Genomic DNA, 57,671 nt, shown 5'->3' on the forward strand with positions numbered 1-57,671 from the left:
GTGTATCTGTCGGTTTGGCAAAGTTGTTTATATGTATTGCAAGATGAACTGCCGTCACAGCAGTTCAGTATGTGGGTAAGACCACTACAAGCAGAAAGTACCGAAGATACGTTAACTATATATGCGCCGAATCGTTTTGTTCTTGATTGGGTGAGAGAAAAGTATTTAAACCGTATAAATGAACTGCTCGTTGAAATTTGTGGTGATGAAGCGCCCGAGTTACGTTTTGACGTAGGCAGTAAACCTATTTTAAATGCGCAAGCCGCCGTGCCAGCTGCGAGTGCTCCTGTTAGTGCTCAACACACATCTGAGAAACAACAGCCTAAACCTGAAAAAGCGAATGTAGAACCTGCACCAAAATCGGGTTATAAATCAAATATTAAAGAAAATTATACGTTTGATAGTTTTGTTGAAGGTAAATCAAACCAGCTAGCAAAAGCAGCCGCAACTCAAGTTGCAGACAACCCAGGGTCTGCCTTTAATCCCGTGTTTATTTATGGCGGTACAGGTTTAGGTAAAACGCATTTATTGCATGCTGTAGGCAATGGCATCATGGCGAATAAACCGGATGCAAAAATTGTTTATATGCATTCCGAGCGTTTTGTCCAAGACATGGTTAAAGCACTTCAAAATAACGCAATAGAAGAGTTTAAACGTTATTACCGAAGCGTTGATGCATTGATGATTGATGACATCCAATTTTTCGCTAATAAAGAACGTTCTCAAGAAGAATTTTTCCATACCTTCAATGCATTACTTGAAGGAAATCAACAGATTATATTAACTTCAGACCGCTATCCAAAAGAGATAGAAGGGGTTGAAGATCGCCTTAAGTCTCGCTTTGGATGGGGGTTAACGATTGCCATTGAGCCTCCTGAGCTTGAGACGCGCGTTGCTATTTTGATGAAAAAAGCGCAGCAGAGTAAAATTAATTTACCGCATGAAGTGGCCTTTTTTATTGCCAAGAAACTACGTTCAAATGTGCGTGAGTTAGAAGGGGCATTAAACCGTGTGATTGCAAATGCGAACTTTACCGGTCGTCCAATATCAATCGATTTTGTAAAAGAAGCGTTGCGCGACTTACTCGCATTGCAAGATAAGCTCGTAACCATCGATAACATTCAGCGCACAGTCGCAGAGTATTACCGTATTCGTGTTTCAGACCTATTATCTAAGCGCCGCAGTCGTTCTGTAGCACGACCGCGCCAGGTTGCTATGGCTTTATCTAAAGAGCTCACTAATCACAGTTTACCTGAGATTGGTGATGCGTTTGGCGGGCGTGACCATACAACGGTACTGCATGCCTGTCGTAAAGTTAAATCACTGCGTGATGAAAGTCACGAGGTGAAAGAAGATTATCAAAACTTAATAAGAACCTTGTCATCTTAAGGCTGACTTTATTATGCAAATAACAATATCAAGAGAGCAATTTTTAAAACCTTTAGTTCAAGTGTCGGGTGCGATTGAACGCAAGCACACCTTACCGATTTTATCGAACGTACTGTTAGTTGTAGAAAATGGACAACTATCAATGACGGGTACCGATCTTGAAATTGAGTTAGTAGCAAGCGTATTTGTAGGTGAAGACACCGCAGATACAAAATTAACCTTGCCAGCTAAAAAGTTACTCGATATTTGTAAAAGTTTACCCGATGGCTCTGAGCTTACTTTAAGTAGCCAAGATCATCAGTTATTACTAACCAGTGGTAAAAGTCGCTTTTCATTGACCACATTAGCTGCAGAAGATTTTCCGAATCTTGAACAATGGGATGGCGAAGTTGAGTTTCAGTTAACTCGAGTAGAGTTACGTAAACTACTTGAAAGTACTCATTTTTCAATGGCGAACCAAGACGTACGCTATTATTTAAATGGTATGTCGTTTGAAGTCGACAATGCCGACATTAAAACAGTGGCAACAGACGGTCACCGTTTAGCGATTGCACAAAAGCAGTTAGCTCAGTCGCTTAATACACAGCGTCAGCTTATTATTCCACGCAAGGGTGTGCAAGAAATCATGCGTTTAATGGTGGCTGATGATGAGTTAGTAACAATTCAATTTGGCGCTAATCATATTCGTATTATTGATACCGAGTTTACGTTTACAAGTAAATTGGTAGATGGTCGTTTTCCTGATTACCGCCGAGTATTACCACGTGGTGGCGATAAAGTTATTACTGCCAATAGAGAATGGTTACGCAGCGCATTTCAACGTGTGTCTATTTTATCGAATGAGAAATTTCGTGGTGTGCGTTTAAATCTTTCTGAAGGCTTGTTGAAAATAACTGCCAATAACCCTGAGCAAGAGCAAGCAGAAGAAGTGGTTGAGGTTATGTATCAAGGTGGTGAGCTGGAAATTGGTTTTAATGTTTCGTATGTACTCGATGTTTTGAATACATTAAAAACAGAAGATGTCACTTTTACCCTTGCAGATTCAAACAGTAGCGCGCTAATAGAAGGTGCTGGTGACGAAGAAGCGATGTATGTTGTTATGCCGATGCGCTTATAACCTTTTATGAGTTTAAGTCATTTAAGCCTCAATAATTTTCGTAATATTGAGGCGCTGACACTTGAGCCGATAAATGGAATTAATATTATTTATGGCGAAAATGGCAGCGGAAAAACCAGCCTTTTAGAGGCTATTTATTTCCTTTCACATGGTAAATCATTTCGAACCGCCAAGCATAAAAGTATCATTCAGCATCAGCAAGACAAGTTTGTTATTCATGGTCGTAAGGCATTACATGACTTGTCGATTCCGGTTGGTATAAGTAAAAACCAAGCGGGTGAAACATCATTAAAGATCCAGGGTAAAACGAGTCGAAAGATCTCAGAGTTGGCGCAGCTAATTCCTGTGCAAGTGATTACACCTGAAAGCTATTCTTTATTTTTCGGTGGACCAAAAGAGCGTAGAAAATTTTTAGATTTAGGATTGTTCCACGTGGAACATGACTTTTTTTATTTATGGCAATCATTCAATAAAGTATTAAAACAACGTAATGCATTGCTGAAGAGTAAACCTAGGAATTATTTCGAGCAGATCAAGTTTTGGGACAAAGAATTTGTTAGACTAGCAGAACAAATAAATAATTTAAGAATCGCGTATATAAGTAGGTTTAAGCAGCAATTTTTTGATAAAATGTGTGCAGAATTAACGCTTATACGCGATTTAGAAATTAGCTTTAACGCGGGGTGGAAAGAGAGCGAATCGCTCTCAGAGGCTCTTGAACAGAGCTTTGAACGTGATGCCAAACAGGGTTTCACAAGCAAAGGCCCGCATAAAGCTGATTTTAGTTTTAGCGTTTCTGGTAATAGTGTGGAAAATACATTTTCACGCGGTCAATTGAAGCTCTTGCTTTATGCGTTGAAAGTAACGCAAAATAGCTTAATTGAATCAGAAACTGATAAGCAATCTATATTGCTAATAGATGACTTACCTTCGGAGTTAGGTGAAGATACAAAGGAAAAAGTGGGTCAGCTTTTATCGCATTGCGATTCACAACTTTTTATCTCATCTATTTTATCTGAAAGTATTTCTGCTGTGGTGGAACCCATGCAACGAGAACTAAAAATGTTCCACGTGAAACATGGCAACCTAATAACAAGATAAGTGGGATTAACCATGTCTGAGAATTACGATTCGTCGAGTATTAAAGTACTTAAAGGATTAGACGCAGTAAGAAAGCGTCCTGGAATGTATATAGGGGACACCGATGACGGTACAGGCTTACACCATATGGTGTTTGAGGTTGTTGATAACTCTATCGATGAAGCCTTAGCTGGTCATTGTGATGATATTTATGTAACGATTCACTTAGACGGTTCAGTCTCTGTAAGAGATAACGGTCGTGGTATTCCTACTTCAATCCATGAAGAAGAAGGTGTATCAGCTGCTGAAGTTATCATGACGGTACTTCATGCTGGTGGTAAATTTGATGATAACTCTTATAAAGTATCGGGCGGTTTACACGGTGTAGGTGTTTCTGTTGTAAATGCTTTATCGGAAAAACTAAAGTTAACTATCCGTCGCGAAGGTAAACTTCATCAACAAACGTATACAATGGGTGTGCCAGATGCACCATTAGCTGTTATTGGTGACGCGACTGATACAGGCACTGAATTACGTTTTTGGCCAAGCGGTGAAACATTCACTGACCTAAACTTCCACTACGATATTTTAGCGAAGCGTTTACGTGAGCTGTCTTTCTTGAATTCGGGCGTAAGTATTATTCTTACCGATGAGCGTGAAGAAGCGAAAAAAGACCATTTTAAATACGAAGGGGGTATTCAAGCCTTTGTTGAGTATTTAAATCGCAATAAAACACCTGTCCATAAAAGTGTTTTCCACTTTACGCATGAGCGTGAAGAAGACGGCATTAATGTTGAAGTGTCTATGCAATGGAACGATGGTTTCCAAGAGAGCATCTACTGTTTCACAAATAACATTCCACAACGTGATGGTGGTACGCACTTAGCTGGCTTTAGAGCTGCACTTACGCGTACACTAAACAATTACATGGAAAAAGAAGGCTTTAATAAAAAAGCTAAAACAACAAGCAACGCCACGGGTGATGATGCTCGTGAAGGTTTAACAGCCGTTGTGAGTGTTAAAGTTCCTGATCCAAAGTTCTCATCACAAACGAAAGATAAATTAGTATCAAGCGAAGTTAAATCTGCTGTAGAACAAGCCATGGCAGAAAAACTAACAGAGTTTTTATTAGAAAACCCTGTTGATGCTAAAACTGTTGTTGGCAAAATTATTGATGCAGCACGAGCGCGTGAAGCAGCGCGTAAAGCACGTGAAATGACTCGTCGTAAAGGCGCTATGGATTTAGCTGGTTTACCGGGTAAGTTAGCAGACTGCCAAGAAAAAGATCCTGCACTTTCTGAATTATACATAGTGGAGGGTGACTCTGCGGGTGGTTCAGCTAAGCAGGGTCGTAATCGTAAAAACCAAGCAATCTTGCCATTGAAAGGTAAAATATTAAACGTTGAAAAAGCACGTTTTGATAAAATGCTATCTTCGCAAGAAGTTGCGACTCTTATAACCGCATTAGGATGTGGTATTGGCCGTGACGAATACAATCCAGAAAAACTGCGTTACCACCGTATCATTATCATGACCGATGCGGACGTGGATGGTTCTCACATTCGTACACTATTACTTACTTTCTTCTACCGTCAAATGCCAGAGATTGTAGAACGTGGTTATATTTATATTGCACAACCACCACTTTATAAAGTGAAAAAAGGTAAGCAAGAGCGTTATATAAAAGACGATCCAGCACTTGTTGATTACTTAACATCATTGGCGTTAAATAATGCTGCGCTATACACAAGTGAGGGTGCAACCGCACTCGAAGGTGAAGCATTAGAGTCTATTGTTCACGATTATCAAAACACGGTAAAAGTGATTGAGCGCTTAAAACGTAAATACCCGAACACGGTTATGGAACGTTTAATCTATCAAAGTGAGTTAAAAGAAGCTGACCTTGCAGATGAAGCGAAAGTAAAAGAGTGGACTAACATATTAGTTGATGACTTAATTGCTCGCGATGAAGATGCGACTATTTTCCATGCTGGAACAGAACATGATGCTGAGCGTAATTTATATTACCCTGTAGTGAATATTCGTCAGCACGGCGTAGATAAAGCACACGTATTAAACTACGACTTCATTACTTCACGTGATTATAAGCGTATCGCTGTAACAGGTGTAAACATTGCTAATATCCTTGAAGAAGGCGCCTATATTCAACGTGGAGAAAAAACAATTCCAGTTGATAACTTTGTCGATGCATTAGAGTGGTTAATCAGTGAGTCTAAACGTGGCTTGTATATCCAGCGCTATAAAGGACTGGGCGAGATGAACCCAGATCAGTTATGGGAAACAACCATGGATCCTAGTGCTCGTCGTATGTTGAAAGTAACAATTGAAGATGCCGTTGCTGCTGACCAATTATTCGCAACATTAATGGGCGACCAAGTTGAGCCGCGTCGTGAATTTATTGAAACGAACGCGCTACGTGTAGTAAACCTAGACGTATAAGCTAAAACACATGATGAAGAAAGGAGCCTATTGGCTCCTTTTTTTATTGCTGAAAAAGCACAAACTGCTTAAAACCTTACTGCACACAAGGTATACTGAGAGCAATTTTCAGACTAAACGCACCAGATACTATAAGCCAAATATGCAAAAATATGACGTTAAAACCTTTCAAGGTTTGATCCTGGCTTTACAGGACTATTGGGCACAGCAAGGCTGTGTGATTGCTCAACCACTCGATATGGAAGTGGGAGCAGGGACATTTCATCCGTTAACTTTCTTAAAGTCTATTGGCCCAGAGCCAATGTCGAGCGCGTATGTTCAACCATGCCGTCGCCCAACTGATGGTCGTTATGGTGAGAACCCAAACCGCTTACAACATTACTACCAATTCCAAGTGGTATTAAAGCCATCACCAGAAAACATTCAAGAGCTCTACTTAGGCTCGTTAGCTGCTGTGGGAATTGATACGCTAACTGATGAAGTGCGCTTCGTAGAAGACAACTGGGAATCACCTACACTGGGTGCATGGGGTCTTGGTTGGGAAATCTGGTTAAACGGCATGGAAGTGACTCAGTTCACTTATTTCCAACAAGTAGGTGGCCTTGAGTGTTCTCCAGTAACAGGTGAAATTACTTATGGTCTTGAGCGTTTAGCGATGTATATTCAGGGCGTAGATAGTATCTATGACCTAGTATGGGCAGATGGTCCAATGGGCCGTGTTACATACGGTGATGTATTCCATCAAAATGAAGTTGAGCAATCAGCGTATAACTTCGAACAAGCTGACGTTGCATTCTTATTCTCTCAATTTGATCACTGCGAAAAAGAAAGTCAAAAGCTAATTGAGGCTGGCTTACCGCTACCTGCTTACGAGCAAGTAATGAAAGCGTCACACGCGTTTAACTTATTAGATGCGCGCCACGCTATCTCAGTAACCGAACGTCAACGTTATATCTTACGTGTACGTGCTTTATCTAAAGCGTGCGCACAGAGTTACTATGATGCACGTGAAGCACTTGGTTTCCCGCTTTGTAAGGATTAAGAATTAGCATGTCAGCAGAAAATTTATTAGTAGAAATTGGCACTGAAGAATTGCCACCAAAAGCACTTCGTAAACTTGCTGAGTCGTTTGCTGAAAACTTAACAGCAGAGCTTGCAAGTTTAGAGCTAGCCCATCAAGGCGTAAATTGGTATGCCTCACCGCGCCGTTTAGGTTTACGCGTTACAGCACTTGAAGCAAAACAAAGTGACAAGGTTGTAGAAAAACGTGGTCCTGCTGTTGCGGCAGCATTTGATGCCGATGGCAACCCAACCAAAGCTGCAATGGGTTGGGCACGTGGTTGTGGTATTGATGTAAGCGACGCCGAAACCGTTGAAACAGACAAAGGGGCATGGCTACTTCATAAAGCACACGTTGAAGGCCAAGCAACCACCGCGTTAATGAGTGATGCGGTAAACAAAGCGCTTGCTAAATTACCGATCCCGAAACCAATGCGTTGGGGCGCGAATAAAACGCAATTTATTCGCCCTGTACATACGGCAACGATTTTATTTGGTAATACACTAATCGAAGGTGAAATCCTTGGTAAGCAAGTAGGTAACCAACTACAAGGTCACCGATTCCACCACCCAGAAAAGGTCACTATCAATCACGCTGACGAAGTATTTGATGTACTAAAATCTGCGTATGTCGTGGCTGACTTCGAAGCGCGTAAAGCACAAATTCGTGAACAAATTGAAGCTGCAGCGGCTGCTGTCAACGCAAAAGTTGCGATGGATGAAGACTTGCTTGAAGAAGTAACGTCACTTGTTGAATGGCCAGTAACGCTAACAGCAACCTTCGAAGAAGCCTTTTTAGATGTACCCGCTGAAGCGCTTATCTACACCATGAAGGATGATCAAAAATACTTCCCACTACTAGATCAAGAAGGCAACTTACTTAACAAGTTCCTGTTTGTTTCTAATATTGAAAGTAAAGATCCAAGTGTGGTTATTGCCGGTAACGAAAAGGTGGTTCGTCCACGTTTAGCCGATGCACAGTTCTTTTTTGAAACCGATAAAAAGAAAACACTTGAGAGCCGTTTAGAATCATTAGACACGGTATTATTCCAAAAGCAACTTGGTACACTTAAAGACAAGTCAGAGCGTATTAGTGAACTTGCTGGTTACATTGCTGAGCAGTTAGGTGCTGATGCAGAACTTGCAAAACGTGCTGGTCTTTTAAGTAAAACAGATTTAATGACTGAAATGGTCATGGAGTTTACTGACGTACAAGGTGTAATGGGTATGCATTACGCACGTCACGATGGTGAGGCCGAAGAAGTTGCACTGGCGCAAAATGAGCAATATATGCCACGTTTTGCAGGCGACAACCTACCAACGAATGTGATTAGTTGTGCTGTTGCTATTGCTGATAAATTCGACACGCTAGTGGGTATTTTTGGCATTGGCCAAGCACCGAAAGGTGACAAAGACCCATTTGCACTTCGCCGTGCAGCCATTGGTGCGTTGCGTATCATGGTTGAAAAGTCACTACCACTGGACATTCTAGACCTTGTTGCTAAATCACAAAGCTTGTTTGGTGAAAAGCTAACAAACCTAAATGTTTCAACGGATGTGTTTGAGTTTATGCTAGGTCGCTTCCGTGCATGGTATCAAGATGAAGGGATTGAGGTTGATGTTATTCAAGCTGTACTCGCGCGTCGTCCAACTAAACCGGTTGACTTCGATCGTCGTGTTAAAGCCGTTAGTCACTTCCGTACATTAGACGCAGCAGAAGCGCTTGCAGCAGCAAATAAACGTGTAAGCAACATCTTGGCTAAGAATGACATCACAACGCAAGGTGATGTAAATGAGAGCCTATTAAGTGATGACGCAGAAAAAGTACTCGCGTCTCATGTTGCTAAGTTCTCTGTAGAGCTTGCACCACTTTATGCTAACGGCGATTATCAAGAAGCGTTATCACAACTAGCGGGTATCCGTGAGAGTGTCGATAACTTCTTTGATAACGTCATGGTAATGGCCGATGACGACGCGGTTAAGCAAAACCGTTTAGCATTATTAAGCCAGTTAAGCCGCCTGTTTTTAGATATTGCTGATATTTCTGTGTTGCAGAAGTAAGTAATACACACGTTAATAAAAGCCAGCTCAGTGCTGGCTTTCTTGTAAAAGAGGAACAGTTATGAAACGTATACTAACTTTAGCTTTGGCTGGTTTATTAACGGCATGTTCTAGCCAAATTCAAATGCCGAATATCGATGATATTCTGCCCAGTAAAGACTTAGACCGTACCATGTATTTACGGGGTGACTTTACCTTGTGGGATGCAGAACCTCAGTACCAATTTTACCAAGTTGCTCCGGGGATTTTTCAAACGGATGTGAAGTTTTCTACACCTGGCAAAGTGTATGAGTTTAAAGTCGCCGATGCTGATTTCAGCCAAGGCTATAACTGTGGTTTCAGTGATACCGACCCAGCAGGTCAAGCACTCATTTTAGGTGAGGCTGCAAGCGCCGATTGCAACACAATCTATAACTACTTCAGCTTTAAACCTGCGGCAAAAGGGGTTTATGTAGTGAGTTTTGATTACCGCAATAGCAATCAACCAAAAGTAACAGTCACGAAAAAATAACGCTAAGAGTTGAGTGACGCTAAGTGTTGAGTGGGCGATTGATTATTTACATCAAAGTTGACAAAGCCCACTCTGATTTTATTTTTTAGCTCGTAGCTCGTAGCTCGTAGCCTACAATCCTTTCTTCACCAAGTATCGATACGGTGCTTGCTCTACCTCTTTCGCCACGAGTGTGTGATCCATAAAGGTACAAAAGCTGGGAATGTCGCGGGTGGTTGATGGGTCATCAGCGATGATAAGTAAAGTCTCGCCATCTTTCATTTTGCGCACAGCACCACGCACCATCATCACCGGTTCTGGACAACGAAGGCCAAGTGCATCTAATTGGTGATCGGGATTATCAAAGCTCATGGCAGACCTATAAAATGAAAGTAACGAATAGTAAGGGGCTATTTTAGCTTTCAATCACTATTGGTTTCAATAACCGAATTCAAAGCAAATAAAAAAGGTGTACTGTGCGTGACAGTACACCTTTTTATCACCAAGATGTTCGGCTAATGAGCGTGTTATTCAACGCGCTCAAATACAGTTGCAATACCTTGGCCTAGACCAATACACATGGTTGCTAAACCGTATTTTGCATTCTTGTCTTCCATTAGGTGAACAAGCGTTGTGCTGATACGAGAGCCTGAACAACCAAGTGGGTGACCAAGCGCGATTGCACCACCATTAAGGTTCACTTTTTCATCTACTACATCCATCAGACCGAGGTCTTTTAATACCGGTAGTGATTGTGCTGCAAACGCTTCGTTAAGCTCAGCAACATCGATATCATCAATTGTGATACCCGCTTGTTTAAGCGCTTTTTGTGATGCTGGAACTGGGCCGTAACCCATAATAGATGGATCGCAACCTGCAACCGCCATTGATTTAATGCGCGCACGAATAGGTAAACCAAGTTCTTTGGCTTTTTCTTCGCTCATTACCAGCATGGCTGATGCACCGTCAGACAGTGCAGATGAAGTACCTGCTGTTACGCTACCTGATGCAGGGTTGAACACAGGACGAAGCTGAGATAAACCTTCAACAGTTGTCTCTGGGCGAATTACTTCATCGTCTTCAACAAGAATTAATGAACCGTCTGCGTCGTGACCTTCCATCGGTAGGATCTCGCGACGGAAACGACCTTCAACAGTCGCAGCGTGTGCGCGTTGGTGTGAGCGGTAAGCAAACTCATCTTGCTGCTGACGGCTAATGCCGTGAAGCGTTGCAAGGTACTCAGCTGTTAAGCCCATAACACCTGCAGCTTGTGCAACAGACGTTGATAAACCAGGGTGGAAATCATTACCGTGAGTCATCGGTACATGACCCATATGCTCAACACCCCCGATGATATAAGTATCACCCGCACCCGTCATAATAGCGCGTGCCGCATCGTGCAATGCTTGCATTGATGAGCCACATAAACGGTTAACTGTTACTGCAGGTACTGAGTGTGGGATACCGGCTAATAATGCTGCGTTACGGGCAATGTTAAAACCTTGCTCGAGAGTTTGCTGCACACAACCCCAGTAAATATCATCAATCGATGCTGGGTCTACGGCTGGGTTACGCTCTAACAAACCTTTCATTAAGTGAGCACTTAAATCTTCCGCACGTTTATGTTTGAATACGCCGTTTTTTGAACGGCCCATTGGTGTGCGGATACAATCTACGATTACTGGATTATTCATGTTCTTATCCTTCCACCTTATAGAATACACGGCCTTCTTCGGCCCATTTGCGAGTTTCATCTGATACTTGGTAAATCGCACCTAGGTGAGCATATTTGTCTGCTGTTGCAACAAAGTTTGCTAAACCAGTTTGATCTAAGTAACGGAATGCACCGCCTCTAAATGGAGGGAAACCAATACCGTAAATGAGCGCCATATCTGCTTCTTGCGGCGACGCTACAATACCTTCTTGAAGACAAAGTAGTACTTCGTTGATCATCGGTACCATACAACGGTCAATGATTTCTTGCTTGTCGAAGTCTTTAGGTGCATCGGTAATAGCACTTAAAAGTTCAACCGCTTTTGCATCGTGTGCCTTTTTCAAGCGACCACGGCGGTCTGGTGCATATTGGTAAAAACCAGCCCCATTTTTCTGACCAAAACGTTTTTCATTAGCAAATACAGAAACGGGATCTTTCTCTTGGCGAGCCATTCGCTCAGGGAAACCATCAGCCATAACGCCAGTACAGTGGTAAGCCGTATCAATACCCACAACATCAAGCAGATATGCAGGACCCATTGGCCAGCCAAACACGTTTTCCATTACTTTATCGACTTTGGCGAAATCAGCGCCTTCAACAACAAGTTTGCTGAAGCCTGCAAAGTAAGGGAACAATACGCGGTTAACAAAGAAACCTGGGCAGTCGTTTACAACAATAGGTGATTTACCTAGTTTTAAGGCGTAATCAACCACTGCATTGATTGTTGCTTCTGATGTCTTTTCACCACGGATGATTTCGACAAGTGGCATTTTTGGCACTGGGTTAAAGAAGTGCATGCCACAGAAGTTTTCTGGTTTTTCAAGCGCTGAGGCTAACTCATCTATACGAATAGTTGATGTGTTTGACGTTAAAATAGTGCCCTCTGGTAGGTCTTTTTCAAGGCCCGATAAAACAGCTTGTTTTACCTTAGGGTTTTCAACAACGGCTTCAACTACAATATCAACACCTTGAAGGTCAGCATCGTTTAGCGTCGGTTTGATTTTACCTAACGTGGCAATCATCTTGTCCATTGCCATGTGGCCACGTTGTACTTTTTTGCCAAGTAATTTAGAGGCTTCGCCCATACCTAAATCAAGCGCATCTTGATTAATGTCTTTCATGACAATCGGCGTGCCTTTATAAGCAGACTGGTATGCAATACCGCCACCCATAATACCTGCGCCTAATACAGCCGCTTGTTTAATTTTAAGCTCGCTGTTTTTGGCTTGTTTCTTCGCTTTACCTTTGATGTATTGGTCGGCTAAGAAAATACCTGTTTGTGCAGCAGCTTCGCTCGTTGCGGCAAGTTTGGCAAAGTTCGTGTTCTCAATTGCCATCGCTTCGGCACGTTCACAGTTTGCCGCTGCTTTAATGGTTTTTACAGCCATAACAGGTGCTGGATAGTGACCTTTAGTCTGACCCATTACCATGCCTTCGGCCATTGCAAAGCTCATACCTTGCTCAACACGGTTCATTTTCAGTGGTTGTAATTTTACTTGTCGTTTTGCTTGCCAATCTAGCTTGCCAGAAATAGCTTGCTCAAGTGTTGCAATACTTGACTCTAAAAGTTTGTCAGTACTAACTACCGCATCAAATGCACCTACTTTGAGTGCATCATTCGCGCGGTTTTCTTTGCCTGTCGTGATCCATGTCATCGCATTATCAGCGCCAATCAGGCGTGGAAGACGAACAGTGCCACCAAAACCAGGCATAATGCCTAATTTTACTTCAGGAAGGCCAATTTTAGCCTCAGTACTAGCAACGCGGTAATCGGTAGCAAGTGCCCACTCACACCCGCCGCCAAGCGCCATGCCGTTTACAGCACTTAACGTTGGGAAAGGTAAATCTTCAATTGCGTCAAAAACGTCTGTTGCATTTTTGATCCATGCAACCAATTCTTCTTGAGGTTTAGTGAAAGTCGGTAAAAATTCGAAGATGTCGGCGCCGATAATAAAGTGATCTTTATCGCTGGTGAACATCATGCCTTTGATATCTGAGTTTGCTGCTAATTCTTTTAATGCCGAAGCGCAATCTTGCAAGGTTTGCTGAGAAAGTTTGTTTACTGAGCCATCAGCACAGAACTTAAACTCGGCGATGTTGTCCTTGATGAAAGCAACTTCAAATGAATCGCTTTTATATAACATTATTATTCTCCCTAGTTTATTAACTAAGACTGGTACGATGAGTTTGCATTTCAATCAGTGTGCTTGCTTTAAAATAAAAATGCAACGAAAAATTTACTGCGCTTTATCGCGATTGGTTAAAATATAGCTGGTTTGCTGCTAAGGTGTAGGGGAAGTTTTTATTATTAATTCTTTAATTTTTGTTAAAGGCCATCATGAAAAAACAATTTCTTGGTTGGACGGCTGCCGCATTACTTTTTCCTTTTTTTGCAGCTGGTGCCAACGATAAACATGACGCTTTTTTAAAAGCTGAAAAAAAGGCGCGGTACGGTAACTATGAAGACATGAAAAAGGTGACAGGGGAGCTTGATCATCCCTTAAAACCTTATGTCGAAAAAGCCTATTGGCAGCGTAACCCAAGTCTGCAACACCAAACTGAAATCGAAAACTATTTAAACGTCTATCAAAATACGCCACTTGAATGGCCTGTTCGAAAAGCGTGGCTTGAATACCTAAAGAAGCAGAATAAAAAAGCGGCGTATATTCGTAATTATCGTGAAACCAGCAATAATGAGCTGACGTGTCCCTATTTAAGCTTTCAATTAGATTTAGGGGCACCTGAAAATGCCATCATGAATCAAGTAAGCGACTTATGGGTGGTCGGTAAATCGCAACCTAAAGAGTGCGATAGCTTATTTTCGCAGTGGAAGAAAAAGGGGTACCAAACTCCTGATCGCGTATGGCAACGAGTCACACTGGCCGCAGAAGGCGGTACGTCGAGTTTATTGCCTTATTTAAAAACCTTATTACCCGAACATGAGCAATATTTAGCTGACTTATATTTAAAAGTTCGCAAAGACCCGAGCGCGTCTGCTGGACTTTACCGCTATAAGAAAAAATCAGCCAAAGAAGGGCAAATTGCGTTGTATGGCGTAAGACGTTTGGTGTGGCGCGACAAAGAACTCGCGCTTAGAGCGTGGGAAAAGATTGAAAAAATGTTCTCCTACACTGACGAGCAAAAGGCTGATGTGTATTACAATTTTGCACTATCTTTAGCATCTAGTGGTCACAAAGAAGCTCGCTTTTGGCTAAATAAGGTGCCGAAAGACCGCCAAACTAGCAAGCTTATGCAGTGGCAATTAGCAAACATGCTTGAGCTACAAGATTGGTCTGGCATTGTGGCTTTTTTTACCGGCAAAGAAAATTTAACGCTAGGGCAGCAATACTGGTTAGCTTATAGCTTGAATCAGCGTGGTGAAGTAGAGCGCGCGCGACAAATTTGGCAAACGGTGGCCAAAGAGCGTGATTACTATGGTTTTCTTGCGTCTGCGCGATTAGGTATACCTGTTAGTTTAAATAATAAAGAGCTGAATATTAGCGATAAACTCAAGCTTGAGGTTGCGAATGCGCCAGGCTTTAAGCGTGCCCGTGCTTTGTATGAATTAGATCGTTTTACTGCAGCTCGTCGCGAATGGAATTATTTAACCGATACCTCAACCAAAGAAGAAAAACTGGCTGCATCAATGCTTGCAGCAGATCTTGATTGGTACGACAGCACTATTTATACCTTGGCACAAATTAAAGAGTGGGATTACGTTGATTTACGTTTTCCGTTCGCGTTTCGGAACTTGTTCGAAAACTACAGTAACCGCAGTCATATCGATGTTGCATGGAGTATTGCCATTTCTCGTCGTGAAAGCTCGTTTGCGCCAGATGCTCGTTCACATGCGAATGCTCATGGCTTAATGCAGTTATTACCTAGCACAGCCAAATATATGAATAAAAGCACGGTGTCACGTAGTGTACTTTATCAGCCTCGTACTAATATTCGTCTTGGTAGTGAATACCTGAAGTATTTGAAGAAGAAAAATCATGGTAATGAAATTTTAGCGACGGCCTCTTACAATGCAGGCTATCATCGCATTAAGCGCTGGCTACCAGAGCAAGCAATGCCTGCTGAGTTGTGGATTGAACTGATCCCCTTCACTGAAACACGTAACTACGTTAAAAATGTGTTCGCTTACAGGCAGGTATATCACACCCGCCTTGGTCGAGATGGTAATGTACTTGCGCCCATTCTCGATATGAAAATGGGTGGCTAAATTAAAATACAAACGAGGCTCATATCCCCCTCAGTTGGGGGTTATGGCCGACTATGATAGACTGCAAGTAAGTTAAATTTACTAGAGATGGGTTTACTATGGATAAATTAGCGGTGTTATATGCCGAACATATTGCAACCTTGCAACAGCGTACTCGTACTATTACTGAACGTGAGGGTTTAGAAGGGCTCGTAATTCACTCAGGCCAAGCTAAGCGTCAGTTCTTAGATGACATGTATTATCCGTTTAAAGTGAATCCGCAATTTAAAGCTTGGTTACCTGTTATTGATAATCCGCATTGTTGGATTGTCGTCGACGGTGCATCTAAGCCGAAGCTAATTTTTTATCGTCCAGTGGATTTTTGGCATAAAGTGCCTGATGAGCCGCGTGATTTTTGGGCTGAGTATTTTGATATTGAGCTTTTAGTACAACCTGATCAGGTTGAAAAACTACTCCCTTATGATAAAGCAAATTATGCATATATCGGTGAGTACTTAGAGGTCGCACAAGCGCTGGGTTTCAGCATTATGAATCCTGAGCCAGTGATGAACTACTTACATTTCCATCGAGCTTATAAAACGCAGTACGAACTTGAGTGTCTTCGCCAAGCGAACCGTATCGCTGTAGAGGGTCATAAAGCGGCGCGTGATACGTTCTTTAATGGTGGTTCTGAGTTTGATATTCAGCACGCTTATCTAATGGCTACACGCCAAAGTGAAAACGAAATGCCTTACGGAAATATCGTTGCACTGAATGAAAATTGCGCCATTTTACATTACACGCATTTCGAGCCAACTGCGCCTCATACACATCACTCATTTTTAATTGATGCAGGTGCAAACTTTAACGGCTATGCTGCGGATATTACTCGTACCTATGATTTTAAAAAGTCAGGTGAGTTTAGCGATCTCATTCAGGTTATGACTGAGCATCAAATTGCCTTAGGTAAGGCATTGAAACCCGGTCTCTTATACGGCGAGTTACATTTAGAGTGTCACCAACGTGTCGCACAAGTACTGAGTGATTTTAATATTGTAAAATTACCAGCTGCTGACATTGTTGAACGCGGTATTACTTCAACGTTTTTCCCTCACGGATTGGGTCATCACCTTGGCTTACAAGTTCATGATATGGGTGGTTTTATGGCTGACGAATCAGGGACGCACCAAGCTCCGCCTGAAGGTCATCCATTCCTTCGTTGCACACGTTTAATTGAGAAGAACCAAGTATTTACGATTGAGCCTGGTTTATACTTCATCGATTCATTATTGGGCGACCTTGCTCAAACCGATAATAAACAGTTTATTAACTGGGAAAAAGTTGAAGAATTTAAGCCATTTGGCGGTATCCGAATTGAAGATAATATTATCGTTCATGAAGACAGTCTCGAAAATATGACCCGTGATCTACACTTAGATTAACGGCGAGCAAAATAGAGTATAGGGGCCACATGGCCCCATTTTTTTAGATAAAACAATATGCCTGAATATCAATACCCGGCCGAACCGGTTTTTTATCAAGAAGAAATAAAGAAAAGTACATTTATAGTGCACATTGCGCATACTCCAGACCTCGCGTGTGCAAAAGCGTTTATTAAAGAAATACAAGATAAATACAGTGACGCGCGTCATAACTGCTGGGCACATGTTGCAGGAAACCCTGGCGGGAGTCATGTTTATGGCTTTTCGGATGATGGTGAGCCCAATGGTACGGCGGGTAAACCCATGCTTAATGTGCTGACAGGTTCAGGCATCGGTGAAATTACTGCGGTAGTAACACGCTACTTTGGAGGAGTTAAGCTTGGTACGGGGGGACTTGTGCGTGCATATGGTGGCAGTTTAAATAACGCTATGCGCGAGCTAAAAACTGTGACTAAAGTACCGAGTGTTGAACTTATAGGGCAAAGTGACTATAGCGCACAAGGTGCAATTGAGCAGTTATTAAAAAGCCAATATCAGGTGTTAAAAATAGACAAGCAATTTGCCGAGAACATTACTTGGCACATTACCATTGATAGCCGCCAAGCAGAGCAGGCAATCACCGATGTACACGAACTTACTCATGGCGCCGTTGAGCTAAAAATGGGAAAAGGATGAGTAAGGAAAATAAATACATAGCGTTTACTTACAATTAAGCCTGTAAGACAATAAACTGTATTAGCTAAATCATTTAATAAGAAAGCGATACGCCTAGATGCAATTTCGTACCATAATAAAAATTCTCGGCCAGCTGGTGGCGTTATTTAGTATCACGATGGTCCCACCGGCACTGGTGTCTTTAATTTATAAAGACGGTGGGGGTGTGCCGTTCGTTCTTGCGTTTATTTTTAGCGTTGTTATTGGTTTAGCTGCATATTACCCAAACCGTCATGAGCATGGTGATTTAAAAGCCCGCGAAGGCTTTTTAATTGTGGTGTTGTTCTGGCTGGTACTTGGCAGCTTTGCTGCTGTGCCTTTAGTGTTCTTACAGGAACCAAACCTATCTCTCGCTGACTCGGTATTTGAGGCCTTCTCGGGGCTGACTACCACAGGAGCAACCGTTTTAACGGGGATTGAATACTTACCCAAATCAGTGCTTTTTTATCGTCAACAACTGCAGTGGCTAGGTGGTATGGGGATCATTGTATTGGCCGTCGCTGTATTACCGATGCTAGGTGTTGGTGGTATGCAGTTATACCGTGCTGAAACTCCAGGGCCTGTTAAAGACTCGAAAATGACCCCGCGGATTGCCGATACCGCCAAACACCTTTGGTACATTTATGTGTCGCTGACCATCGCATGTACGCTTGCCTATTGGGGAGCGGGTATGGATTGGTTTGATGCGATTTGTCATGCTTTCTCAACCATCGCAATTGGGGGATTCTCTACATACGATGCGTCTATGGGGCAATTTGACAGCCCATTAATAAACTTTATTTGTGTGGTGTTTTTGCTGATTGCGGCGATTAACTTTTCGTTGCACTACGCTGCGGTCTCCTCGCGCAGTATTCGTGTTTACTTGCGCGACCCTGAATTTAAAGTGTTTTTACTTATTCAGTTAGCGCTAGTGATTATTTGTTTTACGGTACTCTCTTCTAATAATATTTATGCAGATGGTGATGAAACGCTCGATCAAGCAATGTTTCAAGCTGTCTCTATGAGTACTACCGCGGGCTTTGCGACAGATAATTTTTCTGCTTGGCCATTGTTCTTACCTATCTTACTTATTTTTTCGAGCTTTATCGGCGGCTGTGCGGGCTCGACGGGCGGCGGTATGAAAGTTGTAAGGGTTTTCCTTCTGTACTTGCAAGGGATACGTGAATTAAACCGCTTAGTTCACCCGCGGGCTATATACTCTATAAAGCTCGGTCGTAAAGCGCTCCCCGATAAAGTGGTCGAAGCCGTTTGGGGGTTCTTTTCTGCTTATGCACTGGTTTTTGTTATTATCATGCTGGCCTTAATGGGCACAGGCATGGACAATATAAGTGCTTTTTCAGCGACGGCGGCGTGTTTAAACAACTTAGGCCCAGGTTTGGGTGAAGTCGCGGCGCATTATGGCGCGATATCTGATACGGCAAAGTGGTTGTTAACAATTGCGATGGTGTTTGGTCGTCTTGAAATATTCACTTTATTAGTTTTATTTACCCCAACATTCTGGCGCGGTTAAGGTTTTATTTGGTTATTTTTCAAGGAGTAGAGAAACAATGCCAAAAACGCAGCAGCAACTTAATTTAGAAAAACTAACCTATATACCCGCAGGGAGTGTGGTCGATGTTGAAATAATAACTGCGACAGAAAGTAAGCGTGTCAAAATTGAATTTATTGGTTTACTTAACGAGCAGTACATCATACTTAACTATCCCCCTGCAAAACGTTTGCCGAATGCGGGTGACTTTATCAAAGAGGGGGTTATGGTGATTGTTCGGGCTGTTTTAGAAAGCGGGGGTGGGCAGGTTATTGCATTTCGTCAGCAGATAAAAGCCGTTGCTTCACACCCTTGTCGATTGATATTTTTAAATTTCCCCCAACAAGTACAACTCTTTAGCTTGCGCAGCGAAGCGCGGATCCCCACTTTGTTTCCCGCCAAGCTTGTTATAGATGAACAAGTATATGAAGGCGTAATTAAAGACATTTCACTTGCCGGTGTGCAATTTGAGATTAACAGCGAGGCCGACCTTAGTCATTTGAAAGCACAAGCGTGTCAGGTGGTGCTCAGTAAACGTGAATTTACAGGCAAGGTATGCAGAGTCCGCAAACGAGAGTCGGGCTATCAGTTTGGTGTGCAGCTCAATACCAGTGAAAATGAAATGAACGTCTTTATGAAAGAGCACCTCATAGACCTTTCGGTATTAGAGATAACGAGTTAACGAGCATTGATTCGCCATTTTGCAACAAAATGACTGTTTTTCACTTTTTCTCTAAAAATTAATCAAAAATAATCGATATAAATATATAAAACCAATTTAAATCAGATGATTAAGCGTTAAAAATATTTTTATTTTTTTTGAGGCGTGTTGCCATTCATCTACGGTTTAGCCCCCACACGCAATATTTTCTCTGTTTTAGTGACAAAAAACGGCAGATGTCTCTGTTTTTGCTTTTTTAACTTATTGATTAATAGATAAAAAATTTTCTCACCTCATTGCTTGTTGCTAAAAAGCAACAAAATAACAGCCAGTTTTCCCCTAATTTACTAAAAAATAAACTTAACCTCATGATTTATAGCGTTTTTTAAACTTTGGCATTGAAGTTGAAGTAGTTAAAGCGAACACAGAGAAAGTTGATTTAGGAATTAGTCCTCTATCGCAGTTTAGACAACATTGAAGGAATAGTGATTATGAAAACGTTACACAAAACATGTGCACTTATTGCCCTTGTCGCTTCATCAACTGCATTTGCAGCGGTGGATTTTGAAACGCTAGATGTCGATGGCGATGGAGCAATCAGTAAAAGCGAAGCATCTGTAAGCTCACCGTTAATGAGCCAGTTTAAAGAGCTTGATACCGACGGTAATGGCGAACTATCAAAAGAAGAGTTCGCGAAAGCATAATTTCAGTGTAAGGACACATTGAAAAGGACTTCTTACTTAAAGCTACTATTTGAAGGATTACATTATGAACACAGTAAATAAAACATTAGCCCTTGTGGCACTTATCTCTTCATCAGCCGCATTTGCGATGAGCGATTTCGAAACGCTAGACGTTGATGGCAATGGCGTTATTAGCCAAAGCGAAGCATCCGTCGATGCAGAGCTAATGAGTAAGTTTAGCGAATTAGACACTGACGGTAACGGTGAGTTATCAAAACAAGAGTTTTCAAAAGCTTAATGAAATTAAGCAAGCCAAGTTATCTAGCTGATTAGTTCTGAGCTGCCAAAGACAGCCTAAATGGATAAGGGAATCCATGACAAAGAACAACCAGGAGCGTGTGATCAGCTAACACTTTTTTAGTTAAATATTGAAGGAATATGATTATGAAGACAGTAAATAAAACACTAGCCCTAATTGCACTTGCATCTTCTTCAGCTGTTTTTGCTGCCACTGACTTTGATACATTGGATGTAGATGGCGATGGCGTGATAAGCAAAAGTGAAGCATCAGTCGACGCAAAAATCATGTCACAATTTAAAACACTGGATGTCGATGGTGATGGTGTGCTGACTGAAACAGAATTTTCAGCGGCCGAGTAACAAAGCCAATTTCCACTAAACAGGGATCTCAGAAACGGACTTCACTCTTTTCAAATTTTGAGGCAGTTATTATGAAACACATCAACACAACATTGGCTATTTTAGCATTAGCAACGTCATCAGCAGCGTTTGCTCAAGGCGTCAGTTTTTCTACATTTGATACCAACAGCGATGGCGTGATCAGCAAAGAAGAAGCATCAGTAAATATGCAGCTTGAAAAACTATTTCCTGAGCTTGATAGCGATGGTAACGGAGAGCTTTCAAAAGAAGAGTTCGCACAGATTCAATAGGTTCGTAACCAGAGACTCTGGTTAACTACTTTCACTTCAAGAGTCGTAAAGCAGCCGTCATGGCTGCTTTTTTATTTTCATGTTTTTGGTCTATAAGAAAATAGCGCTAACTTGGAACAGCTTTTCAACAACCGTGATGTGTTTCTTGTCGATTAGGAACATGATCACATGGTCACCCGACTGAATCACCGTATCATCATGAGCAATGAGTACATCGTCATTACGCACAATTGCACCAATAGTGGTACCTGCGGGTAGCTTGATATCGGCAATCGCGCGGCCAACAACTTTCGATGTATGTTCATCGCCATGGGCTACGGCTTCAATTGCTTCAGCTGCGCCTTTACGTAATGAATAAACGTTAACGATATCACCGCGGCGAACATGCGTTAACAGAGCTGAGATAGTCGCTTGTTGTGGTGAAATGGCAATATCTATTTCACCGCCTTGAACGAGGTCAACATAGGCGCCGCGTTGGATCAGCACCATGGTTTTTTGTGCGCCCATGCGTTTAGCAAGCATGGCCGACATAATGTTTGCTTCGTCGTCGTTTGTAACAGCAATGAACACATCAACTTGTTCAATGTGCTCTTCTGAGAGCAGTTCTTGATCAGAGGCGTCACCACAGAATACAACGGTATTGTCGAGTAACTCAGAGAGCTGTGCCGCACGTTCTTTATTACGCTCAAGAAGTTTAACACTGTGATTTTTTTCTAGTGAGCGCGCCAAGCCTGCACCAATATTACCCCCACCTGCAATCATGATTTTCTTGTATGAGCGTTCAAGTTTTTGAAGTTCGTTCATGACAGCACGAATATGTTTTGTTGCGGCGATAAAGAACACTTCATCGTCAGCCTCAATCACGGTTGTGCCGAGTGGTTTAATTGCTTTACCTTGTCGGTAAATTGCTGCTACACGGGTTTCTACATTGGGAATATGTTCTTTCAATGCCGACAGTGCATACCCAACTAATAAGCCACCATAGTAAGCTTTTACTGCAACCAGTGATAACATACCATCAGCGAACTGCAGCACTTGTAAAGCACCCGGATAGTCTATTAATCGACGAATATATTTAGTCACTAAGGCTTCTGGAGCAATGTAGTGATCAACCGGTAAGTCGTCATTATGGAACAGCTTTTCGCGGTACTTTAAGTATTGCTCTGAGCGAATACGCGCAATTTTGGTGGGCGTATTAAAAATACTGTAGGCGACTTGGCAGGCAACCATGTTCACTTCATCTGAACTGGTTACCGCAATAATCATATCGGCGTCTTCTGCGCCTGCGCGACGCAGCACATCTGGGTGAGCACTGTGACCAGTAACCCCCTGTAGATCGTACTTATCTTGCAGCTCGCGTAAGCGGTTACCGTCGATATCAACCACTGTGATCTCGTTTTGCTCACCAACGAGGTTTTCTGCTAATGTGCCGCCGACTTGTCCGGCACCGAGTATGATTATTTTCATAGTGTATTCTTATGAATGTTTTTTAACTAGCTTTGCATAGTAGAAACCATCGCTCTCACCCGGTAGCAATTGCAAGCCAGGTAACGTTGGAGTATCGTTTTCATGCAGTGGTATATGCTCTGCATTGCTGTTGTTAGCAAGAAACGTGGCAACTTGTTGCTGATTTTCTTGTGGTAACACTGAGCAGGTTGCATACACTAACGTACCACCCGGTTTAAGCAGAGGCCAGATACTGTTGAGAATATCACCTTGTAAGTGTGCAAGGTCTTCAATATCTGATGCTCTACGCAACCATTTAATATCAGGGTGGCGACGAATAACACCGGTGGCAGAACAAGGCACATCAAGTAAAATTCGATCGAACTGCTTTTCGTCCCACCAAATATGCGGCTGTGATGCATCGGCACACTGCAAATCAGCGGCAAGGCCAATACGTACTAAATTTTGCTTTACACGCTCTAAGCGTTCACTGTCGCTATCTAGTGCTAATACATCGGCATCAGCAAGCTCCAAAATATGGCAGGTTTTACCGCCTGGCGCTGCACAGGCATCAAGAATCAGCTCATCATCTTGTGGATCTAAAAAACGTGCTGCTAACTGCGCCGCCGCATCTTGAACAGAGCATGCACCTGTTTCAAACTCAGGTAAAGAAAATACATCGCATGGCTTGGCAAGTTTAATACCATCTGGAAAATCAGCATTGAGGCTGTGTTCAATGTCATTTGCTTTGAGCATGTCGCTGTATTCTTGCGTGCTATATTGTGCTTGATTTACACGTAACCACATTGGAGCTTGTTGTTGGTTTGCTTCAAGAATATCTTGCCAGTTATCAGGGTAGGCTGCCGTAACGTGCTTAATAAACCACCCTGGGTGGTTGTATTGGCAAACAGGGATTTGCTTGGCTTTTTCTTCAAGCTCGGCTTGTTCACGTTGGAAACTTCGTAAAATAGCGTTAATTAAGCCTTTTAAACCTAGCGCACGCATTTGTTGTAATGCATTAACGGTTTCACTGATAGCAGCATGCGGTGGAACACGCATATGCTGAAGTTGGTAAATGCCCACATACAGCAAGAACTGGAAAATACGGCGCTTGCCTTTTAGCGGTTGATCTAAAAGTTGCTGACAGTAATTTTCGAGGCTAGGTAAATAACGCAGCACACCGTAGCAAATTTGTTGTAGTAAGGCTTTATCTTTTGGCGATAAACCTTGGCTTGCAAAGGGCAATTCTTGGTTTAACGATGCACCTTTATCAACCACGTTATACAGAGTTTCAGCAGCAAGTGCTCTAACATTACTCATTGTTTTGCCCTAATACTGAGCCAGGTTCAACCCAGTCGCTGCGGCCATTTAAAAAGTCGCTGACTGCCATTGGTTTTTTGCCTTGAGGTTGAAGTAGGGTGATCTTAAGAGCATCTTGACCGCAGGCAACGGTAATACCTTGCTTATCAGCGGCGATAATTTTACCTGCTTCAGCGGTGTGAGAGACGATTTCAGCCTGCCAAATCTTTACCGTTTGACCTGCCATTTGGGTAAAGCAAACAGGCCATGGATTAAAGGCGCGAATATTACGCTCAATTTGTGCTGCGTCCTGGGTCCAATCAATGTTTGCTTCGTCTTTAGAGAGTTTTTTCGCATAATTGGCAAGATTGTCATCTTGTTTTTCAGGTACTATCTCACCGGCAGCAAGGCGGTTTATCGTACTAATGAGCGCATCAGGTCCAAGTGCCGCAAGCTTGTCGTAAAGTGAACTGCTGGTTTCTGCGCTATCGATTGGACAGCGACTAATATGGAGCATATCGCCGGTATCTAAGCCTTCATCCATCTGCATTATGGTTACGCCAGTTTCACTGTCGCCAGCCCAAATTGCACGTTGAATCGGTGCTGCACCGCGCCAACGCGGTAAAATCGAACCATGAACATTTAAGCAACCAAGGCGAGGTGTCTCTAAAACTGCTTTAGGTAGCAATAAGCCATACGCGACCACAATCATGATGTCGGCGTTAAGGGTTTGTAGCTCAGCGAGCGCCTCATCTGACTTAAGAGACTCAGGTTGAAAAACGGGCAAATTATGAGCAACAGCCAGCTCTTTTACTTCGCTTGCTTTTAGTTTTTTACCGCGACCCGCAGGGCGGTCTGGTTGGCTGTACACGCCAACAATGTCATGCTCTGAATCAATCAGTGCTTGTAAATGGCGCGCAGCAAAGTCTGGCGTACCAGCAAAAATAATGCGTAATGGTTGTGTCACAGAAATTCCTATCGATAAACTTATTATTTAGCAGCGAGCTTTGCTTCTTTTTCAAGCTTTTTACGGATACGTTGGCGCTTTAATGGCGATAAATAATCAATAAACAGGGTGCCTTTAAGATGATCAAGCTCATGCTGAATACAAATAGCCAGTAATTCATCAGCATCTAAACTGAATGCTTCGCCATGTTCGTTAAGCGCTTTAACAGTGACTGTTTCTGCACGGTCAACTTTCGCATATGAATAAGGAACAGATAAACAACCTTCTTCGCTCACTGTTGAGCCATCTTTTTGAGTTATTTCTGGATTAATTAATACCAGTGGTTGGTCACGTTCTTCAGAGACATCGATGACCACGATTCGCTGGTGGATATCTACTTGCGTAGCTGCTAAGCCGATACCGTTTTCGTCATACATCGTTTCAAGCATATCTTTGACGATTTGACGAACTTCGTCGTTTACTTCTGGTACTTCTTTCGCGATTGTACGTAAACGCTCATCCGGAAATCTTAAAACTTCTAACCTAGCCATAGTTACCTTTTACACTTGTGATTCATTTAGGGTATTGTATGCTCTTATTTTAGCCATTCGTGTTCACCTTTAACAGGTTTTGGTTGATAATAATCTAAAAACAACACAAGGAAGCCAAATGAGACATCCATTAGTTGCGGCTATGTTAGCCATTAGCTGCGCTTTTACAGCATCTGCTGATGTGTTAACAATAAAAAAAGATGCTCCAAAACAATATGTTGTGAAAAAGGGTGATACGCTTTGGGACATTTCTGGCGTGTATCTCAATGAACCATGGCAATGGCCTGATTTATGGCAAATGAATCCGCAAATTGCTAATCCACATTTAATCTACCCCGGTGATGCGCTCACTTTAATCTACGATAAAGATGGAAATCCGCGTCTCGTGAAGAATGCGCGCTATAAAAAGCTGTCTCCTGAAGGGCGAATAACTCCGAAAGGTAAGCAAGCCGTACCGACTTTACCCCTGGAATTATTGCGTCCTTACTTAAGTTATGAGCAGGCTATTAGCGCGGATGTGATTGCTGAAAAACCGTATATCTTAGGTGCCAGCGTTAATACTAAAATGAACACGATGGATCATATTCTGTACGTAAAAGGGGACTTAAACCTAAATGAAGCGTATGCAGTATATCGTAAAGGCTCTGAGTTAATTGACCCGACTTCACAAGAAGTGTTGGCTAATAAAGCAGAGTTGGTCGCCATTGTGCGTGCATTTAGAAGCGGTGATGTTGCTAATGGGATCCCGGCTTCAGTGAAAATTGAGTTGATTAAACAAGAAATTAGACCAAATGATTTCTTGATGCCAGCAATGGATGGTCAATTGCTGCCGGCATACTTCACAATGAAACGCCCTGATACCACAATGAATGGCACAATTATTTCGTCTGCCACTGAACTTCGTGAATTTAGTACAATGGATATTGTTGTGCTAAATTTAGGGTCAGACCAAGTTAAACCTGGTTTTGTACTTGATATTCAACGTCAGTCTCCAGAAGTGTTTGATGGCGCAAATGGTCCGCGCTATCGCGAAGATTCAACCAGCCTTGAAAAGTTAATCACTGATACGAATGACTTTTTAGGTGTAGAGGCGGACGAAGACAGTAAAGTATGGCATATGCCAAAGGAGAAAGTCGGTGAGCTAATGGTATTTAAGGTTTACGATACCGTCAGTTATGCACTGATTGTAAAAAATCAGCATCCTATTAGAGTTGGAGATTATGCAGTCATAAACTAACTCCTCTGAGGACGCTCTAAGGAGGGAGCATGGAACAGTATTCAGGCAAGCTAGCTCACTGGCTTGCCTTTTATTTATGTAAAGGGATAGGGGTTAAAACCCTTATAGCGCTAAGCCAAAAACACGAACTGAGTGAACTCTTCGCTCTGACTAACGCACAATTGCAGAGTTTAGGCTTAACACAAAGCCAAGCTAATAACCTCACCAATACCGATTGGCATCAGGTTGAACATTACCAAACCCTTATTAAGCAACAGCAATTAACTGTAATTTGTTACTTTGATGATTGCTATCCGCCTTTATTGAAACACATTGCCAGTGCGCCTTTACTGTTATTTTGTTTGGGTAACGTTGCATTATTATCGTCGCCACAAATAGCAATAGTGGGCAGTCGCAATGCAACGCCTACGGGGTCAGAGATTGCCGCTGAGTTTGCGCATCAGTTGTCATTACTCGGTATGACGATAACGTCGGGTATGGCGCTGGGGATTGATGGAGCAGCGCATAAAGGGGCTTTAGCGGGAAGTGGTAATACAATTGCAGTGCTTGGGACGGGGCTTGATATTGCCTACCCTAAACGTCATAAATTATTAACTAAGCACGTGGCAGAACGCGGCTTGTTGGTGTCGGAGTTTTTGCCAGGAACCGCTGCCAATGCGACAAATTTTCCGCGTCGTAATCGCATTATCTCTGGTTTGTCATTAGGGGTATTAATTGTAGAAGCGCAAATAAAAAGCGGCTCTTTAGTCACTGTGCGTTATGCCTTGGAGCAAAATAAAGAAGTGTTTGCAGTACCGGGGTCAATTAAGAACCCTCTCTCAGAGGCGAGTCACTTTTTAATTAAGCAAGGTGCTAAATTAGTTGAAAATGTGAGTGACATTCTTGATGAAGTGAGCTTTTTTTGTGAAAACAGTCTATATAATATAGAACAGCCTATTGCAGATGAACTCGACTGCCCAGTGTTCAAAAGTATAGGGTTTGAGGTAACCAGCGTGGATGTAATAACTCAACGCAGCCAACTACCAATCGATGAAGTACAAGCTCGGTTACTTGACCTAGAGCTCGCCGATAAAGTCGAACGAGTGCTAGATGGTTATATAAGACTTGGAGGACATAAATATGTTTGACATCCTCATGTATCTTTTTGAAAACTATATCCATAGCGAAGCTGAAATCTTCACGGAAGAAAACGAGCTCACCGATGAGTTGGTGCGTGCTGGTTTTAACAAACCTGAAATCTACAAAGCACTTGATTGGCTTGAGCAGCTCGCAGATCTGCAACAAAGTGATGTGTGCCCTTATTTAAATGCGCAGCCACAACATGCTACGCGCATCTACACAGATAGCGAATGCCAAATGTTGAGCACAGAATGCCGAGGCTTCTTAATGTTTATTGAGCAAATCGGTGTCATCAATACAATAACCCGTGAAATGGTTATTGATAGATTGTGCGCCCTTGATAAACCATTTATCCATTTAGAAGATTTAAAATGGGTGGTGTTAATGGTGCTATTTAATGTGCCCGGCTCAGAGCAAGCATATGCGCAAATGGAAGACCTGATCTTTGACGAACCAGCCGACGTGCTTCATTAATGCATTGCCGCTGGCAGAGCATGGTGGCTCGTCGCTTTCGACTTTGCTTGTATCTTTGCTGAGTTTGGGTATATTAAGCGAAAATTAGCCAGCCTCACAGGAATCTTATGAGTAAAATCGACCATTCTCTTTTTTCTGCAGATAAACATGCGTTAGAAAAAGAGTATGAGGTTTGCCCTAAATGTGGTTCTGAATTGGTTATGCGACACTCTAAATCAGGCCCATTTTTAGGGTGCGCCAGTTACCCTAAATGCGACTATATTCGCCCACTTGCTCATCATGACAGCCAGCAAATTAAAGTACTCGAAGACAGTGCATGTCCCGAGTGTACTAGACCACTTGTGATCAAGAATGGTCGTTACGGTATGTTTATAGGGTGTACAGGTTACCCTGACTGTCACTACATAGCGCATGATGAAGATGCTGACGATGCACCCACTTTGCCCGCGTGCCCTAAGTGTAAAAAAGGGCAGTTGGTTGCGCGTAGCAATAAATTTGGCAAGACCTTTTATTCCTGTGACTGCTACCCTCGATGTAAATACACACTGAACCATAAACCCGTTGCTCAGGTCTGCCCAGCGTGCCAGTGGCCTGTTATGACTGAAAAGAAAATGGCCTCGGGTGTTGTGCTACAATGCCCTCAGAAGTCGTGTATGCACAAGCTTATAGAATCTTAATACACTCGTTATTTGCTTAAATTAGGAGAGTTTCTTTGTCTGATCCTGTTGCTCAACCTGCCAATGCCATTGATGCATTACAACAAGGCGGTGTGATTGTTTACCCAACCGAAGCAGTATTCGGTCTTGGCTGTGACCCTGATAATCAAGCTGCTGTAGAAAAGCTACTAGCAATCAAACAACGCCCCGTTGAAAAAGGCTTAATTTTAATTGCTGATAATTATGGTCAGTTATTAAAGTATGTTGATGATGCTAAGATCCCGATGGATAAACGTGCTGATATTTTTTCGCAGTGGCCGGGTGCAATTACATGGGTCATGCCAGCGGCAAAAGAGACACCTAAGTGGTTAACAGGCCAGTTTGATAGTATTGCTGTACGTGTCACTAATCATCCAACTGTTAAAGCCCTTTGCCAGCAGTTTGGTAAACCAATGGTTTCAACCAGCGCAAACTTAACCGGCCAGCCTACAGTGATGAGTATTACGCACGCTAAAAGTGAGTTCGCTGATCGTGTTGATTTTTATGTCGATGAGCCACTCGGTGGCAATAGTCAACCTAGTGTGATTAAAGATGCAATGACCGGCAAAGTATTCAGAGGATAAACATGCAAAGCGAGCTACTCCAACACGTAAAAACATACCTAATGGCCCTACAAGATAGCATTTGTAAGGGCCTTGAAAACGCCGATGGCAAAGCAAAATTTGTTGAAGATAATTGGCAGCGCGAAGAAGGCGGCGGTGGTCGTACGCGGGTGATTCAAGGGGGAGATGTTATTGAGCAAGGAGGAGTCAACTACTCGCATGTATTTGGTGCTTCAATGCCAGCATCAGCGACGGCTCATCGTCCAGAACTTGCTGGTCGTAGTTTCCATGCGTGTGGTGTATCGCTGGTGATCCACCCAAAAAACCCACACATTCCAACTAGTCACGCTAATGTACGCTTTTTTATTGCTGAAAAAGATGGGGAAGCGCCTATCTGGTGGTTTGGTGGTGGTTTTGATTTAACACCTTATTACCCTGTTTTTGAAGACGTACAACATTGGCACCAAGTTGCGTATGATTTATGTCAGCCGTTCGGTGACGGTGTTTACGATAAATATAAAACCTGGTGTGATGATTATTTCTACTTAAAGCACCGCAGTGAAACTCGCGGAGTAGGTGGTTTATTTTTTGATGACCTAAATGAGCTTGGCTTTGAGCAAAGCTTTGCTTTCATGCAAGCAGTTGGTAATGGGTTCTTAGACGCTTATTTACCTATTATTGAGCGTCGAAAAGAGACACCAACAACAGAGCAACAGCGAGATTTTCAACTTTATCGCCGTGGCCGTTATGTCGAATTTAATTTAGTGTGGGACCGAGGCACCTTATTTGGTTTACAAACCGGCGGGCGTACAGAGTCTATTTTGATGTCGATGCCACCATTAGCACGCTGGGAATATAACTATGCACCTGCGGTGGATAGCCCTGAAGCGAAGCTATATCAATATTATTTACGCCCACAAGCATGGCTTAACACAACAGAAGAAGCGCTTATTGCTCGTCAGTGGCAGCTTTAATCGAGTGCTGAAATAACTCTAAACAACTTTGCGTTGTCATTATCTACGGTGGTGACAACGTTTGTTCTGCTTGGCAGCTCTGCCAAAATGCTAAATAAAATTTCGCTTTTCAAAATAGCCAGCTCATGCTCAGAAGTCTTAATGGGAGCACTGATTTGCGTTAGACACTTTGTGTTATCACACGCATAAAAGTCGAGCTTCACTTCATAAAATTCAGGGTGCTGAATCAATGTGTCAAAGCCTTTTATAATGAGCTGTTCATAATCATCACTTTTAGTTGTTTTATCTGAAGTAAGCAGTGAGTTGGCAATAAACTGAATATCATCGTGGTAAAGCAGGTCGTTTGAGTAGGCCGTTTCAGTGAAGGGATGTGAATCTCGAGAGAATGAAGCATACAAAACGGCAATAAGCCCAGCACACACTAAACCTGCACACACTAAAAGAGTAGGGGGATATTTCATTTAAACGTCCATATCTGTCGCGAAATAGTGTTCTCTACTCTATCAGTTGTGCATAAAATGCGCAATTTAGCTTAATTTAAAACGCCTTACTTGCTCATCTAAAGAGCGTGCTAACGACACTAACTCTTCACTGACTTTTTGATTTTCATGGGCATCAACCAAGGAATGTTCGGCATTATCACTAATCGCGACAACACTTTGGTTTATTTCTTCTGCGGCTAAATTTTGCTGCTCTGTGGCATCGGCAATTTGCACGTTGAGTTGGTTTATTTCACTCATCTGTGCAGAGATATCACGCAGTGCTTTTGCCACTTGTTTTACTTGCACAGCCCGTTCATCGGCTTCTGCACTCGAATTATTCATGGTATTGACCGTTTGTGCCGCCTCGTGTTGTAACTTATCAATAGTGCGGCGAATTTCGTCTGTTGAGTCGTGTGTTCTATTCGCCAACGTTCTTACCTCATCAGCAACAACCGCAAAGCCTCGTCCAGCTTCACCTGCACGTGCCGCTTCAATGGCTGCATTCAAGGCCAGTAAATTGGTTTGCTCGGCAATGCTGCTGATCACTTCAAGAACTTTACCAACATCGAGGGTTTGCGCTTGCAATTGTGATACTTGATCTGCGGCTGCTCTTACATCTGCTGCAAGCTGATTAATACTCAGCTCGGTGTGTTCCGCTACTTCTAAGCTTTGCTGTGCAAGTTGGTTACTGTGTTCTGATTTTTCAGACGCAAAGTGAGTGGTATTTTTCACTTCACTTGATGAGCTTTCAAGTTCATTTATCGCAGCAGCCACTGAGTCTGTGCCTTGTTTTTGCTGCAAGATGGCTTGCTCTGTGGCGTCGGCCGAAGCATAGATGCTCTCGGCAGAGTGGATCAGCACTTTAGATGAATGCGACACTTGCGCAATGTTGTCTTTAAAGGCGCTAATCATGTGGTTAAAGCTGGTGGCCAATGAACTTAACTCGTCATTGTGGTCATCATTAATATTGAGGCTCAAATCTTTATTGGTGGTTGCTAAATGCATGGTATGACTGATGATTTTTAATCGTTTTATAAAAATCTTTCTGAATAACATGGCCAGTAGCATAAAAGCAGCAATAAAAATGGTTGATAACAATAAAGTATTCATCAAGGTGTTTTGTGACACTTCATGCTCAATATCAGCCAGTGAATAACTGATTTTTACCACCCCAAGAACATCACCTTCCTGTGCTTGATGGCACCCTAGACAGTTCGTGCCTTTATAATCACGTGTTGCAAACATGGGTTTTAAGTAGGTCATGGTGCTGTTGTTTTTATCGATATACAGCGCTTCGGTGCCTTTTAATGCATCGCGCTCAGCGTCAGTATTCGCTGCTTGGTTCGCATTTCCGGGGCCGTAGAGCTTATTAACAATAGCGCTGCGGATAATGTGCGCGTCTTCAATGTTTTCATGGCTTCTTAATTTATTACTCAGAATTTCTCTGTTTGCCATTGTGCCTGTTAACATCATGGTATTGATAGAGTCAAAGTAGTTATCGGCTAGTAACTTAATATTACTTTCAACGGTATCTTGCGCGAGGGCTTGTTGCTGCTGAGCACTGCTAAATATGCTGGCAAATAAGACCAGCACACCAGTAATTGCAAGCAATGTATAAATTTTAAATTGGATAGACTTCACTTGACGACGCTTCCACTAAACTAAGGAAAGAGTATTATCTTTATTTAGAAAAAGCGTATATTGATATAGCTCAAGCTTAGCTAATTAATGTTGATTGATCATGTGGCTGGCAAGTTGTGAAAGAGACTGTCTTAACCCTTCACGCAATAAAGGATTATCGATTTCGATATCCAGCGTTTTATTCATACAATACATCCATTGATCACGTAGATCTTGATCAATTGGGAATGGCATGTGACGCTTTCTGAGCATCGGATGGCCGTATTTCTCTACGAAGAGATCGGGGCCGCCTAACCAACCGGAAAGAAATTCAAAAAACACTTGGCGAATTCTATCAAGTGGTTGTGGATGCATATCATATAATGGTTTGGCGTATTCATCACAGGCCATTATGTCGTAGAATCGGTTTGCAATGGCACGAGCACCGGCTTCACCACCAATAATTTCGTAAGGTGTTTTTTCTGGCGTGGGTGTTTCAGGCTCTGCTTTCGATTTAGAAAAAAGTCGTTTAATCATAATATTAATAAAGCTCTACAAGGCAAAGAGGTTGCTTCACTATGGATAAATACGCGGTTTTTGGAAATCCAATAAAACACTCGAAATCACCCGCAATACATAAACAGTTTGCGACCTCATTAGGTGAGCAAATTGATTACAGCGCCATTTTAGCACCAACCGATGCATTTGAAAAAACCGTATCACGCTTTTTCGCTGCGGGTGGCAAAGGTGCTAATGTTACTTTGCCTTTTAAAGAGCAAGCGTATGCAATGGTTGATGAGCTAAGTGAACAAGCGAAAGTCGCCGGTGCGGTAAATACGATTAAACGCCTTGACGATGGTCGTTTATTTGGCGACAACACTGACGGTATAGGTTTAGTGAAAGACTTACTGGCCAATAATGTCACGTTAAAAGCAAAACGGATTTTGTTGATTGGTGCCGGCGGTGCAGCACGTGGCGTAATTCAACCTCTTTTAAATGAGCGTATCGCGACGTTGATCATCGCGAATCGCACTGCCGAAAAAGCACATATGTTAGCTTCTATTTTTGAAGAGCAAGGAGATGTTAAAGGGTGTGCTTTAGATGAAATACCGAATGAACACTATGATATCGTGATTAATTCTACTTCGAGCAGTGTTACAGGTGACTTACCCGGTATTGCTCAAGAGCATGTCGCTCACTGCTCATGTGCCTATGATATGTTTTACGCCAATCACGCCACCGCATTTATAAGCTGGGTTAAAGCCGTTAATCCTAGCTGTATTACACTGGATGGCAGTGGCATGTTGGTTGGACAAGCCGCACAAGCTTATTATATATGGCGTAATAAAATGCCAGAAATACTGCCCGTGGTTGCTGCATTAAAAAGTGGAGAACTCGCATGAACCAAGCGATTCAATTTATAGATAGAGTTGAATACAAGGCACAAGACAAACTGCTTGTGTTTTATGCGCAAGTTAGTGGAATGATGGTCGAGTGTGTTATCGACACGGATAAATATGATTTTGCTGATCAAAGCGGCGCGATCAATTACTTTGAAACACACCGCTTTGACTATGAAGAACTGGCCGAGCAATTAATAGAAGACGAGCAGTACAACTCGGCAGGACAAATAGTATTAACAGAGGTCTTTTAACTCTCTGCTATATATTCATCTTTAAGTTGCACATAATTGTCAGCAGATAATGTTAAAAAGGCCCGCTCTTGCTCAGTGAGAGGGCGAGCCTGTTTGACAGGGCTTCCGACATATAAGTAACCAGACTCTAACCGCTTATTCGGGGGGACTAATGAGCCTCCACCAATAATTACATCGTCTTCAACGATAGCGTTATCCATAACAATGGCACCCATGCCAACAAGAATACGGTTGCCTAGTTGGCAGCCATGTAACATCACTTTATGTCCAACAGTGACATCATCACCAATAATAAGTGGATAACCGTCAGGGTTTGACTTACTTGCTCGGGTAAGATGAAGAACACTGCCATCTTGAATATTAGTACGCTCACCGATGCGTATATAGTTAACATCACCACGTGCTGCAACTAAAGGCCACACACTGCTGTCTTTGCCAAGCGTGATATCACCGACTAAAACGGATGATTCATCAATATAAACACTGTTATCAAATGTAGGAGTGATCCCTTTATAAGAACGGATAGTCATAAATTCACCTTAAATCGTCAAAATGCGCTAGCTCTAGTGTAACAGTGAAGTAAGAAAATTCACTAAAAGGCGCTAAAGTTGATTGTTAAACACTCAGTTTTAGGGCGTTTAGCTCAAAAGCTGAGCGAACAGTGCGTTTTTTTAAATTTTATTGAAAAAGTGCTTGCGTAAAAAATCCATCTCCCTATAATGCGACCCCACTGAGACGGGAGACAGCAACGAAAGACGCTGAGCAACGTAGCAGAGAGTTAAGTAAAACTTCGGTTTTAAATCTTCAAAAGAAAGTTTAAAATTAAGTGTTGACTCTAAAAAATAAGGATGTATTATACGCATCCCTAGCGACGAAGTCGCACTGTTCTTTAACAATATAAAGCAATCATCTGTGTGGGCACTCGTACAGATTGAGTTCTAACAGTCGAGCTACTTAGGTAGTAAGACAAACAAATTTAGAGTCTCAATTTAAACTGAGTGACCAACGGAAATAAGTTTACTTATTTCAGCACAGTCAATTCAATATCGAAAGATGTTAAATAAATTCAGAATTCATTGAGCATGTCCGCTCCCTTATGGGAAGGACAGAAAAAACTTTTAATTGAAGAGTTTGATCATGGCTCAGATTGAACGCTGGCGGCAGGCCTAACACATGCAAGTCGAGCGGTAACAGAGAGTAGCTTGCTACTCTGCTGACGAGCGGCGGACGGGTGAGTAATGCTTGGGAATGTACCTTATGGTGGGGGACAACAGTTGGAAACGACTGCTAATACCGCATAATGTCTTCGGACCAAAGCGGGGGACCTTCGGGCCTCGCGCCATAAGATCAGCCCAAGTGGGATTAGCTAGTTGGTGAGGTAATGGCTCACCAAGGCGACGATCCCTAGCTGGTTTGAGAGGATGATCAGCCACACTGGGACTGAGACACGGCCCAGACTCCTACGGGAGGCAGCAGTGGGGAATATTGCACAATGGGCGCAAGCCTGATGCAGCCATGCCGCGTGTGTGAAGAAGGCCTTCGGGTTGTAAAGCACTTTCAGTAAGGAGGAAAGGTTGGATGTTAATAGCATTCAGCTGTGACGTTACTTACAGAAGAAGCACCGGCTAACTCCGTGCCAGCAGCCGCGGTAATACGGAGGGTGCGAGCGTTAATCGGAATTACTGGGCGTAAAGCGTACGCAGGCGGTTTGTTAAGCGAGATGTGAAAGCCCCGGGCTCAACCTGGGAACTGCATTTCGAACTGGCAAACTAGAGTGTGATAGAGGGTGGTAGAATTTCAGGTGTAGCGGTGAAATGCGTAGAGATCTGAAGGAATACCGATGGCGAAGGCAGCCACCTGGGTCAACACTGACGCTCATGTACGAAAGCGTGGGGAGCAAACAGGATTAGATACCCTGGTAGTCCACGCCGTAAACGATGTCTACTAGAAGCTCGGTTCCTCGGAACTGTTTTTCAAAGCTAACGCATTAAGTAGACCGCCTGGGGAGTACGGCCGCAAGGTTAAAACTCAAATGAATTGACGGGGGCCCGCACAAGCGGTGGAGCATGTGGTTTAATTCGATGCAACGCGAAGAACCTTACCTACACTTGACATACAGAGAACTTACCAGAGATGGTTTGGTGCCTTCGGGAGCTCTGATACAGGTGCTGCATGGCTGTCGTCAGCTCGTGTTGTGAGATGTTGGGTTAAGTCCCGCAACGAGCGCAACCCCTATCCTTAGTTGCCAGCGATTCGGTCGGGAACTCTAAGGAGACTGCCGGTGATAAACCGGAGGAAGGTGGGGACGACGTCAAGTCATCATGGCCCTTACGTGTAGGGCTACACACGTGCTACAATGGCGCATACAGAGTGCTGCGAACCTGCGAGGGTAAGCGAATCACTTAAAGTGCGTCGTAGTCCGGATTGGAGTCTGCAACTCGACTCCATGAAGTCGGAATCGCTAGTAATCGCGTATCAGAATGACGCGGTGAATACGTTCCCGGGCCTTGTACACACCGCCCGTCACACCATGGGAGTGGGTTGCTCCAGAAGTGGATAGTCTAACCTTCGGGAGGACGTTCACCACGGAGTGATTCATGACTGGGGTGAAGTCGTAACAAGGTAGCCCTAGGGGAACCTGGGGCTGGATCACCTCCTTATACGATTTAGAACTTATTTGTTCGTAGTGTCCACACAGATGATTGTTAGTTAGAGAAACAATGCTTATTGTTTGGGTCTGTAGCTCAGTTGGTTAGAGCGCACCCCTGATAAGGGTGAGGTCGGTAGTTCAAATCTACTCAGACCCACCACTTCCATGAAGTGGAAACAGTAAGTACCAGCATATGTGGGGCTATAGCTCAGCTGGGAGAGCGCCTGCCTTGCACGCAGGAGGTCAGCAGTTCGATCCTGCTTAGCTCCACCACTTTTACTCCTTAAAAATAAACATTCTTATCAGGTAATAAACTGCTTGAGAATAGAGTGTGTTTAATTTTGAGAAGTTAATTCTCTTGCTCTTTAAAAATTTGGAAAGCTGATAATAAAATTCTGATGAATGACAATTGTTATTTATCAAGAGTTTTCAAAAGTAAAAATATGCCAATTAATTGAAAAATTAATCGGTATCTACTTTAGTATTCTCATCATTATTTGATGAATTAACTTCTGGCGAAGTTAACAGCTGTCACTAACAAAGACCCGTTTGGGTTGTATGGTTAAGTGACTAAGCGTACACGGTGGATGCCTTGGCAGTTGGAGGCGATGAAGGACGTATTAACTTGCGATAAGCCTAGTCAAGCTAGTAAAAAGCACTTGAGACTAGGATTTCCGAATGGGGAAACCCACCTGCTTGCAGGTATCTTACACTGAATACATAGGTGTAAGAGGCGAACGCGGAGAACTGAAACATCTAAGTACCCGTAGGAACAGAAATCAACCGAGATTCCGGAAGTAGCGGCGAGCGAAACCGGACCAGCCCTTAAGCTTATTATGTGTTAGTGGAACATTCTGGAAAGTATGACGATACAGGGTGATAGTCCCGTACACGAAAATGCATCTTAAGTGAAATCGAGTAGGTCGGAGCACGTGAAACTTTGACTGAATATAGGTGGACCATCATCTAAGGCTAAATACTCCCAACTGACCGATAGTGAACCAGTACCGTGAGGGAAAGGCGAAAAGAACCCCTGTGAGGGGAGTGAAATAGAACCTGAAACCGTGTACGTACAAGCAGTAGGAGCCCACTTGTTGGGTGACTGCGTACCTTTTGTATAATGGGTCAGCGACTTATATTTTGTAGCGAGGTTAACCGATTAGGGTAGCCGTAGGGAAACCGAGTCTTAACTGGGCGTTGAGTTGCAAGGTATAGACCCGAAACCCGGTGATCTAGCCATGGGCAGGTTGAAGGTTGAGTAACATCAACTGGAGGACCGAACCCACTAACGTTGAAAAGTTAGGGGATGACCTGTGGCTAGGAGTGAAAGGCTAATCAAACCGGGAGATAGCTGGTTCTCCCCGAAATCTATTTAGGTAGAGCCTCGGACGAATACTTACGGGGGTAGAGCACTGTTAAGGCTAGGGGGTCATCCCGACTTACCAACCCTTTGCAAACTCCGAATACCGTAAAGTACTATCCGGGAGACACACGGCGGGTGCTAACGTCCGTCGTGAAGAGGGAAACAACCCAGACCGCCAGCTAAGGTCCCAAAGTCATAGTTAAGTGGGAAACGATGTGGAAAGGCCCAGACAGCCAGGAGGTTGGCTTAGAAGCAGCCACCCTTTAAAGAAAGCGTAATAGCTCACTGGTCGAGTCGGTCTGCGCGGAAGATGTAACGGGGCTAAACTATGCACCGAAGCTGCGGATTCAAAATTTATTTTGAGTGGTAGGGGAGCGTTCTGTAAGCCGTTGAAGGTGACCCGGGAGGGTTGCTGGAGGTATCAGAAGTGCGAATGCTGACATGAGTAACGATAATGCGGGTGAAAAACCCGCACGCCGGAAGACCAAGGGTTCCTATCCCATGTTAATCAGGGTAGGGTAAGTCGACCCCTAAGGCGAGGCCGAAAGGCGTAGTCGATGGGAAACGGGTTAATATTCCCGTACTTGGTATAATTGCGATGGGGGGACGGAGCAGGCTAAGCAAGCATGGCGTTGGTTGTCCATGTGAAAGTGAGTAGGTTGAGAGTTTAGGAAAATCCGGACTCTTAAGACTGAGACACGAGACGAGCCACTAAGGTGGTGAAGTTGTTGATGCCATACTTCCAGGAAAAGCCTCTAAGCTTCAGATTATACCGAATCGTACCCCAAACCGACACAGGTGGTCAGGTAGAGAATACTAAGGCGCTTGAGAGAACTCGGGTGAAGGAACTAGGCAAAATCGTACCGTAACTTCGGGAGAAGGTACGCTCCGATTGGTGATGAGACTTGCTCTTTAAGCTGATTGGAGCCGCAGTGACCAGGTGGCTGGGACTGTTTATTAAAAACACAGCACTGTGCAAAATCGCAAGATGACGTATACGGTGTGACACCTGCCCGGTGCCGGAAGGTTAATTGATGGGGTTAGTTTTCGGACGAAGCTCTTGATCGAAGCCCCGGTAAACGGCGGCCGTAACTATAACGGTCCTAAGGTAGCGAAATTCCTTGTCGGGTAAGTTCCGACCTGCACGAATGGTGTAACCATGGCCACGCTGTCTCCACCCGAGACTCAGTGAAATTGAAATCGCAGTGAAGATGCTGTGTACCCGCGGCTAGACGGAAAGACCCCGTGAACCTTTACTACAGCTTGGCACTGAACATTGAACCTACATGTGTAGGATAGGTGGGAGGCTTTGAAGCAGAGACGCTAGTCTTTGTGGAGCCGTCCTTGAAATACCACCCTTGTAGTTTTGATGTTCTAACGTTGGCCCCTAATCGGGGTTACGGACAGTGCCTGGTGGGTAGTTTGACTGGGGCGGTCTCCTCCCAAAGAGTAACGGAGGAGCACGAAGGTTGGCTAAGTACGGTCGGACATCGTACGGTTAGTGTAATGGTAGAAGCCAGCTTAACTGCGAGACAGACACGTCGAGCAGGTACGAAAGTAGGTCATAGTGATCCGGTGGTTCTGAATGGAAGGGCCATCGCTCAACGGATAAAAGGTACTCCGGGGATAACAGGCTGATACCGCCCAAGAGTTCATATCGACGGCGGTGTTTGGCACCTCGATGTCGGCTCATCACATCCTGGGGCTGAAGTCGGTCCCAAGGGTATGGCTGTTCGCCATTTAAAGTGGTACGCGAGCTGGGTTTAGAACGTCGTGAGACAGTTCGGTCCCTATCTGCCGTGGGCGTTTGAGAATTGAGAGGGGTTGCTCCTAGTACGAGAGGACCGGAGTGAACGAACCGCTGGTGTTCGGGTTGTCATGCCAATGGCATTGCCCGGTAGCTACGTTCGGAACTGATAAGCGCTGAAAGCATCTAAGCGCGAAGCAGGCCTCGAGATGAGTTCTCACTAGACTTTTAAAGTCTCTGAAGGGCCGTTGAAGACTACAACGTTGATAGGCAGGATGTGGAAGTGGTGTGAGCCATTAAGCTAACCTGTACTAATTACCCGTGAGGCTTAACCATACAACGCCAAACGCGTTTTATGACAGCGTAACAGACAGAAGTTAGTATACTAAAGTAGATTTTACGATTATCAGATTTCCAGATTTTAGTTAATTGCGAATGCGATTAACGACCAGAATATGCTTGGTGACAATAGCGTTTTGGACCCACCTGATTCCATGCCGAACTCAGTAGTGAAACGAAACAGCGCCGATGATAGTGTGGCATTTGCCATGTGAAAGTAGGACATCGCCAGGCTCCTAATTAAAGAAACCCGTTGCAGCAATGCAGCGGGTTTTTTGTTGCCTGTAGAAAAATAAAATACCCAACCAAGACCCCTACGACCTATATCTTTGTAAGCATCGTGTGGCATTGACCATGTGAAAGTAGGACATCCTACTGCGTAGCGCACCATGGCTCCTAATTAGAGAAACCCGTTGCAGCAATGCAGCGGGTTTTTTGCGTTCAGGGCTAATACCATTCCGCTTAAATATCTGATCTAATATAGGCTATATAAAATCACCGGTTAATAACATTGAACCAAAACATAGCTGAACAGCTTTTAGCGCTTTCACGAAAAGAACCAAATGCACGAAAACGCATACGATTACTCGCAGTGTCATTATTTTATGAGGGGAATAGCAGAACTGATATTGCAAAACGTCTTAACATAGCACGAAGTAGTGTTAATAAATGGGTTTCTAGTTACCTAGAACAGGGGCTGTATGGCTTAGACAATAAGCCTATACAAGGGCGTCCATCTAGATTACAACAGTCACAACTTGAGCAACTGTCTGAATTTATAAAACGCACGAACACAGAACTTCAAGGTGGCCGGCTTACCGGTGAAGACATTGTGCATTACATTAGCACTGAATTTGGTGTTCATTATCACTTAAATCATACTTATAAAATACTCAAGCAGCTTGGCTTTAGTTGGATCACAAGCCGTTCGAAACACCCTAAACACTCATTAAAAAGCCAAGAAGCTTTTAAAAAACTTCCAACTGGAAACGATCCTTCACACACCCGGACACCTTCCACTTGACCGTATCGACGTATGGTTTCAGGACGAAGCACGATTTGGCCAGCAAAATCCGACTACGCGCATTTGGGCTGAAACAGGCACTCGGCCACGGATAGTAAAACAACAGCAGTTTGACTATGGATATTTATTTGGTGCGGTATGTCCTGCCACAGGCCAAACAGAAGCGCTAGTAAGCCCATTCGTCAATAAAGAAGCAATGACGCAGCACCTGAGTCAGATATCACAAGCTACACCAGTTGGCAGACATGCTGTCGTGATAATAGATGGCGCAGGCTGGCACACATACGATACAGCCGCAGAATTTAACAACCTCACGCTAATAAAGCTCCCTCCTTATTCACCAGAGTTAAACCCAATAGAGCAAGTATGGAGCTGGATACGACAACACTGTTTATCCAATAGAGTGTTTTCGGGTTATGACGAAATTGTTGATGAAGTTTCAAAAGCATGGAATCACTTTATTTCAATACCGGAGCGAGTGATGAAGATGTGTAATCGGGAATGGATAAAGTTGATTTAACCTTTATGCGGAATGGTATAAATCGTCCAGTATCATACTGAGATTGCATACAGAGATAAAAGACGCATCAGCGCAAGATGAAGAGACGTAGGAGGTACTTTAGTGCCGAAAGTGTCTGATATGCCCTTCATACAACACCCCTGACATTCACGGCTAAAGCCGTTCCTACGCTTTATAATCAGATGTTTAATCACGATGTACAAATCAAAAGTGAATGGAGTCGTGGGCTCAAATCTTTAAAATAGGCCTACTTTATCAAGCATTCATTCTCATCTATTAATATTGAGTCTTCACTTGGCAAGCTGCCTGACGAATTACCACCCTATTTACCCTTTGTTGCAATTTTCATCTTGGTTTAGTACCTGAGCTATGTAAAACTAATTGGGTTTTTAACCACAATCAGGTGACATGAATGTCTCAAATAAAAGCTTGGAAACTTATTAGCCTGTTTTGTTTGGTAAGCTTGCTTATGGGCTGTGAGTCGAAGGAAGAGCAGCTGAAACAAACAATACAACAATCCATAGAAAAAGCTGAAGTAGAGTTAAATCAGTTGGGTACTGCGCTTGATAATGGCTCTCTTCGTAATGCGACTTTACTTAAACAGTATGCAAAGGTCCTCACGGAGCAGCAACCACAACTTTCTGAAATTGCGCGTGTTATTAGCCTTGATGCAACCCGAGAAGGTGCTATTTACAGTGGGCTTAAACAGCGTTTAGCGGATGTCAAAGCAACGAGCTTAATTCCGCCTTATGAAGACACCCTTCATCAACTTGATTTAATTCGTGACGCCGCAAAACCGTCTTTATTCCAAGACGCTTTAACTGACCCAATAAATATGCTCGCCGATATGTCAAACGGTGCGCTTGCGCGTGTTGGGGCAATTAGTGAGGCTGCAGAAGGTGAAAGCGTAGGAAATCAGCTTGTTGGCAACCCTAATTACGGCCAATGGCAAACCAATAGTAGCGGCACTAGCTTTTGGGTTTGGTATGGTATGTATCGCATGCTCGGTGATGTGTTTGATCGTGTTGAATATGGTCGTTGGAGCCGCAACAGAAAATACAGCTATTACAATGACTATGGCCGTTATCGTTATTCGAGCCCTAAACAAATTAAGGCACAACAAACTGTTGAGACACGAACACGCCAGTCTTATCAACGTCAAGGTAAACAATTCACTAGCCCGTATGCAACCAAGCGAAGCGGTGCATCAGGGTTAAGCCGTAGCAGCTATACGCCGCCACGCACACGTAGTAGCTACGCTTCTAGTAGTAGTTACAGTAAAAGCTCCGGGTCATTACGCAACAGCTCGAGCAGAACATCACGTGGCATTAGCCGCGGTAAGTAGTGAAAAGAATAACCATCGGAGTTACAACACATGTATGAATTTAATGGAATAACAACGTGGTCATTGCAAGCTTTAGCAATCGACTTTGCAATCATTATCGCCTTATTTGTAAGCTTAAAGTTTATTAAAGGCTGGGTATCTAATCTACATGCCAATGATGAGATTACGGAACGTGACAATTTTGCGTTTGGTATTAGTTTTGCAGCAGGGCTTGTTGCGTTAGCCATTGTACTTAGCGGTGTGAGCAGTGGTGCATTTGCAGTCAGTTTACAACAAGAAGCACTACAAATGCTGGGCTATGGTGTAATGGCGATTGCGCTCATTAAGCTTGGTCATTTCTTCCAAGATAAAGTGGCGCTGCGTAAAGTGAGTTTGCATGACGAAATCGTCAAAGGTAATGCAACAGCTGCACTTATTGATTTTGGACACGTTGTTAGTGTTGCCATTGTTATTCGTTCAGCTTTATTTTGGGTTGCTACTGAGGGGTGGCATGGTCTTCCGATAGTAATAGCCGCATTTGTGATTGGCAGTATCGCCATGTTGTTGGTGAGCCAATACCGAGTTCAGCTGTTCAAACGTACAAATCGCAGTGGTGATTGCTTACAGCAAGCGGTGATTGACGGTAATTTAGCAGTGGGAATTCGTTATGCAGGCTTCTTAGTGGGCAGTGCATTAGCGCTTACAGCAGCATCAGGCATAGCCCCGTACGCTGCTGATAATATTGGAGCAAGCTTAGGGTATTGGGCGTTGAGTGCCGCGCTAAGTATCGTAGCCTTTATTTTATTGCACTTACTAACGATTAAAATCATTTTAGCAGGGTGTGATATTTCTGATGAAGTTAATCGCCAGAAGAATGTCGGTGTAGCGGCAATTTCTGCTGCGGTATCATTTGCTATAGGCTCTACCATGGCCACGTTGTTAGGTGCTTAATTAAGTGTCACATACAGCGGCTTCGCCAAGTAGAGCCTCTCTACTTGGGCATGATTTTTTATTAATTACTGTGATGGCCGTACTCGCTGGGTGCGGCCTAATTTATGAATATCTACTATCGCATTATGCAGGGCGCGTTCTTGGCTCTGTTGAGAGCGCCATTTATGCCATGATAGGCACAATGATCGTGGCAATGGGGATCGGGGCATTTTTAGCGCGTTGGTTTAAAGACGCATTTACTGCATTTGCATGGCTTGAAAGTATCATTGCCTTAGTCGGTATGGGGTGTATTTTAGCAATTGCCAGTGTGATAGCTGTTAGTTATTCATTGCCTCATCTCTTCTCTAGCATCTTTAACTTACCAGCAGATACCGTACTGGATGGCTATGTATTTGAAAAGCTACAAGAGTGGTCGCGTTTTTTACCTTATGTGTTTGGTCTGTTGCTTGGGCTTTTAATCGGTATGGAAATCCCGTTAATAGCACGTATTCGTCAGCAAGTTTATGGCCGTTTTTTAGAGAATAACGCGGGTACGATTTACGGTGCTGATTATATTGGCGCTGGGGTCGGTGCTGCAATTTGGGTGAGTATTATGCTGGCAATGCCAATCATGCAGGCTGCTGCTTGGACGGCATTGTTTAATATTATTGCCGGGCTGATCTTTTTATGGCGTTACCATCAACACGTGCGTTTTGCGAAGGTGTTATTAATGTGTCACGTGTTGCTATTAGTATTTTTCGCTTTTGTGTTAGTGCTTGGTACGAGCTGGATGAAAAATCTTAGTAACGTTTTATATAAAGATAAAGTCATCTACTCGCAAGCAACTAAGTATCAGCACTTGGTGTTAACCGAGCGTTTGAGTCGCAATCAGCCAACTGCGATCACAGATTTATACCTCAATGGTCGTTTGCAATTTTCAAGCGTTGATGAGCAAATTTATCATTCGATGCTGGTGTATCCTGCGATGCTAGCTTCAAATCGCCATGACCGTGTGTTAATTATAGGCGGCGGTGATGGGTTGGCGCTTCGCGATGTTTTAAAGTGGCCAGTAAAGCATGTCACCTTGGTTGACTTAGATGGTCAGCTGTTAAACTTATTTGGTAATGATGTGGGCGACTATGATGCGCCAGAGACTATCAGAAAACGCTTAATTGAGCTGAATAATCACTCGATGAGCGATCCTCGAGCACAAATCCGTATTGCAGATGCCTTTTTGGAAGTTGAAGCTATGCTTGCGAAAGGAGAGCGTTTCGACACCATTTTAATTGACTTACCAGACCCTAATCATCCTGACTTAAACAAATTGTACAGTGATTATTTCTATAATCATGTTCGTCAGTTATTAGCCCCAGATGGTGCAATGGCAGTGCAGTCAACGTCTCCTTATCACGCCAAAAAGGCGTTCTTAAGCATTGCCAAAACAGTCAGGGCTGCCGGTTTTAATTACGTAGAGCAATACCAGCAAAATATCCCTTCATTTGGCCAATGGGGATGGACTATTGCTACCACCACAGGCAAGCCTGCGAGTAGCCGAATTCGCGAAACAGACAAATTACCAGTACCTTCTCGCTGGGTAAGTAAAGAGTATTTATTGGCATCTTTTGTTTTTCCGAATCATTATTTTGAACAAGTAAATACAATTGAAGTCAATAGATTAGGTTCTGGAACTCTGTATGATTATTATCGTCAAGCGTGGCAAGTTGAAACCGAATTGTACAAAAATTGATATTTTATAGTTGACATAATATGTCGGCTATGCAAATCTTAACTCAGACATAATATGTCAAAACGTAAAAAGGTGAGACATGGAATTAAATGAACTATCAATCAAACTGGCTTCTTTTGAAACAGAAGGTGTGAGCTTTGAGTCTTTCTTGATTGCCAACCCAGGCGAACAAGATGTATTGCAAGTTATCGTCGATGGGAATGATGAGTTACCTATCTTTGTTACGCAAACCGAGGAGCAGCTACTGTGTATTAGCTACTTGTTTGCAGAGGACGAAGTAAAAGCAGATATGCGTGATGAGTTAAACGAAACCTTATTACGTTTGAACGTGCCTATTCCATTAAGCGCATTTGCAAAGATTGATGATAAGTACGCTATTTTTGGTGCACTGTCGGTTAATTCATCGTTTGATGATATTACCCATGAGCTGGTAACACTCGCTGATAATGCGATTGATGCACTTGAAGCCGTGACGATTTATTTAAACGATTAATTAGCAATTTCCGGAGTTAAGATTATGAGTATTTTAAAGAAACTATTTACAGCTGTACGTGGTGGCGCTCGTGAAGCAGGGCAAGCGATTGTTGATGCAAACGGTATCCGTATCTTCGAACAAGAAATTGCTGATGCACAAAACGCGTTACAACGTGCTAAAAAAAGCCTAACAGAAGTGATGGCAAAAGAGATGCAAACAAAGCGCAAAATTAGTGCGTTAGATGCCTCTATTGCTGAACATGAAGCCTATGCAGGCCAAGCGCTTGAAAAAGGCAATGAAGCATTAGCGCTTGAGATTGCTGAGAAAATCGGTGACTTTGAAACAGAAAAAGCAGAGCATGAAGGCGTGTTAGCTGGTTTTAGTAATCATATTGTGACACTAAAACAGCAAGTAAAAGAAGCTGAAAAGTCGATTAAAGAGAACCAACGTCAATTAACGATGGTTAAGACAACTGAAAGCGTGCAACAAGCAACGATGGCAGTAAACAGCACACTGAATACAAACAGCTCATCAATGACATCTGCGCGTGAGTCATTAGAGCGCATTAAACAGCGCCAACAAGACCGTCAAGATCAGCTTGGCGCAGCTAAGCAGTTAGAAGCGGATACGAATGGCGATGATTTAAAAGCGAAAATGGCTGAAGCGGGTATTGGTGATACTAACCCTAAAAGTGCAGACATTTTGGCGCGCATTAAAGCTAAGCAAAACAGCTAATTTTATTAGCGGAAAGACAAAAGGTAACCCATGCACAGGGTTACCTTTTTTGCTTCAACAAGGAGTCAGCCAATGTTTAACTTTTTCAAATCTAAAAAAGCCCCAGAGCGCCAATTAACTGAACCTAGCCAATTACAAGTAGGTGATATGCTGAGCGTGATTGATTCGTTTGCTTATCCAAACTGGTTAAAGGGGCAGACATTACGTGTTATTGATGTACAAACGTATCAGTACCAACGCAGTGCTGAGTATGAGCTCGTTCTTGAGAGTGAATCGGGCCAAGTGGTGTTCTTGCAAATTGAATCTGATGATGGTGAGCAATGGGCAAACTTCGCGATTAAAATTCAACGCGATGATGTAGATGAAATATTTACGCTTGATGAGTTTGCACGTATCTTCGATGAAGATGAGTTAACCACAATTAGCGTGCAAAACACCCCTGAACGTTTTAGCCACTTTTTAGCTAAGAGCTACAAGCAAACTGAAGCGCCTTATGTATGTTATTTCCATAATAAAGATTATCGCAATAAACCATTACCTCGCTACGAAGATGAAGGCGGTGAACCATGCGAAATGATTTGTTTAAGCTCGGATGACGAGAGTTATGGCTTGAACATAGAAATTTGGGAAGGTGGTGAAACCGAGGTATCACTCACGTTAACACGCCCGATTAGTGATATTGTTGATTTATTTCCTGGGGATGCCAAGTGAGTGATGCAAAAGCAAAATGGCAGCGTCAGGAGCAAGCGGTTCGTGCCACGCAAATGGCGTTTGATCTAAGCAGTGAAGTACAAAAATCAATTAAAAAGCAAGCAATTGATCAAGAACTGACCCCATCAGATATGATTCGGAAAATTCTTGAGCTCGACGTTAAGTCTAAAAAAACCAGACAACGCTTATCGTTTAATTTAAATGACGAGGAAATTGCTCTGTTAGCTGCGCGTTTTGGTGTTGATGCAGATGATAAACGTGCGGTAAAGCAGCGAGTTGCAGAGCTATTGATTGCCCACAGCCAACGTAAATAAGGGGTGTAGTTTTGCCTTTGTGACATTAAGCCCTTACACTGAGGGGGAGATGTTTTAAAGAAGTGGCGTGTTGTGGATATTATTTTAATTGCGTATTTAGTTATTTTTGCATTATTTGGCACCGCCGCAAGTTACTTTGTGCGTTACATTTATGCTTACTGGGTGCACAACACGATGCATGTGCACTACATCTATAAGGCCGGAGTGTGTATCATCAGTGTGGTGATTGTATCCGGCCTTATGACATTATTTACTTAATTTCGATTGCTTGGCATTGCTCTGAAATACACAAAGATTGTACAGGCAAAACTGGCGAGCAGTCGTTAACACTTAACGGTTGTTCTGAATCTTTTTCTAATGAAGTGATCTGCTCAGCCAGCTGCTCGGCTTGCTCTTGTGGGGTGTTTAGCGTTGAATAAACCACATAGCGGCTTGGGCCACCACATGCGCGCTCACCTACTTCTAACACCTTACACTGGAAGCTTGCACTGCAACTATTGTTACTTACGATCTCGTCCAGTTGTTCATTTAAATCACTTAAATCAACACCTGTAGAGCCGCCAACAGAGGTGCTCTCACAGCCTGTTAATGCAAGCGCTGCCAACATCGTTGTGGTGATGAAAAGTTTATTGAAAGTCGATGAACGAACCATTATTGCTTATTCCTTAGTATACACTTGCCGCTGAGCCATCGATTTTAACACAAGTATTTGCAGAACACTGTGTGCCTGGTGCCGTTAGATGCTGACAAATACTCATAACGTCATTGGCAGCATTGTATTGGCTTTCAAGGCTCGTGATTTTTTGGGCTATTTTCTCAACTTCACTGCTATTGGCTGTTTTAGTTGAATACACAACATAGCTGCTTGGGCCACCGCATGCACGGCTACCAACAGGAAGTACTTTACACTGGCTACTGTTATCGCAGCTTGGGTCTTGAATAAGTTGTTTGAGCTGTTGATGGGCAGCAGTAATTGTTGTTTTTTCGGGTGCCGACTTGCTGATTTCAACTGCTTGAGGTGCATTTTCAAGTTTACTGGTTGTTGCTTGTAATTCGGTTTGTTTGGTTGTTGCTGCATCAGAGCACGCGGTAAGTAGCGCGGGAAATAATACAGCTAAAAGTGAAAAGCGCATAATGGACCTATAAATCGTTGAATAAGTACTCACTATCATACACTTTGCACTCAGAGGGGCAATAAAAACGTTGTCTTTCAGTAAGTAGCTCTGTCATTACAGAGCTACATTGTGTACAGGTTTAATTGCTATAAGCCACCTTTTGTAAGCTTTGCAGGGTTGAGCAATGTATTCAATTCTTCGCGTGAAATGTCAGTATGCTCAGCGGCAACATCAATAATAGGGCGACCTTCTTGATAGGCCAGTTTGGCAATTTTAGCGGCTTTCGTATAGCCGATCACCGGATTAAGTGCGGTGACTAAAATAGGGTTTTTAGCTAATGCTTTATCAACATTGTCTTGATTAACACTGAAACTGGCAATGGCTTTATCGGCAAGTGCCTCAGTACTATTTGCCAACAGCTCAATGCTTTGCAGTATGTTTAATGCAATCACGGGTAACATCACGTTAAGCTCAAAATTACCTGCCTGACCTGCTACTGTAATAGTGGCATCGTTACCAATGACTTGCGCACTGACCATGGCGGCAGCTTCTGGGATCACAGGATTCACTTTACCAGGCATGATCGATGAACCGGGCTGTAAAGCTTCTAATTCAATTTCACCTAGACCAGCAAGCGGACCTGAGTTCATCCAGCGTAAGTCATTGGCTATTTTCATTTGCGCCACAGCTAAGACCTTGAGCTGTCCAGATAATGAAACAATGGCATCTTGTGAGCCAATGTTGTAAAAAAAGTTTTTACTTGGACTGAAACGGATACCTACGTTTTCGCTTAGGTGTTGGCAAAAAGTAGCAGAAAATGCAGGGTCTGCATTGATACCAGTGCCAACCGCGGTGCCTCCTTGAGCCAGCTCGCAAACACGCTCAAGTGATTGGCGTATGCCTGTCATTGCGTTATCGATTTGGCATTGCCATGCTGAGAGTGTTTGCGCAAAACTGACGGGCATTGCATCCATTAGGTGAGTACGCCCCGTTTTAATAATATGACCCACTTCAGCTTGTTTACTCTGTAAGCGTTGGCTCAGCTTGTCTAGTTTAGGAAATAACTCGTAAATAATATTAATTGCGCTGCTGACGGCAATTGCCGTGGGGATCACATCATTAGAACTTTGCCCCATGTTGACGTCATCATTCGGGTGTACTGGCTCATTAGCAAGGGTCGTTGCCAGTGTGGCAATAACCTCGTTAGCATTCATGTTCGAGCTGGTGCCGGAGCCGGTTTGGAATACATCGACAGGAAACTGCGAAAAGTGCTTACCATCAATGATGGCTTGGCAGGCTTGTTCAATCGCATTCGCTTTTACTTGGCTCAAATGTCCTAGCGCTGCATTACTCTGCGCCGCTGCTTGCTTAATGTAGGCAAGGGCAGTAATAAATTGCTTCGGCATGGTCAAGCCGCTAATTTTAAAGTTGTTGATAGCACGTTGAGTTTGAGCTTGATACAAGGCATTTACGGGAACGTGTAGCTCACCCATACTATCTGATTCGGTTCTAAATTTGCTCATAAACACTCCTAAATAGGGTTAAACTCTTGACTTAGAAAGCAGGCTTCTCGCTCTAAGCAAAAATATTTTTCAATACAGTTATGAGTTTTGTAGTAACGCTTTAACGCGAGCTGCGGTTTGTAGAGTTGAGCTAAACATTGCTTACGAATAGCATTGTGAACTAAAGAATCGCACATTTTCTCAAGTAGTTCATGAAACGTACGCCTTAAATACAATTCTTGTAAAATAAAGCTTTGATGTTTTTCGTAATAGCGTGCGATGTTTAATCCCGCTTCAATATAGCCCGCAACCAACGCTGGAGCATGAAGCCCCGGTCTTTGACAAACACATTTCATTTGCCGCTGATAATTGAGCATAGCATTGTGAGAGTACATAAGAAAACCGATTAGCTGTAATGATAACCATTATCATTACAGCTAATCGGTTTTAGTGCAAGTCTTATATAACGGTGTTAAGACTGAATAGATTAACTGCAGAGGTCTAATTATAACCAAGAATAAAAATCTGGTCTGTTTCATGTTTTTTCGGCGCCTGTACATTTTCTTTATTGCATTGAGAAAGAAGGTCAATCACGGTTGCTCTGTCATCACAACTTGTTAAGGCGGCTTTTTCGCTTTCTGCACGCTCGCTCGCGGCAATGGCTGCATCGACAGCAGTGTAAGGTGAGATATACATTATATTGCTCCTATTGGTTTACTCATTACTGAATTTGCATAAGCTATACCAATCATGGTTATAAAATATAATCCTTTGAATTAAATGAATTTAAATTATTTTTAATGCAATAGAGCGCGACATTATTGTGGATTTTTGCTTTACTGTTGTGCATTAATTACCAAACATGGTGCAAAAACTGGTATGGAAAAACCATTCTCTCAAGCCTGTGAAAATAACAAATCACCCATTCTTCACGTATTAAAAGACTTTTTTGCCGATGTAGAAAATGTACTCGAAATTGGCTCAGGTACAGGGCAACATAGTGTGCACTTTGCCAAGCATTTAACGCATTTGCAGTGGCTATGCAGCGATCGTGAGGTGAATCACTTAGGTATTTTACAATGGCATCAGGAAGCATCGTTAGCTAACTTGCATGCCCCTTTGTCACTAGATTTACAGCATGCTTGGCCTGTTGATAGCGTGAACGCAATCTATACCGCCAATACACTGCATATTATTAGCTGGCCGCTGGTTGAGCGTTTCTTTCAAGGGGTTGAAAAGCATTTAGCCCACCAAGGAAAGTTATGTATTTATGGGCCATTTAAATACCAAGGCAATTATACAAGTGCCAGTAACGCTGAATTTGATACCTTTTTAAAGCAACAAGATGCAAACAGTGCAATACGTGATTTTGAAGCTATTTGCCAACTTGCAGAGCAGGCAGGCTTAACGTTTGTTGAAGATGTACAAATGCCAGCTAACAACCAATTACTGCTGTTTAAACGGCAGTAGGGTATCGCACTGTGCTTTATAGAGTGCCATGTGTTGGCGCTCTCTGGCGATAAAATCGTTGATAGCCGCAGCAAAATCAGGCTGTTGAATATGGTGTACTGAGTAAGTGTAAACAGGCTGAAACCCTCGGCTTATCTTATGCTCACCTTGTGCTCCAGAGTGAAACTGTTTTAGCTTATTGGCAATGCAGTATTCAATCCCTTGGTAATAACACAGCTCAAAATGCAGACTGTCGATTTCATCATTTGCGCCCCAGTAGCGACCATACAGACACTGTTTATCTTTAAAGCTTAAAGTCGCAGCGATAACTTCATCAGCCTGTTTAGCAAGCATTAATACTAACTGTGTGGGCATTGTATCTCGTAGTCGTTGAAAAAACGCATTATTTAAATAACCTGTGTGACCTGAGCGTTTAATATAAGTTTGGCTATAAAAGTGGCTAAAGAGCTGCATGTCCTGAGCGCTTATAGTGTTACCTTCTCGCCACTCGATGGTTATGTGTTGTTGAGTGATTTTGGCACGCTCTTTTTTTATCGACTTTCGCTTGCGTGCTGTCAGTGAGTCTAAAAAATCATCAAAGTGAGAGTATGCTTGATTAAACCATTGAAACTGGACGCCTTGACGTAGCATAACAGCATCGCTTTTTAGTGATTCAGCCTGTTGCTGGTGGCAAAAGTTGATATGCCAGCCCGACCATTGCCTATCGTGCGCAGTATTCGTTAATACATGCGTTAAATAATTATAAACACTGTCTGGATTGGGGTGGTTAATGCTCAGTCTTTGACCTTCAATGGGGGTAAAAGGCACGGCAGATAACCATTTGGGGTAGTAATCTAAACCATGTTGTTGATACGCCTCTGCCCATGCCCAGTCAAACACATATTCACCGTAAGAGTGATACTTTATATACCCAGGTAGTAGAGCAACGATATGTTTTTGCTGGTAAATTGCCAGGTGCATTGGTTGCCAACCTGTGTTTTTACTCACGCAGCCACTGTGCTCAAGCGCAGCTAAAAAAGCATGATCGGTAAAGGGGGTATCATGAAAAAAACGCTGCCAAATTGTCGTATCAATATCCGTTATTTGATTAAACCAACGGTGACTAAATTGGCTCATTGTTCAGAGGCCCTTTCAACGTCTTTAATAAAGTCTGTGATATGTAAGCTGAGCTTATCGAAATATGGATTGAAGGTGAGTCTTGCAAATGGCTTATACTTAGCTAAATTCTCTGCTGTGCGCTCACCAATAACAATTTCAGGCTGATATTTACAGGCTTTGTATAGGGTATCGTCATCTAAATAACTGCCACAATTTCGATAGCGGGCAGTGCGGCCATAGTGTGGATTGCTTGGTTTATTAACGATACCAATATGTGACATGCCTTGAATATTTTTACAGTCTTCGGTGTCGCAGTCATCGCTAATTATCAGGTAATCGGCTGGAAAACTATTGGGTATATTTTTATCATCACCGTAATAAACAAGGCGATTAAGTTGGCTGTTTTTATGAGTTTTGGGATTGTGTAGCTTAGCTAATAATTTAAACGTTACTTGATTATCAATCGTGGTATCAACATCGCTAAAGGTGCTAAAAAAAGCAACATCAGGTAGTGAACGGTGTTTTAGTTTATCTAAGCTGATGCGCTTCATGGCTTCATAACTGGCTGATGCGGCATTAAATGGAAAGGACTCATATTTTGCAAAATCGAGATCGGCATCTTTATCTATCCAGTTTATAAAGGGTATCGCGTCAACCCACTTGGCTAGCCAGCCATTTTTATTATGGGGCTCAGTCGCGGGTGAAAACAGCATCGCGCCGATAATGTGTTTATCAACGGGACCTTGGGTTAAATAATCAATGATCATTGCTGCACCTGTTGAATACCCCCCTAAAATGACCTGATCAAAATCTTTTAACGTGCGCTCAATAGCGTAAGTGCTCGCCTTGTACCAGTCGTCGGCATTAATCTCTTTGAGTGCTCCTGGTGCTGTACCGTGCCCTGGTAATAACAGGGTACGTACCGTATAACCTTGTTGATAATACACTTGAGCTAAATCATGGTAGGTAAAAGGTGAGTCGGTTAAGCCATGGATTAATAGCACTGCCTTACGGCTCTGTTTTTGTGTTAACTCAAAAGGGCTGATTAAATCTGCTACTGTTGCATTTGCAGGGCGTGATCCTTGCGCAACGAGTTGCTTATAGGTGTCGGTATAGACTGGGCAAGGCAGTGTTGCGCGGGGATTTTCGCTGCTAATTTCAAGGTAAGCAGCTGTAAGGTAGTCACTATACGCTTGCTCGGTGTTATAACTAAAGGTGCTGTGTGAGCGAGGAAGAGGTTCTCTGAAAAGCCCTTCCCGCTTACTTTTCATCATGAGATTTTCATCTTCCAGTTGGGTTAAACACGTTTCTTGCTGTGCCTGTAATGGGGGGCTGCCGAGTCCAAAAAGAATGAGAATAAAGGCAACTAAGTTGATGAATTTCATTGTATAAGAGTCCTTTTAAGTATTCAGCTTATCGCGTTATTGTCGTATTGCAAGTACGCAGCGTCACGCTAAAGGTAAATGGCGTTTAGTGAATGCTTGCTTTAATACCACCGTCGATTCGATATTGGCAATACAATTGATACTGCCTAATTTATGTTTTACAAAACTTTCGTAGCTTTCTAAGTCAGCGGCAATTATTTTTAATAAATAATCATAGCTGCCTGAAATAACCGAGCATTCCAGTACGTGTTCAAGCTTTTCCACTTGCTGTTCAAACTGCTCTGCAGCAGCAACCGAGTTTTGATTTAAGCGTACAAACGCATAAACAGAGACATTTAAGTCAACCGCTTTGGGGTTAATTGCAGCATGATAACCACTAATCACATTACTTGATTCAAGCTTCTTAATTCGGCGCAGGCAAGGAGTGTCAGAGAGGCTGACTGATTGAGCAAGCTCAGACACAGATGTACGTGCATTATCTTGTAGTACGTTGAGTAATTGTTGGTCTTTTTTGTCTAGTTTCATTTCTATTTGAGTGATTTTCACTAATTATCGCAAATTCTAGCTTATATTTTAGCGATTAGCACTCAGTGAACTCTGTTAACATTATCGCAATATATTTATTTTGGAGTAAGCCTGTGACTGAGAACACCAAGGCATTTGATAGCTGGCTGCGTACCCGATTTGTTGAGATCAATAGCGAACTAGAAAAACTATATTGGCAACAAGACGATAAAGCGAATGTAGAAGGCGTTGGCGAACACCTTAAACACCAGTTAGAGCAGGAAGGGAATGAGCATATTCGTGCCTTATTAGCAGAAGGCAATACCGACGAAGGTTTTGATAATGCCTTTGATTTATTAGGCAATGTTGGCTTATTTATGGCTGCATGTCGTCGCCATGAAATTACTGAACCCTCACGCGAAACCACTTCTCCCTTGGTTGATGCGTCGGCACTTGCTATGCACATTGGCGCATCTATTGGTGTTACACCACGCTTTGCGACTGCTCATTTAACCACCCACAATAAAGCGGTTGATGGTCTTTATAAGCGCTTTACAAATCTTGAAGATGAAAAAGTCTTTGTTGATTACAACACCAAAGGAATTTTGGCTTACAAACGTGCGGCAGATGCGTTACTAAAAATTCAACCATTAGGAATTTCGCACCCAATTGCCGCCGATTTATTGGCTGTAGCCAAACATGCATTACTGGATGTCATCGAGTCAAATAATGCGCTGTATAACAAACTCGATACTGATCGTTTCTTTTACTGTGTGCGCCCTTATTACAAACCCTATCGCGTAGGGAAAGAGGTTTATCGTGGTGCAAATGCCGGTGATTTTGCAGGCATTAATGTGATTGATATGTTGCTTGGACTTTGTTTTGCTAACGAGCCAAGCTATTCGCAAATGCTGGTGGATAAATTTTTATACATGATGCCAGAAGATCAGCAAATATTGCGTGAAAGCATGCGGATGACGAGTATCATGGATGACTTTTTAGCCGCAGAAACTGAACGAGATAGTGAATGGCTGCAAACAAACTTAAAGTTATTTATTCAAGTTTGTAAATTGCATGGTGACACAGCAATCGGTCATCATAATCAACTCGTGAGTAAGTACATTGCACAGCCATCACAAAGAATGCAGCAACAACATATGGATAAAGTCACGGCGAGTGGGCCACCGTTACATGTGTTGCTTAACTCTCTTGAGCAATTACGTGATCGCCGAGCCGCAGCAAAACGCGACGATATCCGTACTCGCTACGATGATTTAACTAAGCTAAAACAGTGGATTAAGTAATGCGTAAACATGACTTTATACTCGCCCCAGGAAGCTATTTATTAAATCATTCTGTGGGCCGCGCTTTAAAATCGGCAGAGCCGTATTTTCATGAGCATTTTTTTGCCGCTTGGCAAAATGAAAATAAAGAGCCTTGGCAGCAATGGTTACACGGCGTTGAGGCATTTACATCAAGCTTAGCGCGGCTGTTTAATTCGGATGCAGAGCTATTTTGCCCACAAGTGAATTTATCGAGTGGCTTAACAAAGTTAGTGATGTCGCATCCGCGTTTGCAACAGACAAACTGCACAGTATTAATGGCTGAAAGTGATTTTCCTAGCATGGGATTTGCGATGCAAAAAGCGCTCCCTGCATGCGCTGAAATTGTGTTTATTGGCGCTGATGAGGATTTAACCGATGTTCAGGTTTGGCAATCATATTTGGCTAAGCAAGCGTTCGATTTAGTGTTTGTGAGTCATGTGTATTCAAATACTGGCCAGCAAGCTCCGATTGCTGAAATCATTCAAATTGCAAAGCAATCCAATACGCTAAGCCTGATAGATATCGCTCAGTCGGCAGGTATATTAGAGGTGGATTTAACAGCACTTGACCCCGATTTTATGCTTGGCTCGAGTGTTAAGTGGTTGTGTGGAGGCCCTGGTGCTGCTTATTTGTGGGTCAATCGTCATCAACTTGCATTGTGTCAGCCAAAAGATGTTGGTTGGTTCTCTCATCAAAATCCATTTGAGTTTGATATCAAGCATTTTACTTATCATCATACGGCACTGCGTTTTTGGGGAGGAACGCCATCAGTCGCACCGTG

55 protein-coding genes, 2 tRNA genes and 3 rRNA genes (1 of these 60 running past the window's edge) are annotated in these 57,671 nt (G+C 43.0%); 41 read left to right on the forward strand and 19 right to left on the reverse strand.

The features are described 5' to 3' along the window. From dnaA to GZH31_RS00035, 7 genes are all read left to right on the forward strand, one after another. Entirely contained in the window at window positions 1-1,389 is a 1,389-nt protein-coding gene (gene dnaA, locus GZH31_RS00005) for a chromosomal replication initiator protein DnaA (RefSeq protein WP_036973688.1), read from the forward strand. A gap of 13 nt (window positions 1,390-1,402) precedes the next feature. Next, on the forward strand, window positions 1,403-2,506 hold the full coding sequence (gene dnaN, locus GZH31_RS00010; protein WP_036973687.1) for a DNA polymerase III subunit beta: 1,104 nt from the start codon (window positions 1,403-1,405) through the stop codon (window positions 2,504-2,506). A 6-nt stretch (window positions 2,507-2,512) separates the two neighbouring features. Continuing rightward, window positions 2,513-3,607 (forward strand): DNA replication/repair protein RecF, encoded by a 1,095-nt coding sequence (recF, locus tag GZH31_RS00015; RefSeq protein ID WP_036973686.1) that lies wholly within the window; start codon window positions 2,513-2,515, stop codon window positions 3,605-3,607. A 12-nt stretch (window positions 3,608-3,619) separates the two neighbouring features. Beyond that, a complete protein-coding gene (gyrB, locus tag GZH31_RS00020; RefSeq protein ID WP_036973684.1) occupies window positions 3,620-6,046 on the forward strand; it encodes a DNA topoisomerase (ATP-hydrolyzing) subunit B in 2,427 nt (808 codons plus the stop codon). Window positions 6,047-6,188: 142 nt separating this feature from the next. After that, window positions 6,189-7,088 carry a glycine--tRNA ligase subunit alpha gene (glyQ, locus tag GZH31_RS00025; protein WP_036973766.1) on the forward strand — a complete coding sequence of 300 codons (900 nt, stop codon included), beginning with the start codon at window positions 6,189-6,191 and terminating at the stop codon, window positions 7,086-7,088. Window positions 7,089-7,096: 8 nt separating this feature from the next. Beyond that, entirely contained in the window at window positions 7,097-9,166 is a 2,070-nt protein-coding gene (gene glyS / locus GZH31_RS00030) for a glycine--tRNA ligase subunit beta (RefSeq protein ID WP_065978277.1), read from the forward strand. 61 nt (window positions 9,167-9,227) lie between these two features. Continuing rightward, the gene (locus GZH31_RS00035) at window positions 9,228-9,677 is read left to right on the forward strand and encodes a hypothetical protein (protein WP_036973682.1); all 450 of its coding nucleotides are present in this window, start codon (window positions 9,228-9,230) and stop codon (window positions 9,675-9,677) included. 111 nt (window positions 9,678-9,788) lie between these two features. On the opposite strand, the gene tusA is transcribed toward GZH31_RS00035, so the two are convergent. From tusA to fadB, 3 genes are all read right to left on the reverse strand, one after another. Continuing rightward, window positions 9,789-10,028: a sulfurtransferase TusA gene (tusA, locus tag GZH31_RS00040; RefSeq protein ID WP_036973681.1), complete on the reverse strand. Its 240-nt coding sequence runs from the start codon at window positions 10,026-10,028 to the stop codon at window positions 9,789-9,791. 155 nt (window positions 10,029-10,183) lie between these two features. Next, window positions 10,184-11,350: an acetyl-CoA C-acyltransferase FadA gene (gene fadA / locus GZH31_RS00045; protein WP_036973680.1), complete on the reverse strand. Its 1,167-nt coding sequence runs from the start codon at window positions 11,348-11,350 to the stop codon at window positions 10,184-10,186. 4 nt (window positions 11,351-11,354) lie between these two features. Further along, the gene (gene fadB / locus GZH31_RS00050; protein ID WP_180311261.1) at window positions 11,355-13,514 is read right to left on the reverse strand and encodes a fatty acid oxidation complex subunit alpha FadB; all 2,160 of its coding nucleotides are present in this window, start codon (window positions 13,512-13,514) and stop codon (window positions 11,355-11,357) included. 194 nt (window positions 13,515-13,708) lie between these two features. Between fadB and GZH31_RS00055 the strand changes: the two genes are divergently transcribed. From GZH31_RS00055 to GZH31_RS00095, 9 genes are all read left to right on the forward strand, one after another. Beyond that, window positions 13,709-15,595, forward strand: coding sequence for a transglycosylase SLT domain-containing protein (locus tag GZH31_RS00055; protein ID WP_036973677.1), 1,887 nt, complete (start codon window positions 13,709-13,711; stop codon window positions 15,593-15,595). 98 nt (window positions 15,596-15,693) lie between these two features. Then, window positions 15,694-17,016, forward strand: coding sequence for a Xaa-Pro dipeptidase (pepQ, locus tag GZH31_RS00060; protein WP_036973676.1), 1,323 nt, complete (start codon window positions 15,694-15,696; stop codon window positions 17,014-17,016). 57 nt (window positions 17,017-17,073) lie between these two features. After that, window positions 17,074-17,691, forward strand: a complete 618-nt coding sequence (locus tag GZH31_RS00065) for a YigZ family protein (RefSeq protein ID WP_180311262.1) — start codon at window positions 17,074-17,076, stop codon at window positions 17,689-17,691. Window positions 17,692-17,788: 97 nt separating this feature from the next. Then, entirely contained in the window at window positions 17,789-19,240 is a 1,452-nt protein-coding gene (locus GZH31_RS00070) for a TrkH family potassium uptake protein (RefSeq protein WP_036973674.1), read from the forward strand. A 37-nt stretch (window positions 19,241-19,277) separates the two neighbouring features. Then, window positions 19,278-19,940 carry a flagellar brake protein gene (locus tag GZH31_RS00075; RefSeq protein ID WP_180311263.1) on the forward strand — a complete coding sequence of 221 codons (663 nt, stop codon included), beginning with the start codon at window positions 19,278-19,280 and terminating at the stop codon, window positions 19,938-19,940. Window positions 19,941-20,410: 470 nt separating this feature from the next. Further along, the gene (locus GZH31_RS00080; RefSeq protein WP_036973672.1) at window positions 20,411-20,623 is read left to right on the forward strand and encodes an EF-hand domain-containing protein; all 213 of its coding nucleotides are present in this window, start codon (window positions 20,411-20,413) and stop codon (window positions 20,621-20,623) included. Between the two features lie 64 nt (window positions 20,624-20,687). Next, window positions 20,688-20,900: a calmodulin gene (locus GZH31_RS00085; RefSeq protein WP_036973671.1), complete on the forward strand. Its 213-nt coding sequence runs from the start codon at window positions 20,688-20,690 to the stop codon at window positions 20,898-20,900. Between the two features lie 146 nt (window positions 20,901-21,046). Continuing rightward, complete coding sequence (locus GZH31_RS00090; RefSeq protein WP_036973670.1) at window positions 21,047-21,262, forward strand: calmodulin; 216 nt, start codon at window positions 21,047-21,049, stop codon at window positions 21,260-21,262. A gap of 71 nt (window positions 21,263-21,333) precedes the next feature. Next, window positions 21,334-21,552 carry an EF-hand domain-containing protein gene (locus tag GZH31_RS00095; protein ID WP_180311264.1) on the forward strand — a complete coding sequence of 73 codons (219 nt, stop codon included), beginning with the start codon at window positions 21,334-21,336 and terminating at the stop codon, window positions 21,550-21,552. Between the two features lie 90 nt (window positions 21,553-21,642). On the opposite strand, the gene trkA is transcribed toward GZH31_RS00095, so the two are convergent. From trkA to def, 4 genes are read right to left on the reverse strand one after another with little or no spacing between them, the layout of a single operon-like run. After that, window positions 21,643-23,019, reverse strand: coding sequence for a Trk system potassium transporter TrkA (trkA, locus tag GZH31_RS00100; RefSeq protein WP_036973666.1), 1,377 nt, complete (start codon window positions 23,017-23,019; stop codon window positions 21,643-21,645). Window positions 23,020-23,028: 9 nt separating this feature from the next. After that, entirely contained in the window at window positions 23,029-24,318 is a 1,290-nt protein-coding gene (gene rsmB / locus GZH31_RS00105; protein ID WP_036973662.1) for a 16S rRNA (cytosine(967)-C(5))-methyltransferase RsmB, read from the reverse strand. Further along, the gene (fmt, locus tag GZH31_RS00110; protein ID WP_180311265.1) at window positions 24,311-25,264 is read right to left on the reverse strand and encodes a methionyl-tRNA formyltransferase; all 954 of its coding nucleotides are present in this window, start codon (window positions 25,262-25,264) and stop codon (window positions 24,311-24,313) included. Before fmt ends, rsmB begins: the two co-directional genes overlap by 8 nt. 23 nt (window positions 25,265-25,287) lie before the next feature. Then, complete coding sequence (def, locus tag GZH31_RS00115; RefSeq protein ID WP_036973660.1) at window positions 25,288-25,794, reverse strand: peptide deformylase; 507 nt, start codon at window positions 25,792-25,794, stop codon at window positions 25,288-25,290. A gap of 118 nt (window positions 25,795-25,912) precedes the next feature. Here def and GZH31_RS00120 point away from each other — a divergent pair, with 118 nt between their 5' ends. The 6 genes from GZH31_RS00120 to hemF all read left to right on the forward strand — a co-directional run bounded on the left by GZH31_RS00120 (window position 25,913) and on the right by hemF (window position 30,856). Further along, a complete protein-coding gene (locus tag GZH31_RS00120; protein ID WP_036973657.1) occupies window positions 25,913-27,031 on the forward strand; it encodes a LysM peptidoglycan-binding domain-containing protein in 1,119 nt (372 codons plus the stop codon). 29 nt (window positions 27,032-27,060) lie between these two features. After that, window positions 27,061-28,158, forward strand: a complete 1,098-nt coding sequence (gene dprA / locus GZH31_RS00125) for a DNA-processing protein DprA (RefSeq protein ID WP_180311266.1) — start codon at window positions 27,061-27,063, stop codon at window positions 28,156-28,158. Continuing rightward, window positions 28,151-28,624: a DUF494 family protein gene (locus GZH31_RS00130; RefSeq protein WP_036973655.1), complete on the forward strand. Its 474-nt coding sequence runs from the start codon at window positions 28,151-28,153 to the stop codon at window positions 28,622-28,624. Before dprA ends, GZH31_RS00130 begins: the two co-directional genes overlap by 8 nt. A 107-nt stretch (window positions 28,625-28,731) precedes the next feature. Beyond that, a complete protein-coding gene (locus GZH31_RS00135) occupies window positions 28,732-29,301 on the forward strand; it encodes a type I DNA topoisomerase (protein WP_036973654.1) in 570 nt (189 codons plus the stop codon). Window positions 29,302-29,336: 35 nt separating this feature from the next. Continuing rightward, on the forward strand, window positions 29,337-29,903 hold the full coding sequence (locus tag GZH31_RS00140) for an L-threonylcarbamoyladenylate synthase (RefSeq protein ID WP_036973653.1): 567 nt from the start codon (window positions 29,337-29,339) through the stop codon (window positions 29,901-29,903). Window positions 29,904-29,905: 2 nt separating this feature from the next. Continuing rightward, entirely contained in the window at window positions 29,906-30,856 is a 951-nt protein-coding gene (gene hemF, locus GZH31_RS00145) for an oxygen-dependent coproporphyrinogen oxidase (protein WP_180311267.1), read from the forward strand. Here hemF and GZH31_RS00150 read toward each other — a convergent pair. The 3 genes from GZH31_RS00150 to GZH31_RS00160 form a co-directional block, all read right to left on the reverse strand. Next, complete coding sequence (locus GZH31_RS00150) at window positions 30,853-31,317, reverse strand: hypothetical protein (RefSeq protein ID WP_065978268.1); 465 nt, start codon at window positions 31,315-31,317, stop codon at window positions 30,853-30,855. The genes hemF and GZH31_RS00150 overlap by 4 nt on opposite strands. A gap of 66 nt (window positions 31,318-31,383) precedes the next feature. Continuing rightward, on the reverse strand, window positions 31,384-32,979 hold the full coding sequence (locus tag GZH31_RS00155) for a methyl-accepting chemotaxis protein (RefSeq protein ID WP_074989752.1): 1,596 nt from the start codon (window positions 32,977-32,979) through the stop codon (window positions 31,384-31,386). A gap of 84 nt (window positions 32,980-33,063) precedes the next feature. Then, window positions 33,064-33,495, reverse strand: coding sequence for a group II truncated hemoglobin (locus GZH31_RS00160; protein ID WP_036973648.1), 432 nt, complete (start codon window positions 33,493-33,495; stop codon window positions 33,064-33,066). A gap of 41 nt (window positions 33,496-33,536) precedes the next feature. Between GZH31_RS00160 and aroE the strand changes: the two genes are divergently transcribed. Continuing rightward, on the forward strand, window positions 33,537-34,361 hold the full coding sequence (aroE, locus tag GZH31_RS00165; protein ID WP_180311268.1) for a shikimate dehydrogenase: 825 nt from the start codon (window positions 33,537-33,539) through the stop codon (window positions 34,359-34,361). After that, on the forward strand, window positions 34,358-34,612 hold the full coding sequence (locus GZH31_RS00170) for a DUF1488 domain-containing protein (protein WP_036973646.1): 255 nt from the start codon (window positions 34,358-34,360) through the stop codon (window positions 34,610-34,612). The genes aroE and GZH31_RS00170 overlap by 4 nt, the downstream gene beginning before the upstream one ends. Here the strand turns inward: GZH31_RS00170 and GZH31_RS00175 are convergent. Next, on the reverse strand, window positions 34,609-35,142 hold the full coding sequence (locus GZH31_RS00175; RefSeq protein WP_036973645.1) for a gamma carbonic anhydrase family protein: 534 nt from the start codon (window positions 35,140-35,142) through the stop codon (window positions 34,609-34,611). The genes GZH31_RS00170 and GZH31_RS00175 overlap by 4 nt on opposite strands. Before the next feature lie 589 nt (window positions 35,143-35,731). Between GZH31_RS00175 and GZH31_RS00180 the strand changes: the two genes are divergently transcribed. From GZH31_RS00180 to GZH31_RS00245, 14 genes are all read left to right on the forward strand, one after another. Next, window positions 35,732-37,272, forward strand: a 16S ribosomal RNA gene (locus GZH31_RS00180). A 73-nt stretch (window positions 37,273-37,345) separates the two neighbouring features. Beyond that, window positions 37,346-37,422, forward strand: a tRNA-Ile gene (locus GZH31_RS00185). Window positions 37,423-37,459: 37 nt separating this feature from the next. Further along, window positions 37,460-37,535 (forward strand) — tRNA-Ala (locus GZH31_RS00190). Window positions 37,536-37,822: 287 nt separating this feature from the next. Then, window positions 37,823-40,708: ribosomal RNA gene (locus GZH31_RS00195) — 23S ribosomal RNA — on the forward strand. A gap of 122 nt (window positions 40,709-40,830) precedes the next feature. Then, a 5S ribosomal RNA gene (rrf, locus tag GZH31_RS00200) occupies window positions 40,831-40,945 on the forward strand. Together the 16S, 23S and 5S rRNA genes with 2 tRNA genes alongside form the textbook arrangement of a ribosomal RNA operon. Before the next feature lie 289 nt (window positions 40,946-41,234). Further along, window positions 41,235-42,255 (forward strand): IS630 family transposase gene (locus GZH31_RS00205; protein WP_374027195.1). Its coding sequence is split into 2 segments (ribosomal slippage): window positions 41,235-41,687 and window positions 41,689-42,255, totalling 1,020 coding nucleotides; the frame shifts between segments, so codons are not numbered across the junction. 412 nt (window positions 42,256-42,667) lie between these two features. Further along, window positions 42,668-43,600 carry a hypothetical protein gene (locus tag GZH31_RS00210; RefSeq protein ID WP_036974313.1) on the forward strand — a complete coding sequence of 311 codons (933 nt, stop codon included), beginning with the start codon at window positions 42,668-42,670 and terminating at the stop codon, window positions 43,598-43,600. Between the two features lie 30 nt (window positions 43,601-43,630). Continuing rightward, the gene (locus GZH31_RS00215; protein ID WP_075594411.1) at window positions 43,631-44,530 is read left to right on the forward strand and encodes a DUF350 domain-containing protein; all 900 of its coding nucleotides are present in this window, start codon (window positions 43,631-43,633) and stop codon (window positions 44,528-44,530) included. Between the two features lie 4 nt (window positions 44,531-44,534). Then, window positions 44,535-46,256 carry a polyamine aminopropyltransferase gene (locus GZH31_RS00220; RefSeq protein ID WP_036974318.1) on the forward strand — a complete coding sequence of 574 codons (1,722 nt, stop codon included), beginning with the start codon at window positions 44,535-44,537 and terminating at the stop codon, window positions 46,254-46,256. Window positions 46,257-46,335: 79 nt separating this feature from the next. Then, window positions 46,336-46,749, forward strand: a complete 414-nt coding sequence (locus GZH31_RS00225) for a YjfI family protein (protein WP_036974320.1) — start codon at window positions 46,336-46,338, stop codon at window positions 46,747-46,749. Window positions 46,750-46,773: 24 nt separating this feature from the next. Next, window positions 46,774-47,466 (forward strand): PspA/IM30 family protein, encoded by a 693-nt coding sequence (locus tag GZH31_RS00230; protein ID WP_036974322.1) that lies wholly within the window; start codon window positions 46,774-46,776, stop codon window positions 47,464-47,466. Between the two features lie 72 nt (window positions 47,467-47,538). Continuing rightward, the gene (locus GZH31_RS00235; RefSeq protein ID WP_036974324.1) at window positions 47,539-48,177 is read left to right on the forward strand and encodes a hypothetical protein; all 639 of its coding nucleotides are present in this window, start codon (window positions 47,539-47,541) and stop codon (window positions 48,175-48,177) included. Beyond that, entirely contained in the window at window positions 48,174-48,491 is a 318-nt protein-coding gene (locus GZH31_RS00240; protein WP_036974326.1) for a hypothetical protein, read from the forward strand. Before GZH31_RS00235 ends, GZH31_RS00240 begins: the two co-directional genes overlap by 4 nt. 72 nt (window positions 48,492-48,563) lie before the next feature. Then, a complete protein-coding gene (locus GZH31_RS00245) occupies window positions 48,564-48,749 on the forward strand; it encodes a hypothetical protein (protein WP_036974327.1) in 186 nt (61 codons plus the stop codon). Here the strand turns inward: GZH31_RS00245 and GZH31_RS00250 are convergent. The 5 genes from GZH31_RS00250 to GZH31_RS00270 all read right to left on the reverse strand — a co-directional run bounded on the left by GZH31_RS00250 (window position 48,742) and on the right by GZH31_RS00270 (window position 51,804). Continuing rightward, window positions 48,742-49,143: a hypothetical protein gene (locus GZH31_RS00250; protein WP_036974328.1), complete on the reverse strand. Its 402-nt coding sequence runs from the start codon at window positions 49,141-49,143 to the stop codon at window positions 48,742-48,744. The genes GZH31_RS00245 and GZH31_RS00250 overlap by 8 nt on opposite strands. 13 nt (window positions 49,144-49,156) lie before the next feature. After that, complete coding sequence (locus GZH31_RS00255) at window positions 49,157-49,624, reverse strand: hypothetical protein (protein WP_036974330.1); 468 nt, start codon at window positions 49,622-49,624, stop codon at window positions 49,157-49,159. A 128-nt stretch (window positions 49,625-49,752) separates the two neighbouring features. Continuing rightward, window positions 49,753-51,129: a lyase family protein gene (locus GZH31_RS00260; RefSeq protein WP_180311269.1), complete on the reverse strand. Its 1,377-nt coding sequence runs from the start codon at window positions 51,127-51,129 to the stop codon at window positions 49,753-49,755. Window positions 51,130-51,137: 8 nt separating this feature from the next. Next, window positions 51,138-51,464: a hypothetical protein gene (locus GZH31_RS00265; protein WP_180311270.1), complete on the reverse strand. Its 327-nt coding sequence runs from the start codon at window positions 51,462-51,464 to the stop codon at window positions 51,138-51,140. A 145-nt stretch (window positions 51,465-51,609) separates the two neighbouring features. Then, on the reverse strand, window positions 51,610-51,804 hold the full coding sequence (locus tag GZH31_RS00270) for a hypothetical protein (RefSeq protein WP_036974335.1): 195 nt from the start codon (window positions 51,802-51,804) through the stop codon (window positions 51,610-51,612). Between the two features lie 183 nt (window positions 51,805-51,987). Between GZH31_RS00270 and GZH31_RS00275 the strand changes: the two genes are divergently transcribed. Beyond that, a complete protein-coding gene (locus tag GZH31_RS00275) occupies window positions 51,988-52,578 on the forward strand; it encodes a DUF938 domain-containing protein (RefSeq protein WP_065978864.1) in 591 nt (196 codons plus the stop codon). Here GZH31_RS00275 and GZH31_RS00280 read toward each other — a convergent pair. The 3 genes from GZH31_RS00280 to GZH31_RS00290 all read right to left on the reverse strand — a co-directional run bounded on the left by GZH31_RS00280 (window position 52,555) and on the right by GZH31_RS00290 (window position 55,586). Continuing rightward, complete coding sequence (locus GZH31_RS00280; RefSeq protein WP_180311271.1) at window positions 52,555-53,694, reverse strand: GNAT family N-acetyltransferase; 1,140 nt, start codon at window positions 53,692-53,694, stop codon at window positions 52,555-52,557. The genes GZH31_RS00275 and GZH31_RS00280 overlap by 24 nt on opposite strands. Beyond that, on the reverse strand, window positions 53,691-55,061 hold the full coding sequence (locus GZH31_RS00285; RefSeq protein ID WP_180311272.1) for a carboxylesterase: 1,371 nt from the start codon (window positions 55,059-55,061) through the stop codon (window positions 53,691-53,693). The genes GZH31_RS00280 and GZH31_RS00285 overlap by 4 nt, the downstream gene beginning before the upstream one ends. Window positions 55,062-55,124: 63 nt before the next feature. Further along, window positions 55,125-55,586: an Lrp/AsnC family transcriptional regulator gene (locus GZH31_RS00290; RefSeq protein WP_180311611.1), complete on the reverse strand. Its 462-nt coding sequence runs from the start codon at window positions 55,584-55,586 to the stop codon at window positions 55,125-55,127. Window positions 55,587-55,699: 113 nt separating this feature from the next. Between GZH31_RS00290 and GZH31_RS00295 the strand changes: the two genes are divergently transcribed. Both GZH31_RS00295 and GZH31_RS00300 read left to right on the forward strand, forming a co-directional pair. Next, window positions 55,700-56,869, forward strand: coding sequence for a monodechloroaminopyrrolnitrin synthase PrnB family protein (locus GZH31_RS00295; RefSeq protein WP_180311273.1), 1,170 nt, complete (start codon window positions 55,700-55,702; stop codon window positions 56,867-56,869). Beyond that, on the forward strand, window positions 56,869-57,671 hold the 5' portion of the coding sequence (locus GZH31_RS00300) for an aminotransferase class V-fold PLP-dependent enzyme (protein ID WP_180311274.1). 316 nt of this gene lie beyond the right edge of the window; 803 of the gene's 1,119 nt are visible here — the first part of the coding sequence; its start codon is at window positions 56,869-56,871; its stop codon lies off the right edge, out of view. The genes GZH31_RS00295 and GZH31_RS00300 overlap by 1 nt, the downstream gene beginning before the upstream one ends.

This window comes from Pseudoalteromonas sp. JSTW (genome assembly GCF_013423925.1).
Classification (GTDB): Bacteria; Pseudomonadota; Gammaproteobacteria; order Enterobacterales; family Alteromonadaceae; genus Pseudoalteromonas; species Pseudoalteromonas lipolytica.

Excerpts from the sequence above, each read along its gene's own strand:
- dnaN (WP_036973687.1), top strand. The coding sequence starts at position 1,403 with ATGCAAATAACAATATCAAGAGAGCAATTTTTAAAACCTTTAGTTCAA.
- recF (WP_036973686.1), top strand. The coding sequence starts at position 2,513 with ATGAGTTTAAGTCATTTAAGCCTCAATAATTTTCGTAATATTGAGGCG.
- gyrB (WP_036973684.1), top strand. The coding sequence starts at position 3,620 with ATGTCTGAGAATTACGATTCGTCGAGTATTAAAGTACTTAAAGGATTA.
- glyQ (WP_036973766.1), top strand. The coding sequence starts at position 6,189 with ATGCAAAAATATGACGTTAAAACCTTTCAAGGTTTGATCCTGGCTTTA.
- glyS (WP_065978277.1), top strand. The coding sequence starts at position 7,097 with ATGTCAGCAGAAAATTTATTAGTAGAAATTGGCACTGAAGAATTGCCA.
- GZH31_RS00035 (WP_036973682.1), top strand. The coding sequence starts at position 9,228 with ATGAAACGTATACTAACTTTAGCTTTGGCTGGTTTATTAACGGCATGT.
- tusA (WP_036973681.1), bottom strand. The coding sequence starts at position 10,028 with ATGAGCTTTGATAATCCCGATCACCAATTAGATGCACTTGGCCTTCGT.
- fadA (WP_036973680.1), bottom strand. The coding sequence starts at position 11,350 with ATGAATAATCCAGTAATCGTAGATTGTATCCGCACACCAATGGGCCGT.
- fadB (WP_180311261.1), bottom strand. The coding sequence starts at position 13,514 with ATGTTATATAAAAGCGATTCATTTGAAGTTGCTTTCATCAAGGACAAC.
- GZH31_RS00055 (WP_036973677.1), top strand. The coding sequence starts at position 13,709 with ATGAAAAAACAATTTCTTGGTTGGACGGCTGCCGCATTACTTTTTCCT.
- pepQ (WP_036973676.1), top strand. The coding sequence starts at position 15,694 with ATGGATAAATTAGCGGTGTTATATGCCGAACATATTGCAACCTTGCAA.
- GZH31_RS00065 (WP_180311262.1), top strand. The coding sequence starts at position 17,074 with ATGCCTGAATATCAATACCCGGCCGAACCGGTTTTTTATCAAGAAGAA.
- GZH31_RS00070 (WP_036973674.1), top strand. The coding sequence starts at position 17,789 with ATGCAATTTCGTACCATAATAAAAATTCTCGGCCAGCTGGTGGCGTTA.
- GZH31_RS00075 (WP_180311263.1), top strand. The coding sequence starts at position 19,278 with ATGCCAAAAACGCAGCAGCAACTTAATTTAGAAAAACTAACCTATATA.
- GZH31_RS00080 (WP_036973672.1), top strand. The coding sequence starts at position 20,411 with ATGAAAACGTTACACAAAACATGTGCACTTATTGCCCTTGTCGCTTCA.
- GZH31_RS00085 (WP_036973671.1), top strand. The coding sequence starts at position 20,688 with ATGAACACAGTAAATAAAACATTAGCCCTTGTGGCACTTATCTCTTCA.
- GZH31_RS00090 (WP_036973670.1), top strand. The coding sequence starts at position 21,047 with ATGAAGACAGTAAATAAAACACTAGCCCTAATTGCACTTGCATCTTCT.
- GZH31_RS00095 (WP_180311264.1), top strand. The coding sequence starts at position 21,334 with ATGAAACACATCAACACAACATTGGCTATTTTAGCATTAGCAACGTCA.
- trkA (WP_036973666.1), bottom strand. The coding sequence starts at position 23,019 with ATGAAAATAATCATACTCGGTGCCGGACAAGTCGGCGGCACATTAGCA.
- rsmB (WP_036973662.1), bottom strand. The coding sequence starts at position 24,318 with ATGAGTAATGTTAGAGCACTTGCTGCTGAAACTCTGTATAACGTGGTT.
- def (WP_036973660.1), bottom strand. The coding sequence starts at position 25,794 with ATGGCTAGGTTAGAAGTTTTAAGATTTCCGGATGAGCGTTTACGTACA.
- GZH31_RS00120 (WP_036973657.1), top strand. The coding sequence starts at position 25,913 with ATGAGACATCCATTAGTTGCGGCTATGTTAGCCATTAGCTGCGCTTTT.
- dprA (WP_180311266.1), top strand. The coding sequence starts at position 27,061 with ATGGAACAGTATTCAGGCAAGCTAGCTCACTGGCTTGCCTTTTATTTA.
- GZH31_RS00130 (WP_036973655.1), top strand. The coding sequence starts at position 28,151 with ATGTTTGACATCCTCATGTATCTTTTTGAAAACTATATCCATAGCGAA.
- GZH31_RS00135 (WP_036973654.1), top strand. The coding sequence starts at position 28,732 with ATGAGTAAAATCGACCATTCTCTTTTTTCTGCAGATAAACATGCGTTA.
- hemF (WP_180311267.1), top strand. The coding sequence starts at position 29,906 with ATGCAAAGCGAGCTACTCCAACACGTAAAAACATACCTAATGGCCCTA.
- GZH31_RS00150 (WP_065978268.1), bottom strand. The coding sequence starts at position 31,317 with ATGAAATATCCCCCTACTCTTTTAGTGTGTGCAGGTTTAGTGTGTGCT.
- GZH31_RS00160 (WP_036973648.1), bottom strand. The coding sequence starts at position 33,495 with ATGATTAAACGACTTTTTTCTAAATCGAAAGCAGAGCCTGAAACACCC.
- aroE (WP_180311268.1), top strand. The coding sequence starts at position 33,537 with ATGGATAAATACGCGGTTTTTGGAAATCCAATAAAACACTCGAAATCA.
- GZH31_RS00170 (WP_036973646.1), top strand. The coding sequence starts at position 34,358 with ATGAACCAAGCGATTCAATTTATAGATAGAGTTGAATACAAGGCACAA.
- GZH31_RS00175 (WP_036973645.1), bottom strand. The coding sequence starts at position 35,142 with ATGACTATCCGTTCTTATAAAGGGATCACTCCTACATTTGATAACAGT.
- GZH31_RS00210 (WP_036974313.1), top strand. The coding sequence starts at position 42,668 with ATGTCTCAAATAAAAGCTTGGAAACTTATTAGCCTGTTTTGTTTGGTA.
- GZH31_RS00215 (WP_075594411.1), top strand. The coding sequence starts at position 43,631 with ATGTATGAATTTAATGGAATAACAACGTGGTCATTGCAAGCTTTAGCA.
- GZH31_RS00225 (WP_036974320.1), top strand. The coding sequence starts at position 46,336 with ATGGAATTAAATGAACTATCAATCAAACTGGCTTCTTTTGAAACAGAA.
- GZH31_RS00230 (WP_036974322.1), top strand. The coding sequence starts at position 46,774 with ATGAGTATTTTAAAGAAACTATTTACAGCTGTACGTGGTGGCGCTCGT.
- GZH31_RS00235 (WP_036974324.1), top strand. The coding sequence starts at position 47,539 with ATGTTTAACTTTTTCAAATCTAAAAAAGCCCCAGAGCGCCAATTAACT.
- GZH31_RS00250 (WP_036974328.1), bottom strand. The coding sequence starts at position 49,143 with ATGGTTCGTTCATCGACTTTCAATAAACTTTTCATCACCACAACGATG.
- GZH31_RS00255 (WP_036974330.1), bottom strand. The coding sequence starts at position 49,624 with ATGCGCTTTTCACTTTTAGCTGTATTATTTCCCGCGCTACTTACCGCG.
- GZH31_RS00260 (WP_180311269.1), bottom strand. The coding sequence starts at position 51,129 with ATGAGCAAATTTAGAACCGAATCAGATAGTATGGGTGAGCTACACGTT.
- GZH31_RS00265 (WP_180311270.1), bottom strand. The coding sequence starts at position 51,464 with ATGAAATGTGTTTGTCAAAGACCGGGGCTTCATGCTCCAGCGTTGGTT.
- GZH31_RS00270 (WP_036974335.1), bottom strand. The coding sequence starts at position 51,804 with ATGTATATCTCACCTTACACTGCTGTCGATGCAGCCATTGCCGCGAGC.
- GZH31_RS00275 (WP_065978864.1), top strand. The coding sequence starts at position 51,988 with ATGGAAAAACCATTCTCTCAAGCCTGTGAAAATAACAAATCACCCATT.
- GZH31_RS00280 (WP_180311271.1), bottom strand. The coding sequence starts at position 53,694 with ATGAGCCAATTTAGTCACCGTTGGTTTAATCAAATAACGGATATTGAT.
- GZH31_RS00285 (WP_180311272.1), bottom strand. The coding sequence starts at position 55,061 with ATGAAATTCATCAACTTAGTTGCCTTTATTCTCATTCTTTTTGGACTC.
- GZH31_RS00290 (WP_180311611.1), bottom strand. The coding sequence starts at position 55,586 with ATGAAACTAGACAAAAAAGACCAACAATTACTCAACGTACTACAAGAT.